The following is a 43,364-nucleotide window of genomic DNA, read 5'->3' as shown; positions in this document are numbered from 1 at the left end:
ACACGGGCCCGCCCCCTCCGCACGTCCCCTCCTAGACTCGGCGGGGACGCCACCCCCACCAGAGAGAAGAAGCCATGACCACCTTCGTCGACCGCGTCGTCCTGCACGTGGCCGCCGGTGACGGTGGGCACGGCGTCGCCTCCGTGCGCCGCGAGAAGTTCAAGCCCCTCGGCGGGCCGGACGGCGGCAACGGTGGCCGCGGGGGAGACGTGGTGCTGCGGGTCGACCCGCAGGCCACCACGCTGCTCGACTACCACCACCACCCCCACCGCAAGGCCGACAACGGCCGTCCCGGTGCCGGTGACGAGCGCAACGGCGCCGACGGCGCCGACCTCGTGCTGCCCGTGCCGGAGGGCACGGTCGTCACCGACGGATCGGGCGAGGTGCTGGCCGACCTCGTCGGCCCCGACGCGTCGTTCGTCGTGGCCCGCGGCGGCCGTGGCGGACTGGGCAACAAGGCGCTGGCCTCGCCGCGGCGCAAGGCCCCCGGCTTCGCCCTGCTGGGCGAGCCCGGCGAGGTCCTCGACATCGTGCTCGAGCTCAAGTCGCTCGCCGACGTCGCACTCATCGGCTTCCCGTCCGCCGGCAAGTCCTCCCTCGTGTCGGTGCTGTCCGCCGCCCGGCCCAAGATCGCCGACTACCCGTTCACGACCCTGGTGCCCAACCTCGGCGTGGTTCAGGCGGGCGACCAGCGGTTCACCGTCGCCGACGTCCCGGGGCTGATCCCCGGCGCCAGCCAGGGCAAGGGCCTCGGCCTGGAGTTCCTGCGCCACGTCGAGCGCTGCTCGGTCCTCGTGCACGTGGTCGACTGCGCCACGCTGGAGCCGGGCCGCGACCCGATGACCGACCTCGACGTCATCGAGGAGGAGCTCGCCCAGTACGTCCCCGACCAGACCCTCGGCGGCCGGCCGCTGGCCGAGCGCACCCGAATCGTCGTGCTCAACAAGGCCGACGTGCCCGAGGCGCAGGAGCTCGCCGAGCTCGTGCGGCCCGACCTCGAGGCGCGAGGCCTGGAGGTGTTCGTCGTCTCCGCGGTGGCCCACACCGGCCTGCGCGAGCTGACCTTCGCGATGGCGCGGCACGTCGCCGCGGCGCGCAAGGAGGTCGAGGCGGCGGCCGCGGTGCCGCAGCGGATCGTCCTGCGCCCGAAGGCGGTCGACGACAGCGGCTTCCGCGTCGTGCGCGAGCAGACCGCCGACGGCGAGGTGTTCCGGATCGAGGGCGAGCGGCCCACGCGCTGGGTCCGCCAGACCGACTTCAGCAACGACGAGGCCGTCGGGTACCTCGCCGACCGGCTCGGCCGGCTCGGCGTCGAGGAGGCGCTGTTCAAGGCCGGGGCCGTCGCCGGTGCGACCGTGCTCATCGGCCCGGCCGACAACGCCGTCGTCTTCGACTGGGAGCCCACGATGGCGGCCGGCGCGGAGCTGCTCGGCGCCCGTGGCACCGACCTGCGCCTCGAGGAGGCCTCGCGCCCGACCCGTGGCGCCAAGCGCGAGGAGTATGCCGCGCGCAAGGCGGCGAAGTCCGCCGCCCGGGACGAGCTCGCGGCCGAGCGCCGGGCCGGCCACTGGGCGACTGCACGGGACGAGGACGACGAGGAATGAGCCGCGTCGACCACCGGCGCGCCGTGCCCGAGGCGCGCCGGCTCGTGGTCAAGATCGGCTCCTCCTCGCTGACCGACCCCTCGGGCGGCTCCCTCGACGAGGCGCGCCTCCTGGCGCTGGTCGACATCCTGGCCGCCCGTCGGCTGGCGGGGCAGCAGGTCGTCCTGGTCTCCTCGGGCGCGATCGCCGCGGGCATCGCGCCCCTGGGGCTGGCCCGCCGCCCCCGGGACCTCGCCACGCAGCAGGCGGCGGCGAGCGTGGGGCAGGGCGCCCTCGTCGCGGCATACCAGCGCGCCTTCGGTGCCCACGGGCTCACGGTCGGGCAGGTGCTCCTCACCGTCGACGACGTGACCCGGCGCACCCACTTCACCAACGCCAAGCGCACCCTCGACCGGCTGCTCGAGCTGGGCATCGTGCCCATCGTCAACGAGAACGACACGGTGGCCACCCAGGAGATCCGGTTCGGCGACAACGACCGGCTCGCGGCCCTGGTGGCCCACCTCGTCCAGGCCGACGGGCTGCTGCTGCTCACCGACGTCGACGCGCTCTACGACGGGCCGCCGAGCTCCCCTGGGGCCCAGCGCGTGCCCGCGGTCGTCGGCGGCCGCGGGCTGGAGGACCTCACCATCGGCGGCACCGGCTCCTCCGTCGGCAGCGGTGGGATGGTCACCAAGGTCGAGGCCGCCACGATCGCCAACGCCGCCGGCATCACGACGGTGCTGACCAGCGCGGCCCAGGCCGCTCACGCCCTCGCGGGAGAGGACGTCGGCACCGTGTTCGCCCCGGGTGGCGGCTCGCGGCACACCTCGCGCCGGCTCTGGCTCGCACACGCCACGACGCCCCGCGGCAGGCTGCTGCTCGACCCCGGCGCCGTCCGTGCGATCACCGAGCACCGCCGGTCGCTGCTACCCGCAGGCATCTCCGCCGTCGAGGGCACCTTCGTCGACGGCGACCCCGTCGACCTGTGCACGCTCGAGGGGGAGCCGGTGGCCCGCGGGTTGGTCAACTACACCTCCGCCGAGCTGCCGGGCATGCTGGGCCGCTCCACCCACGCCCTGGCCAAGGACCTGGGGCCGGGGTACGAGCGGGAGGTCGTCCACCGCGACGACCTCGTCGTGCTCTGAGCCGTCAGCTGGCGGTCGTCAGGGAGAGGTCGGCGTCGTCGGGCGCGGCTGCAGGACGATCTCGCCGGTCGCGCCGTCGACCACGGCTCGGCTGCCGAGCGGCTGGGCCAGCGTGACGGAGGTGGTGCGCACCTGGGCGATGGCGGGGCAGGCGACCTCCCCGGCCGGTGAGGCGTGCGGGTACTCGCGGACGCGGATGTACACCCGGTCGACGGTCTCGCTCGCCTGCGCCCGGTAGTCGGCGCCGCAGGGGCCCGGCCGGTCGGGGACGCCGCTGAAGGACACGACCACCTGCAGCCCCTGCACCCGGTAGGAGTCGAAGGGTCGGAGCCGGCTCGGCGCGTCCTGGGGCGGCGACCCACCGGAGCAGGCGGCGACGAGGGCCAGGACCGTGGTCGCGGCGGCGAGCAGCCCCCGGCGCCGGGTGGACCGGCCCGGCGCCGGGCGTCCGCCGGTGTCCGCGCGCGAGGGGCTGCGCCCTGGGGTCATGGCGGCCGCTGCCTCAGCGGACCTGCGTCACCTCGAACTGCAGGCGCGGGCTGGCGATCGCGTCCTGGGACTGCACGAGCTGCAGCTCGCGCTCGCCGGACTCCAGCGTCGTGCTGAGCAGGTCGAAGACGCTGCTCGCGGTCCGGGCCAGCGCGACGGCGGGGTCCCCGGTCTCGAGCAGGTGTGCGGTGAACAGGGCGGCCGTGACGTCGCCGGAGCCGTTGGCCTTCATCGGCAGCCGCGGCGTCTGGACGACCCAGGCCCCGCCGTCGGTGGCCGCCATCATCTCGATGGTGTCGGCCGGGGCGTCCGGGCGCTCGACGCTGGTGACCAGGACGGTCGAGGGCCCCATGTCCCGGGCGAGGTCGACCGACGCCAGGGTCTCCTCGAACGTCCGGGGCTCGGTCCCGGTGAGGAAGCCGAGCTCGAACTGGTTGGGCGTGATCAGGTCGGCCCGCGGCACGACCTTCTCGCGGAGCAGGACCGGGATGGCGGGGTGCACGAAGCAGCCGCTCCGGGCGTTGCCCATGACCGGGTCGCACGCGTAGATGGCGTCCGGGTTGGCCGCCTTGACCCGCTCGACCGCCTCGAGGATGACGTCCCCGATGTCCTCGCCGCCCTGGTAGCCCGACAGCACCGCGTCCACCGCCGGGAACGCGCCGCGCTCCTCGACCCCACGGATCACGGCGCGGACGTCGTCGGCCGGCAGCAGCGGTCCCCGCCACTCGCCGTAGCCGGTGTGGTTGGAGAAGTGCACGGTGTGCACGGGCCAGACCTCGACGCCGAGCCGCTGGAGCGGGAAGACGGCCGCGGAGTTGCCGACGTGGCCGTAGGCGACCGAGGACTGGATCGACAGGATGCTCACCCGAGCCATTCAACCAGCCGCCGGGGCGAGCCACCCCGTGCCCCGCATGCGGACGCCATCCTCCGGGGGCGGGCACCCGGCATACGCTGGGGGCATGGCCGAGATCGACCCCAGCGCCGTCGAGCAGGTGGCGACGGCTGCGCGCGCCGCCCGCGAGGCCTCGCGACGCCTCGCACTGCTCTCGCGCGCCGACAAGGACGCCGCGCTGCACGCGATGGCCGACGCACTCGAGGCTGCCGCGCCCGACGTCGTCGCGGCCAACGCGGAGGACCTGGCCCGCGGACGGGACGCCGGCATGGCGCAGGGCCTGCTCGACCGGCTCGCGCTCGACGAGCGCCGGGTCCACGGCGTCGCCCAGGCGCTGCGGGACGTCGCCGCCCTCCCGGACCCGGTGGGTGAGGTCGTGCGCGGGTCGACGCTCGCGAACGGGCTGCAGATCCGCCAGGTCCGGGTGCCCATGGGTGTCGTCGGCATGGTCTACGAGGCGCGCCCCAACGTCACGGTCGACGCGGCAGGCCTGGGGCTCAAGTCCGGCAACGCCGTGATCCTGCGGGGCGGCTCGGCGGCCGAGTCGACCAACCGGGCGCTGGTCGAGGTGATGCGTGCGACCCTGGAGGCCCGGGGCCTGCCCGCCGACGCCGTGACGCTGCTCGAGGGTGGGCGGGACGCCGTCCGGGCCCTGCTCACCGCCCGCGGACTCGTCGACCTCATCATCCCGCGTGGCGGCGCCGGACTGATCCAGACCGTCGTCACCGAGTCGACCGTGCCGGTGATCGAGACCGGCGTGGGCAACGTGCACGTGTACGTCGACGCGGCCGCCGACCTCGACAAGGCGCTCGCGATCACCGTTAACGCCAAGACCCACCGGCCCAGCGTCTGCAACGCCGCCGAGACCCTCCTCGTGCACGAGGCGGTGGCGGCAGACTTCCTGCCCAAGGTGCTGGCCGAGCTCGCCGGGGCCGGGGTGGCGCTGCACACCGACGCAGCCGCCGGCGCTGCGGCCGAGACCGCGGGCGTGCCCCACACCGACGCCACCGACGCGGACTGGGACACCGAGTACCTCGCGCTGGAGATGGCCGTCCGGGTCGTGCCGGACCTCGACGCCGCCATGGAGCACATCCGGGCGCACGGGTCGGGGCACACCGAGGCGATCGTGACCGAGGACCGCGCGGCGGCGCGGCGCTTCACGGCCGAGGTCGACGCGGCGGCGGTCATGGTGAACGCCTCCACGCGGTTCACCGACGGGGGAGAGTTCGGGTTCGGCGCCGAGATCGGCATCTCGACCCAGAAGCTGCACGCCCGCGGGCCGATGGCCCTCCCCGAGCTGACGACGACCAAGTGGATCGTCGAGGGCGACGGGCAGGTGCGGGCCTGAGCGCCGTCGATGGCAGGATGACCGGCCATGGAAGGCACTGAGGTCCGCAAGCTCGCGGCGCTCGAGGACACCCACTGGTGGTACCGCGAGCGGCGGCACCTGCTCGGTCGGATGATCGACGGCCTCACCCCCGGCCGGGCGCTGGACATCGGTGCGGCAGGGGGTGGCAACACCCGTGTCCTGCGGTCCGCCGGCTGGTCGGTCGCGGCCCTGGAGTACGGGGCGGAGGGTGCGCAGGTGGCGGCCGAGCGCGGACTCGCGGTGCTGCGGGCGGACGCCACGGCACTGCCGGTCGCCGACGCTGCGCTCGACCTCGTCGTCGCCTTCGACGTCCTCGAGCACATCCTCGACCACGACGCAGCGGTGCAGGAGGTGCACCGGGTCCTGGCCCCCGGGGGCCGCTTCCTCGTCGCGGTGCCGGCCGACCCCCACCTGTGGTCCGAGCACGACGTCGCCGTCGACCACGTGCGCCGGTACACCCGCACCACGCTGCGCGGGGTGCTGGAGCGCGGCGGCTTCGACGTCACGTCGATGACGTCGTGGAACGTCCTGCTGCGGCCCGTCGTGGCCCTGCGGCGGCGGACGGCGAGCGGGTCGGACCTCGAGGAGATCCACCCGGTGGTCAACGCCGGCCTGCGCGCGGTCGTCGCGGTCGAGCGGTTCCTGCCCGTGAAGGCTATGCCCGGGGTGACCCTGATGGTCGAGGCTCGTCGACGCGGCTGAGCGGGGCGTGCTCGTCTGCACGTGACACCGAGACGTGCTGGTCGGGCCCGGCGACCGAGCCGCGCTGGTGGTGGCCGGCGAGCGGGTCGGGCTGGTCGGTCCCGGGAAGCGGGCCGCGGCGGTCGGGACCGGTCAGGGAGTCGTAGGCGATGTGGTACGCCGGGCGGCCCTGGAGCTGGGCGTACATGCGGCCGACGTACTCGCCGAGGATCCCCACGCAGACCAGCTGCACGGCGCCCACACCCGCGACGGCGACCACGGTCGACGTCCAGCCGGGGACGGTCTGGCCGACGGCCATCGCCACGAGGGCGTAGGCCAGCAGGACGAAGGCGCCGAGGCCGCCGAGCAGGCCGAGCCAGGTCGCCGCGCGCAGGGGCGCGGTCGAGAAGCCGGTGACGCTGTCGAGCGAGAGCCGCACCATCTTCGACAGCGGGTACTTGGACCGCCCGGCTGCGCGCTCGTCGCGGCGGTAGGTGACCGAGGCCGAGGGGAAACCCAGCGCGGGCACCACGAACCGCAGGACCCGGTGGTGCTCGGGCAGGGCGTTGACCGCGTCGACGGTCGCGCGTGACATGAGGCGGTAGTCGCCCGCGTCGACCTGCGCGTGGGTGCCCGACAGGGCGCGGATCACGCGGTAGAAGGCCCGGGCGCTGAGCCGCTTGAAGGCCGAGTCGGTGGACCGGTCGCTGCGCACGCCGTAGACGACGTCCACGCCCTCGGACACGGCGAGGGCGAGCATCTCCGAGACCACCTCGGGCGGGTCCTGCAGGTCGGCGTCGAGGGTGACGACGTAGTCGCCGCGAGCGCTGGCCAGGCCGGCCGAGATGGCTGCCTGGTGGCCGGCGTTGGCGCGCAGCCGCACGATCCGCAGCTGGGGCCAGTCTCGCGCGATCCGCTGCAGGACCGCGGGGGAGAGGTCGGTGGAGCCGTCGTCGACGGTGAGCACCTCGTACGTCGTGCCGAGGCCGTCGGCCACCGGACGCAGGCGCTGCACGAGCAGCGGCAGGACGTCCTCCTCGTTGTACACGGGGACGACGATGCTCAAGGCGGGTGCCATGGCACACAGGGTACGGGGAGCCGGTGCGGCCGACGGCCGGTTGCCGGGGACACATGGCGAAGGCCCCTCGAAGTATGAGTTCGAGGGGCCTTCTTTCGGGGGTCCACGTCGCGCCGAGGCGCTCGCGGTACCTCCGTGGTGCGGCGTCGCGACCGGCGGACCGGTCGGGCGCTGTGCACCGGTCGATCGCCCACGGCCTGCCGGAGCGGGTCGGGTCCACTGCGACGGTGGCGCCTGCCGGGGGCCGGCGGGCCGGCCCACGTCGGGCGTTGCGATCTGGTCGGCGGGTCCGGAGTTCCTCCGTGGCGTCGCCCACGGACCCAGCACCCGAGGGAGCTGGGACCCCGTCCGGGCGGGCCCGGTCGGGGCGGTCCACCGTTATCCGGCCGACCTGTGCCCCTGCCGGCGGATCCTCGCGGGTTCCCCCGTTCCGACCCTCCGACCGGAGCGCGTGAGAGATTTGTAGTGGCGGGATGCCTTGCGCTGCAAGGGCTTTGGGAAAGCAATTCTCGTCCACCGGTTGCCCACACGGTTGTCCACACGAACCGGTGCGTACCGGGCGGGTTGTGCACATCCCTGTGCACACAATCGGTGGACAACGAGCAGGTACCTCCACCTTCCCCGCGCTCCACCCCGTGGTGCCGGTGCGGATCGGGGTCCGGCGCGCCCGACCGGTAGGCTTGCCCCCATGACGTCGTCTCTTTCGAACCTCCTCACGGCCGCCGAGGGGCACACTCGCGAGCTGCCCATGCCGCCCCAGGTGTTCGGGGCCATCGCGTTCGTCGGGTTCATGCTGCTGCTCGGGGTGCTGTGGTCCTTCCGCGGCACCGCCCAGAAGATCTCGGGGCAGCACCTGCCGCACGACCACAGCGGCGGCTCGCACTGACCATGCGCCTGGGTGTGATGGGTGGCACGTTCGACCCCATCCACCACGGGCACCTCGTGGCCGCGTCCGAGGTCCAGTCCCGCTTCGGCCTCGACGAGGTCGTGTTCGTGCCGACCGGGCAGCCGTGGCAGAAGGACGACCGCAAGGTCAGCGTCGCCGAGCACCGGTACCTCATGACCGTCGTCGCGACGGCCTCGAACCCCCGGTTCACCGTGAGCCGAGTCGACATCGACCGGCCCGGGCCGACGTACACCATCGACACCCTGCGAGACCTGCACGACGAGCGCCCCGAGGCCGAGCTGTTCTTCATCACCGGCGCAGACGCCCTGGCTCAGATCCTGTCGTGGAAGGACGCGGACGAGCTGTTCGAGCTCGCCCACTTCGTCGGCGTGACCCGGCCGGGGTACGTGCTCTCGGAGTCGGGGCTGCCGCGTGACCGCGTGACCCTGCAGGAGGTGCCCGCGATGGCGATCAGCTCCACCGACTGCCGGACGCGGGTCGAACGGTCCGAGCCCGTCTGGTACCTCGTGCCCGACGGCGTGGTCCAGTACATCAACAAATACCGCTTGTATGCCGCCAACCCGCGTCCCGCGGGCACGGCACGGACGTAGGAGAGCAGTGCCCGCCACCGACCGATCCCTCGAGCTCGCCAAGACCGCGGCCCTGGCCGCGGACGACAAGCTCGCCACCACCGTCGTCGGCCTCGACGTCAGCGAGCAGCTGGCGCTGACCGACGTCTTCGTCATCGTCTCCGGGTCCAGTGAGCGGCAGGTCGGCTCCATCGTCGACGAGGTCGAGGACAAGCTGCGCGAGCAGGGTGCCAAGCCCCTGCGCCGCGAGGGCGAGCGCGACGGCCGCTGGGTCCTGCTCGACTTCGGCGACATCGTCGTGCACGTCCAGCACGACGACGAGCGCGAGTTCTACGAGCTCGAGCGGCTCTGGAAGGACTGCCCCGAGGTCGACCTCGGCGTGCCGAAGCGCCGCGACGCGTGAGCCCTGCGAACCACGGCCGGCGGCGGGTGGTCGTCGTCCGCCACGGCGAGACCGACCACAACGCCGGTGGCGTGTGGCAGGGACAGCTCGACACCTCCCTGTCCGAGCGCGGCGTCGAGCAGGCACGGGCCGCGGGCGCCGCGCTCGCGGCATACCGGCCGACCCGGGTGGTCGCCTCGGACCTGGAGCGCGCGGCAGTCACGGCCCGGCACGTCGCCGACGCCTCCGGCCTCGAGGTCGCCCTGGACGCGCGTTGGCGCGAGATCCACGTCGGCCAGTGGCAGGGCATGCACACCTCCCGGGTGCGGGCGGAGTATGCCGAGCTGCTCGAGCAGATGGACCTCGAGGACGTGCGCCGTGGTGTCGACGGGGAGACGCTCGCGGAGGTCGGGGACCGGGCGGGCTCGGCGCTGCGCGAGCTGCTCGACGGGCTCGACGAGGGCGAGTGCGTCGTCGTCGTGGCGCACGGCGTCTCGAGCCGGGCGGCCGTCGCGGCGGTGCTCGGGATCGACCAGCACCTGGCCGCCCACGCCCTCGCGACGCTCGGGAACTGCCACTGGGCCGAGCTCGCGCAGAGCCGCACCGGGTGGTCGCTGACGGCGTGGAACGCCCACGCCTGAGCCGATTTGGATGCTCGCGCGAGCCGTGGGTAGACTTCCGCAGTCGCCTCCGGGGGACACCCACTCGGGGCAACTCGGGGCTGTGGCGCAGTTGGTAGCGCACTTCCATGGCATGGAAGGGGTCAGGGGTTCGAATCCCCTCAGCTCCACAACACAGAAGAAGGACCGGACACGCTTTTCGCCCGGTCCTTCTTCGCGTTGCGGGACGACACGGTGGGGATTCGGGAGGAGCCCCTCGGCGCGAAGCGCCCCCACGCGACGGCTCCCCTCAGCTCCACCGGCGAGACAGCGGCACGAGCCGCGTGAGCGGGGGCGCGAGCCGAGGGGGGCGAGCCGCGGGAGGGCGAGGGGGTCACCCCAGCGCGAGCCGGTACCCCAGCCAGGTCGAGCGCTCCGCGCCGGTCGCGTCGTACAGCCGCTGCGCGACGTCGTTGTCGGGCGCCGTCTCCCACGCCAGCGCGGTGCAGCCCCGCTCGCGCGCGGTCGAGGCACAGGCCTCCAGGAGGGCCCGTCCGACGCCCTCACCGCGGACGGCCTCGGTGACGAACAGGTCCTCCATCACGGCCAGCCGCGTGCCCGAGGTCGTGTCCCAGCTCCACAGGACCGTGGCGTACCCGACCAGGGTGCCGTCCTCGGTGCGGGCGAGCAGCTGGAGGCCATCGGGGGAGTCACCGCAGAAGGCCTCGGCCATCCGCAGCAGGTCCTCGTCGCGCGCCGGGGTGCGGTAGAAGGTGCTGTAGCCGCGCAGGAGGGGCAGCAGGCTGGGCAGGTCGGCGACGGTCGATCGCTGGATCGCGGTTCCCATGGTGGACGACGGTAGCGGCGCCTCGCGCCCGGGCGCTCCGTCTGCGGGCTCCGGCACTGTCAGGCAGGCTGCGGACATGACCTCCTCGTCCGTGCCGGCCCCCGCCCCGATGCCGGCGCAGGGGCCGCCGCTTCGCGGCAGGCCGCTCATGAGCCAGCTCTGGCGGGACATCACCTTCGTCCACTGGCGCGTCGACCCGGCCCGGCTCGAGCCGTTCCTCCCGGCGGGCGTGCAGCCCGACGTCCACGACGGCGCGGCGTGGGTGGGGCTCATCCCGTTCCGCATGGTCGACGCCGCGGTCGGGCGGGGGAGGCCCGTGCCGTGGCTGGGCACCTTCCTCGAGACCAACGTGCGCGTCTACTCGCGCGACGCGTCCGGCCGCCGTGGGGTGGTGTTCCTGTCGCTGGACGCGGAGCGCCTGCCCGTCGTCGCGGGCGCCCGTCTGGTCTTCGGGACGCCGTACCAGTGGGCCGGCATGCGCTCCTCCCCGCGGGTGGTGCCGGCCGACCCGGCGGGTACCGAGGTGGCATACAGCCTGCATCGGCACCGGGCGCCGTGGCGCGACGCCACCCGCGCCATCAGTGCCACACACGGTATTCGCGCCTCCCGCGCGGGCCGCGCCGGGAGCGGCTCGGCCGAGGGACGGGGCGCCCGGTCGGTCGAGCCGGCCGTCACGAGCTCGATGCGCGTCCGGGTCGGCGAACCCCTGGCCGAGCCCGGCGACCTCGAGCTCTTCCTCACCGCGCGGTTCGGGCTGCACACCACCGTGGCCCGGCGGACGCTGTGGGTCCCGAACACGCACGCACCGTGGCCCCTGCACCGGGCCGAGCTGCTGGCGCTGGACGACCGGTGCGTGGCGGCGGCCGGTCTGGACGGCGTCGTGTCGCACGCCCCCGACAGCGTGCTGTTCTCCCCGGGCGTCGAGACGACCTTCGGCTGGCCGGTGCGCGTGTGAGCATGGGCCGGTGAGCACCGCGTTCGAGTACGACAACCTGAGCCTGCGGCCCGCGGGCCCGTTCCTCACGGCGCTGTCGTGGGCCCTCCCCGGCGTGCGCGAGGTACGGGCCCAGACCGTGCCGTACGCCGCGTACTGGCGCGAGTCCAACGCCGCGGCGCTCGAGCAGGGTGGCCCGCTGTGGGTGGCCCTGGGCGACTCCATGACGCAGGGCATCGGGGCGAGCGCGCCGGACCGCGGCTACGTCGGGCAGCTGGGCGACCACCTGGCCGCGGCCGGTCGCCCGCACCGGGTCGTCAACCTCTCGGTGACCGGCGCCCGGGTGCACGACCTCGTGGTGCACCAGCTGCCGGCGCTCGAGGAGCTCGTCGCCCGCGGCCAGGTGCCGGACCTGCTCACGGTCGTGATCGGCTCGAACGACGTGGTCGCCCCACGGAACCGGGCAGGCCTGGCGGAGCGGTTCGAGGCCATGCTCGACCGGCTGCCGCGCGGAGCGGTCGTCGCCAACCTGCCGAACCCCCAGTCCGAGGCCCGGCGCGTCTGTGCGGTGCTGCGCGACCGCGCCGCCCGCGGGGAGCTCGTGGTCGCCGACATCCGGGCCCACGGCCCCCGGTCCTGGCGCGGGCGCCTGGCTGCGGACAAGTTCCACCCCAACGACGCCGGGTATGCCGGGATGGCGCACGTCTTCGACATCGCCCTCGGGCTGCCCGAGGGGCCTGCCTGAGGTTCAGTCGCCGTAGGTGTCGCGGACCGAGGAGTCCCACCTCCACGAGGTGCCGCGCGTCTCCTCCGTGCGCCCCGTGGCTGCCAGCAGGTCGTCCCACGGGTCGTCGGTGCGCCGGGCGTCCGGGAACACCCGGTTGAGGACGCGCTCGGCGATCCCGGCCTCGACCGCGAACGGGATGTCGTGGGCGGTCAGCACGTCCCACGCGTGGGCGGCCCCCTCCACGATGCCGATCGCCGCGAAGCCGGAGGCGTCGGGGTGGCCGGACGGGTGGAAGCCGACGTGCCCCTCGGGAGCCGTCGCCGTCACGGCGACGAGCAGCCCACCCGTCGCGTCGACCCCGCGCACAATGGCCGCGGTGCCGCCGGCCGGGTCGGGCCAGCAGAACATCGGTGGGCTGCCCTCGCGCCAGGGCGGCGGCTCGAGGAAGGGGACGTAGGTGTCGACGTGGACCTCCCTGCTCGAGAGGTTCATGGCGTAGAAGGCGAAGTCGTCCATCATGGGGGTCGCGGTGTCGCGGCAGTCCCAGTCGAGCTGGTGCGCCGGGCGCTCCCACCCGTCGTCGGGGATCCGGGCGAACCCGGCCATGATGCTGTCGACGACGGCGCGCAGGTCCGCCGGCGTGGAGACGTCTCGGCTCATAATGCGACCGTAGGCCCGGGGTCCGACGCCGCCCATGGGTTTGTGAACGGCACGCCCGGCAGCGGTGACAGCGTGGGAGCGCGGCTCAGTCGATGCGGTAGTCGATCGGCTTGCAGGTCCCGGCGTTGGACTTCTCGGCCGAGCAGGCCGTGAGCCCGACGTGCAGGTCCATCTCCGCACGCACCACGAACCGGTCGCCCGCGACCGACGTCGGCGGGTCGATGTGCAGCTCGCCGGACCGCTCGGACCACACGTTCATGAAGATGTTGAGCGTCGTCGAGACCTGGTCCGCCACGACGCCGAACGGCTCGAGGCCGGTCACGAGGTTCTCCAGGCAGCTCGGGTGGTAGGCGCCCTCGAACTCCGGGTACAGCAGGTCGAACGTCTGCTGGCTGCACGGCGTCAGCAGGATGTCGTGGTGCCCGCAGGTGTCCTCGACCACCGTGAGCATGGGCCGGCTGCGGTTGCTGTGCAGCACCGTCCCCGTCGTGACGGCGACCGAGTTCGCGTAGTCGATCGTCCGTCCCGTGGAGAACCACTCGGCGTGGTCCTCGGCACTGAAGCAGAAGAGGTCGCTCACCTGCTCCCCGGTGGGGTCGACGACGGTGAGCCGCTGGCCTGCGGACAGCACGAAGCCGGTGCCTGTCTGCGGCGACAGCCGGGTGAAGCCATCCGCAGGGCCGTCAGGCGTCTGCGTGGGGACCTGCCCCGTTCGGTCGTATGCCGTGCTCACGCCGTCGCCTCCTGGCCGCCGAGGGACGGGGGAGCCCAGTCCGTCGGAACGGCCCGCCCCGAGTACTGCGCGGCCTCGGAGCTGCGGCCGTGGTCGGCGACCATCGGGTTGAGCGTGCCCTGCAGGGCCAGGTCCCGCTTGCGGATGGTGTCGCGCATCCGCTCGTACGTGTCGGAGGCGCGCAGCTGCTCGAACTGCTCGTGCAGGTTGAAGACCAGGGTGGGCAGCGGGGCGCGTCGGGCGATCCGCGAGGCGTGCGGGTGCAGCCCGACCACGAAGTAGGCCGTCCCCGCCACGCTGAAGGCGAAGTGCGGGTCGTCGGGGTCGGAGGACACCTGGGGGTCCCACGGCTGGTCGTCGACCTCGTGGAGCAGCTCGAGCTGGCGCCACAGCAGCTGTTCGAAGTGCGCCTCGTCCCGCACATCCGTGGCCCGGAAGACAGCGAGCAGGGAGGCGAAGCCCTCGTCGAGGTCGGTGTCCGCCGCGAAGCGGGCGAGCCTGTCGTGCAGGGTCCTGGCGGCGGCCACGGTGCCGAGCTCGTCGAGCACCTCCAGGGCGGCCCGGCTGCGGTTGAACACCGACCGCGCCCCCAGGCAGGGGTACTCCGGGTGCAGCACCATCGTCCCGAGGGCCTCGGCCACCCGGTCGGGGTCGCTGGCGTGTCCCCCCTCGTGCACCTGTGCGAGGTCCTCGAGGACGGTGGGCAGGGGCGGCTCGTGGCTCACGGAGCTCCTCGGGGTCGGGGCGGGCGGACCGAGTCGTCCGCGAACTCCCTCCCTACCCACGGGTACTCCCCGCAAACGTGCATCCGTCACCCCCGGTCGGAATATACCCACGGGGGGTATAGTTGGGTAGGGCATGAACGTCATCGGAGAGCACCAGGACCACGACGGCCACCTCGGCCACCACGGCACCGACGCCCACGGTGCCCACGCCCACCACGCGCACGACGCCACAGCCACGGGACCCGGCGGCTCGCTGTGGAGGCAGGCTGTCAGCGCCACCCTCCACTGCCTCCTCGGGTGTGCGATCGGTGAGGTCCTCGGCATGGTGATCGGCACCGCGCTGGGCCTGCACAACCTCGGGACCGTGGTCCTGTCGATCGCACTCGCCTTCGTGTTCGGCTACTCGCTGGCAATGCGCCCCATCCTCAAGGCGGGGCTGACCCTGGCGGCGGCGCTGCCGGTCGCGCTGGCGTCCGACACCGTGTCCATCGCCACCATGGAGCTCGTCGACAACGGGCTCATGCTGGTGATCCCCGGCGCCATGGACGCGGGCCTGTCCAGCGCGCTCTTCTGGGGCTCGCTCGTCCTGTCGCTGGCGATCGCCTTCACCCTGACCGTCCCCGTCAACCGGTGGCTGCTGGCGCGCGGCCGCGGCCACGCCGTGGTGCACCAGTACCACCAGCACTGAGCCCAGGCCGGGCCATGGTCTCGCCGGCACCCCACGGGGTCCGTCGGCGGGACCGTGGGCCCTGTCTGTGGCGCCGGGCGCCGTCCGCGGCGCTGGGCGCCGTCAGCGGTCCGAGGAAGTCTTCGTGGGCCTCGCCTCGGTGAGCGCGTCGAGGTCGGCCAGCGCACCCGCGATGAGCACCAGACCGACCGACATGGCGCCCCGCCAGGCGATGGCGGAGGGCGAGGTCCCCGACGGCACCGCGGGCGTCAGCGCCGTCGTCACGAGCACCAGCCAGCCGCCGACCGCCATCAGCACACCCGGCAGCGGCGGGAAGACCCGGCCGCGCACGACCGACAGCCCGAACAGGGCGAGCCCTGCCGGCGCCCACCCCGGGTTGCCGGCGAAGCCCAGGAGCAGCACCGCCAGGGCGGCCCAGCCGAGCCACGCGGCCGGCGAGTCGGCCTGCCGCAGCTGGTACCCGACCAGGGCACTGCCGACGAGTCCCGCCGCGAGCAGTCCGGTGAGGCCCAGCAGCGCCGGCGGGAGGGGTGCCTGCACGGCGCCGAACATCCACCACGCGAACAGCACCAGGCCCCCTGCGTCCCCCGCGACCGGACCGACGCGCTCGAGGGTCCCCGCCATGCCCGTCGTCTGCGCCATGGGCCGAACGTACGACCTCCAGGTCGACCTCGCATCGTCCGATTGACGCAGGCGCGCGCCGGGACCGTGACCCACCGGGTCAGCCGGTCACGACCCACCGCCCGGCGTCCGTGTCGAGCCGGGCGAGGCCGCGACGGTGCAGCTCGGCCAGCCACCCCTCCATCGGGAACCAGCCCCACCGCTCGTGGAAGACGTTGGCGTTCCTCACGATCGAGCGACGGTGGCGCAGCGGCGGGCTCTCCTGCCCGTGGTGCTGGTGGTACGCCGCCGCGCCCCCGACCCAGAGCATCGAGCCGCCGGACTCGCGGATCCGCTGCCCGAAGTCGGTGTCCTCGCCGCCGTAACCGACGTACTGCTCGTCGAAGCCCCCCAGGTCGCGCCAGCCCGACGCGGTGACCGCGAACGACAGCGACCAGAACAGTCGGACGTCCTGCGCGACCTGTGTCGTCCCCGGCGCGGGCGCGGGACGCGCCGGGTGCGGCTCCGCGGTCGCGGCGAGCGAGGGCACGCGGTATGCCGCGGGGTGCCCGACAGGGGGCAGGTAGGCGACCTCCCCGCACGCCACCACGGGCGCCGTCCCGGCACCGCCGAGCACCTGTGCGTAGCGGGCCACGGTGTCCGGACCGGGGATGCAGTCCACGTCGAGGAACACGAGGACCTCGGCGCCGAGGTCCATGGCAGCCGCCGCCCCGGCGTTGCGGGCAGCGGACAGGGGGAGCTCGCCACCCCCGGTGAGGGGCACGGGGACGGTCGTCGCCCCGGGGTGGAGCTCGCGAGCGACCCCCTCGACCGTGGGGTCGCCCATGGCGACGACCACGTAGGCGTCGGGTGCCAGAGTCTGCCGCGACAGCCCCCAGCCCTGCCCCCGGAGGTGCTCGTGCCGGCCGTGGGCGATGGTGACCACGGCGGTGCGCGGGGCGCTCACGCCGGCACCCGTGCGGACAGCCCCACCTGCGACAGGAGGGTGGCTGCCCGGGCGGCACCGTCGCCGCCGCTCCAGCGGGACCAGCCGGCACCGCCGGTCGTGAGGGCCCGCTCCAGCAGCTCCGGCCACTCGTGCGGATGCGGCCAGCTCGTCCGGCCCACGGCCAGGCCGAGCTCCTCGACGCACTCGGCCGTGGCGACCTGCTCGTCGTGGGGACGCGGCTGGGCGACCACCACCGCGGGCCGCCGTGCGGCCGCGACCTCGGCCACCGCGTTCTGGCCGGCGTGCGTCACCACGACGTCGGCGCGCAGCAGCTCGTCCCACAGCCCGGTCGACGCGTGCGCGCCCGGCGACCGCTCCAGCCAGGTCCAGCCGGGTGTCGCCGCACGGGCGGCAGCCACCTGTGCCGAGGTCGTGCCCCGGCCGCCCGCACCCCAGAGGAGCAGGACGGTCGGTCCAGGGGTGCCGCCGCCGGAGGCTGTCCCGGACGGTCCAACCAAGGCCGGGGAGCCGGTCCGCGGGATCGTCGGGCGCGCGCCGGAGGGCGCCGCAGCGGCTGGCCGCAACCGGGCGTCGAAGCGCGAGATGCCGCCGACACAGCGGGTCTTCGCCACCCACTCGGGTGGCCAGGACCGCTCGTGCGTCCCCGCCGGCCACGGGGCCAGCAGGGCCTCGGCGGTGTCGTACGCCAGGCGGTGCGCCCGGTCCTCACGGCGCCCCGGGAGGGCCACGACCACCGTCGGGACGCCGGCCAGCCGGGCCAGCAGCGCCACCTCGACCGACACGTCGACCACCAGCAGGCGCGGCCGGTGCCGGGCGGCCCAGGACACGACCTGCTGCGCCCGCCGCGCCAGCCCGGCGTGACCGCGCGGGGCCCAGTGGAGCGCTCCCTGGGCAGTCACGTCGGCATCCCCGTCGAGGGGATCGCCGGCCGTGTCGTCGTCACGGGCCAGCTCGGTCCACCCCGAGCTCCACCCCGACGGGCGAGGAGCCGAGCTGAGCCCCCACACGGGCTCGTCCAGGGCCGCGGCGACGGCCTGCATCCGGGTCACGTGGCCGGCACCCTGGTGGTGGGCGTAGTAGCCGATCACGCGGCCTGCCCGACCCGTGTCATGTCCTCGTAGCGCTCCAGGTAGGCGTCGACCATCGTGTCGAGCGAGCAGTGCCGCACCGCGTGGTCACGGCATCCCGCGCGATCCAGCAGGACCGCCTGGTCGAGCGCGGAGACCGCTGCGTCCACGTCGCCCGGGCCGACGAGGACGCCCGTGCCCGGGACGACGAACTCGCCCAGGCCGCCCCGGCGGTACCCGACCACGGGCGTGCCGCACGCCAGCGACTCGGCCGCGACCAGGCCGTACGGCTCGTCCCAGGCAGGCGTCACCAGCGTCGCCGCACTCGCTCCCACGAGGTCGCGCAGCTGGCGCACGCCGAGGTGCCCGACGTACTCGGCGTCCGGGCCCAGCAACGGCTCGACGACGTCGCTGACGTAGTCGCGGTCCCCGACGGGACCGGCCAGTCGCAGCCTGCGCCCGCTCGCCGCGGCGATGGCGATGGCCTCGTGGGGGGCCTTCTCGGGCACCAGCCGGCCGAACCACACGAGGTCGGTCCCACCCGGGCCGGGGGTCCACGTGGCGGTGTCGACGCCGTTGTGCACGACCTCCGCTGCGGTGACGTGGCGCCACTGCGCCGCGGTGTGGGCGCTCACGGCGACGAACCGGGCGCGCGACTGGTCCATGAGGGAGATCGCGGGCTCGAGCCACGGGGTCGGCGGGGTGTGCAGGGTCGTCAGCATCGGCGCGCTGCACGCCTGGGCGAGTGAGATGGGCACGAAGTGCAGGCTGTTGTTGTGGATGACGTCGATGTCGCCGCGCGAACGCAGCTCGAGCATCACCTGCAGGTAGGCGTGGTGCTCCCGCAGCCACGGCTCCGGCGGCATGGCGACGTCGGCCCGCGCGGCGTCGCTGAGCCGCAGTGGCGTCACCATGAGCTCGCGGGCGTCGAGGAGCGGGTCGCTGCCGGGCCCGGCGAACACGGTGACGTCCACGCCGCGGCGTCGCAGGCCCCGCACCAGCGTCCAGGTCAGCGACTCCAGGCCCCCGGCGAAGGGCTGGCGCAGGGGGTGGCGGGCGGCGGCGAGGATCACGACGTGCATGCGCGCCTCCGGCCCAGGACACCCTCGTAGACCTCGTGGTGCACCGCGGCGACCCGCTCCCGCTCCGCCCGGCGCCCCATCGCGGTCGCCCGTGGGGCCGGGCGGCCCTCCTGCCACCCACGGTGCGCCTCGCGCAGCGCCGCCACCAGGGACGGCACGCGCTCGGCGCCGTCCGCGGCATACGTCAGGCAGGGGCGTTGCTGGGCGTAGAAGCCGCAGTCGGGGGCGGCGACCCACGTGCCGAGGTCGTGGCAGGCCTCGAGCCAGCCGGAGTGGGTGCCGAACCGGTACGGCAGGACGGACACGTCCAGGCCCTGCAGGTACGCCCAGAGCTCGTCGTCGGTGAAGTAGTCGTGCACGCGGAGGTCGACCAGCCCCTCGTCCGCCAGCGCGGTGAGGTGGCCCGCGAGCGCGGAGTCGTGCCGGGCGAAGCCCTCGGTCATGACGTCGGTGTGCGCATCGACGCGCAGCACGGCGCCGGGCAGGTCCGCGAGGGCGTCGACGATGCCGTGGACGAGCGCGAGCGGCTCCATGTTCGCCCGCAGGCTCTTGGCGTGCAGCCCGACGACGAACCGGTCACGCGTGGGACGCGGTCGCGCGAGCCACTCCGACGGGACGACGTGCGGGTGAGGGACCACGGTGGCCGTCCGTCCCCAGCGCTGCTCGATGACGGCGGCAGCGCCGGGGGTCAGCGTGAGGACGGCGTCGGCGGCAGCGACGAGCACGTCGAGCTGGGCGTCGTGGGCCTCGGCGGTGGGGTGGTGGGGGTTGCGCAGGTCGTGCACGGTCAGCACGAGCGGCTTGTCGTGCTGGCGCAGCGCGACCGCGAGCGCCCCGAGGTCCTCCGGCGACACGGCGTCGAACCCGAAGTGGACGTGCATGAGGTCGAACTCGGACGCGTGGCCGTGCACCCACGCGCTGGTGAGCATCCGCGGCGGCCACCAGGGCGAGTCGGGGGAGGCACCCGACGGGGGATCGGGTAGCCGGACCACGACTGCCGGGGACGGCGGCGGCGGCGCGAGGTGCCGGACGTAGACGTGGCCGGACGGGACGGACGCGACGAGGATGCTCACAGCTGACCTTCGAGAGGGGGGTCGGGCACGGCTGCACCCGACCAAAGGGGCAGCAGGCAGGTGGCTCGACCGGCTGTGGACTTCTGTTTGCCAACCTAACCCGGATCACCGACAGTCGCCCGGGCGGCTGCGGCTGATGGCCCGCGAGGTGCTGCGCTAACCTGTTCCCGTGGCACGGTTCCTGCTCCTTACCTAGCCGCGACGACGAACCGACCGGACGTCGACGCGGCCAGCCCCTCCTGCGCGAGGGGCTTCGTTGTGTGCGGGCAAGACAGGGCGCGGACCCGCACGCGGGACGGACCGTCGGGAGCAGGCCCGACCAGACGAGACGACGAGGATGAGATGAGCGAGACGCCGCACCGGTACACCGCAGAGCTGGCCGACCGGATCGAGGTCGCCTGGCAGGACCGCTGGGAGCAGGAGGGCACCTTCCACGCCCCGAACCCGGCCGGTCCGTGGGCCGAGCCCGAGAAGGTCGGCGACCGCGAGAAGCTGCTCGTGCTCGACATGTTCCCGTACCCCTCCGGGGCCGGGCTGCACATCGGGCACCCGCTGGGCTACATCGCGACCGACGTGTTCGCGCGCTACCACCGGATGACCGGCAAGAACGTCCTGCACTGCCTGGGCTACGACGCGTTCGGCCTGCCGGCGGAGCAGTACGCCGTCCAGACGGGGCAGCACCCGCGCAAGACGACCGAGGAGAACATGGTCGTCATGAAGCGCCAGCTGCGGCGGCTGGGCCTGGCGCACGACGACCGGCGCGCGATCGCCACCATCGACCCCGGGTACTACAAGTGGACCCAGTGGATCTTCACCCAGATCTGGGACGCCTGGTACGACGTCGACGCGGTGCGTGAGGACGGCGGTCGGGGCAAGGCCCGTCCCATCCGCGAGCTGGTGGCGCAGTTCGAGAACGGGGAGCGCCCGACGTCGGACGGCCGGGACTGGTCCGCGCTGTCCGCGGCCGAGCGCGCCGAGGTGCTCGACGGCTTCCGCCTGGCGTACTCCTCGCAGGCGCCGGTCAACTGGGCTCCCGGCCTGGGCACCGTGCTCTCGAACGAGGAGGTCACCAACGACGGCCGGTCCGAGCGCGGCAACTTCCCGGTCTTCAAGACCAACCTGCGCCAGTGGATGATGCGGATCACCGCGTATGCCGACCGGCTGGCCGACGACCTCGACCGCGTGGACTGGCCCGAGAAGGTCAAGCTCATGCAGCGCAACTGGATCGGGCGCAGCCAGGGCGCTCGCGTGCGCTTCCCCGTCGTGGGCCACGAGGCCACGATCGAGGTCTTCACCACCCGCCCGGACACGCTGTTCGGTGCCACCTTCATGGTGCTGGCCCCCGAGCACCCGCTGTTGGAATCCATTGTCGCGCAAGGCGACTGGCCCGAGGGTGTCAACCCGGCCTGGACCGGTGGCGAGGCCACCCCGGCGGCCGCGGTCGCGGCATACCAGCGGGCGGCGTCCCGCAAGTCCGAGGTGGAGCGGCAGACCGAGGGCAAGGACAAGACGGGTGTCTTCACCGGCGCCTGGGCCACGAACCCGGTCAACGGCGAGCGGATCCCCGTCTTCGTCGCCGACTACGTCCTCATGGGCTACGGCACCGGCGCGATCATGGCCGTGCCCGCGCAGGACACGCGCGACTGGGAGTACGCCGAGAAGTTCGGGCTGCCGATCGTGCGCACCGTGCAGCCGAGCGAGGGCCACGACGAGTCGACGGCGTTCACGGGTGACGGGCCTGCGGTCAACTCTGCCAACGACGAGATCTCCCTGAACGGCATGGGTGTCACCGAGGCCAAGGCCGCGATCGTCGACTGGCTGGTGGCCAAGGGCTACGGCGAGGCCACCGTCAACTACAAGCTCCGCGACTGGCTGTTCAGCCGGCAGCGGTACTGGGGCGAGCCGTTCCCGATCCTGTTCGACGAGGACGGGGTCGCGCACGCGGTGCCCGAGTCGATGCTGCCGGTCGAGCTGCCGGACGTCCCGGACTACTCGCCCAAGACGTTCGACCCCGACGACGACTCCTCGAGCCCCGAGGCGCCGTTGTCGCGCGCGACCGAGTGGGTCGAGGTGGAGCTCGACCTCGGCGACGGCGCGGGCGTGCGCAAGTACCGCCGCGAGACCAACACCATGCCCAACTGGGCGGGGTCGTGCTGGTACTACCTGCGCTACCTCGACCCGGCCAACGACGAGGCGTTCGTCGACCCGGAGAACGAGCGCTACTGGATGGGCAAGCACGCCTCCCCGGTCGAGGGTGCGCCCGACGGTGTCACCGACCCCGGTGGTGTCGACCTGTACATCGGCGGCGTCGAGCACGCCGTGCTGCACCTGCTGTACGCGCGGTTCTGGCACAAGGTGCTGTTCGACCTCGGCCACGTCAGCAGCGAGGAGCCGTTCCGGAAGTACTTCTCCCAGGGGTACATCCAGGCCTTCGCCTACCGCGACGGCCGCGGGCAGCCGGTCCCGGCGAACGAGGTCGAGGAGGTCGAGGGCAGCGACGCCCAGGACCCGCAGTTCACGTGGCAGGGCCAGCCCGTCACGCGCGAGTACGGCAAGATCGGCAAGTCGCTGAAGAACGTCGTCAGCCCGGACGAGATGTACGACGCGTACGGCGCCGACACCCTGCGCGTGTACGAGATGTCGATGGGCCCGCTGGAGCTGTCCAAGCCGTGGGAGACCCGCGCGGTGGTCGGCGCCCAGCGGTTCCTGCAGCGCCTGTGGCGCAACGTGGTCGACGAGGAGACCGGCGAGGTTCGGGTCGTCGACCAGCCCCTCGACCCGGACACGCTGCGCACCATGCACCGGACCATCGACGCGGTGTCGAAGGACTACCCGTCGCTCGGGTTCAACACCGCCATCGCGCGGCTCATCGAGCTCAACAACGCGCTCACCAAGCTCGACGCCGTGCCCCGCGAGGCGGCCGAGACCATCGTCAAGATGGTCGCGCCGATCGCCCCGCACATCGCCGAGGAGCTGTGGAAGCGGCTGGGTCACGAGGAGACGATCACGTACGAGCCGTTCCCGGTGGCCGACCCCGCGCTGCTCGTCGAGGACACCGTGACCTGCGTCGTGCAGATCAAGGGCAAGGTGCGCGACCGGCTCGAGGTTCCGGCCGACATCAGCGAGGACGCGCTGCGCGAGCAGGTGCTGGCCCTGCCCAAGGTCGTCGCGGCGACCGAGGGGGGCATCCGCACTGTCATCGTGCGGGCGCCCAAGCTGGTCAACGTCGTCCCCGTCTGATCGCCGGCGGTGGCGTGTCCCGCCCTGACCGGCCGACGCACGGTGTCCAGGCGGTGTGGGTCCCGCCGGGCCCGCGCCGCCGGTAGCCTGCGCGCGTGAGCGTCGCCCTCGTCACCGACTCCACGGCATACCTCCCGGCTGCGGTGGTCGACGCGCACGGCATCGGCGTCGTCCCCCTGCACGTGGTGATCGCGGGGACGGAGTTCAGCGAGGGCGTCGACGTGAGCACCGCGGAGGTGGCCACCGCCCTGCGCGCCTTCAAGCCGGTGTCGACGTCGCGACCCGCGCCCCAGGCGTTCCTCGAGGCGTACGAGAAGGCCGCCGCCGGGGGAGCCGAGGCGATCGTGTCCGTGCACATCTCCGCCGACATGTCCTCGACGGTGGAGTCGGCGCACCTCGCGGCGCAGCAGTCCCCGGTGCCCGTGACCGTCGTGGACTCGCGTTCGCTCGGCATGGCGATGGGGTATGCCGTCGTGTCCGCTGCCGAGCTCGCGGCCGGTGGGGCTTCGGCCGAGGAGGTCGCGGCGGTGGCCCGTTCGCGCAGCGAGGCCTCGACCGTCGTGTTCTACGTCGACACGCTCGAGCACCTCAGGCGCGGTGGCCGCATCGGCGCGGCGTCAGCGCTGCTGGGCTCGGCGCTCGCCATCAAGCCGATCCTGGGCCTGGAGGACGGGCACATCCGCCCGCTGGAGAAGGTCCGCACGTCCTCGCGGGCGCTGGCCCGGCTCGAGGAGCTGTCCGTCGCAGCCGTCGACGCGGCCGGCGGGGACGTCGACATCGCGGTGCACCACCTCGACTCCGCAGCCCGGGCCGAGGACCTGGCCGCGCGTATCCGCGATCGGGTGTCGACGGCCGGCGAGGTCGTCGTCGTCGAGCTCGGGGCGGTCGTGGGGGCGCACGTGGGTCCGGGCACGCTGGCCGTGGCGGTGTCGCCGAGGCCATGACGGCGCTCGACGCGGTGGTGTGGTCGACCGGCGCGGTCGTCTGGTCGACGGGCGGCGTCGTCCAGGGGGTCGTCGCCGCGGTGGTGGCGTTCCTCCTCGGCTCGGTGAACCCGGCCACGATCCTCGCGCGGGTGCTGGGCAAGGACCTCGCCGGCTCCGGGTCGGGCAACCCCGGCGCGACCAACGCCGGTCGGGTGCTGGGCGTGCGCTGGGGAGTCGTCGTGGGCATCGCAGACGTGCTCAAGGGTTACCTGCCGGTGGTGCTGGCGAGCGCGTTCCTCGGCTCTGTCGTGCCGCTCGTCGTGGGGCTGGCCGTGGTGCTGGGCCACATCTGGTCGCCGTTCCTGAAGGGGCACGGCGGCAAGGGGGTCGCGACGTCGCTGGGTGCGATCCTGGCGGTGCAGCCCTGGTTCGGGCTGGTCATGCTGCTGCTGTTCGTCCTGCTGGTGTGGCGGCTGCGGTGGGTGGCGGGTGCGTCGGTGTCGGCCTGCCTCCTGCTGTTCGTGCTGGGCCTGCTGGCCGTCGCGGGATGGCTTCCCGGTTGGGTGCCCGACGTGAGCCGCGAGACGGGGGTGTGGTGCGCCGTGCTGGCCCTCGTCGTCATCTACCGGCACCGCCGCAACATCGAGCTGTGGCTGCTCGCCCGCCGCGAGTCGTCCACAGGCTGAGGCTGCGCCCGGGACCGTCCACAGGCCCGCGGTCCGTGCTGCCGTGGTGGGGCCGCGGCTACCTAGCGTTCCCGTATGCCGTTGCGCCGCCGACCGCCGGAAGCCTCACCTCGCCTGCGCGCGCTCCTCGAGCGCGCGGCCGCGCACGACGCCACGGCGCCCGACGGTTCGGCTGCGGACGTCCCAGCCGAGTCCGGTGTCGAGCTCTGGCAGCCGGAGCGTGCGTGGATCGCCGCAACCCCCAGCCCCGCGCCGGACGCGCAGGCGCATCCCGAGGCCACGAGGGACGCGCGGCTGCCGGTTCCGGACCGGCCGCGACGCACCGAGAGCCCGGGAGCGGCAGCGACCAGCGCCGCGCGTGGCGTCGTCCCCGGCCGGCACCGGCGTCCGCGACCGCCGGGTCCGGCCTGGTTCGCCGTGCCGGAGGCCCTGAGGGGTGCCCGCCTCACGCCGCCCCGGGCCGCGGCGGCAGGTCTCGTCCTCGTGGTGCTCGTGGCCGGCCTCGTCTTCGGTGCCCGCGTGGCCCTGGCGCGCGCCGGCGGCGAGCCGCGTCCCATCGCACCGGCCCCCGCCCAGACAGGCGTGCTGACGCGTGGGTCCTCGACGTTCGCGACATCGACGACGAGCGCCGGGGGTGGCGGCCCACCGACGACGGGGACGGAGGTCACCGTGCACGTGGTCGGCCAGGTCGCTCACCCGGGCGTCGTCCGTCTTCTCCCCGGCTCGCGCGTCGGTGACGCCATCGCGCGCGCCGGTGGAGCGCTCAAGGGCGCCGACCTCGCGGCCATCAACCTGGCACGCGTGCTCGTCGACGGCGAGCAGGTCAGGGTGCCCAAGCCGGGGGAGGCCATCGTGGCGCCCGCCGGTCCCGGCGCCCCGGGAGCCGCTTCGGGCGGCGGCACCGGGTCCTCGGCCGGGGGCGGTGGCGCCGGCGCTCCGGGCGGCTCCACGGGTGTCGTCGACCTCAACCAGGCCACGGCCGCCCAGCTCGAGGACCTGCCCGGTGTCGGTCCCGTCCTGGCCCAGCGCATCGTGGACTGGCGGACCGAGCACGGCCGCTTCACCACCGTCGACGAGCTGAACGAGGTCAGCGGGATCGGCGAGAAGATCTTCGCCGAGCTCAAGCCGAAGGTGACGGTGTGAGCGCCGCTTCGTCGGCAGGCGAGCCTGCCGCGTCCGCAGGCGTGGACCTGCGGCTGCTCGTCCCGTCGCTCGTGGCGTGGGCGTTCACCGCCTCGGTGCTCGGCGTGCGACCCGGGCTGCTCGCGGCGGTGTCGGGGGCGCTCCTGCTCGTGTGCCTCGTGGCCCTCGGCCGGCGCCGGTGGGCCGCCGGTGGACTGGTGACCCTGTGCACCGCCGCGTGCGCGCTCACCGGCGTGTCCGTCGCCGGTCACGCCGCCGAGCGGTCCTCCGGCCCGCTCGAGGCCCTCGCCCGTGACCATGCCACGGTCGAGGTGGTGGCCACGGTGTCCACGGACCCGCGGTTGCGGCAGACGCGGGGCCTTGCCGGGGCCAGCGTCTACGCGCGGCTCACCGTCACCCAGGTGACCGCGCGCGGCTCGGTGAGCCGGGTCGCCGCACCCGTGCTGCTCGTGGCGGACGAGCGGTGGCGGGACGTCCAGTGGCACCAGCGGCTGGCCGTGCGCGGCCGACTGGTACCGGCCGACCCCGGCGACGACGTCGTCGCCGTCCTCAAGCCGTCCGGCGGCCCTGCCGTCGTCGGACACCCCGGAGTCCTGGCACGCGCCGCCGAGCACCTGCGGTCAGGGCTGCGCCGGGCCTCCGATCCGCTGCCGTCGGATGCTCGTGGGCTGCTGCCCGCGCTCGTCATCGGCGACACGAGCCGCACCCCGCCGGACCTGACCGATGCCATGCTCGCCACCGGGATGACCCACCTGAGCGCCGTCTCGGGGTCGAACGTCGCCATCGTGCTGGCCTTCGCCCTGGGCGCGGCTCGGCTGTTCGGCCTGCCGAGGCGCGCCCGCGTGCCGTGGGCGCTCGTCGTGCTCGCCGGGTTCGTCGTGCTGGCACGTCCCGAACCCAGCGTCGTGCGGGCGGCCACGATGGGCGCGATCGGGTTGCTCGGGCTCAGCGCGTCGCGACGGGCCGCCGGGGTGCCGGTGCTGTCGGCCGCCGTCGTCGTGCTGCTGGTCGTCGACCCGTGGCTGAGTCGCTCCTACGGCTTCGCGCTGTCCACCCTGGCGACGCTCGGGCTGCTGCTCTTCACGCGCTCCTGGGGCGACGCGATCGGGCGGCGCCTGCCGTCCCGTGCCCGGTCGCTGGGACCCGCCCTCGCCATCCCCGTGGCCGCCCAGGCGATGTGCGCGCCCGTCGTGGTCCTGTTGCAGGGCTCCGTCTCGGTGGTCGGGGTCCTCGCCAACCTCCTTGCCGCGCCGTTCGTGGCACCGGCCACGGTGGCGGGTGTCGGGGCCGCCGTCGTCGCGCCGGTGTGGCCGCTCGGCGCGACGCTGCTGTGCTGGATCGGGGCGCTGCCGGCTCTCGGGATCTGCTGGGTGGCCCGCACCTGCGCGACCGTGCCCGGCGGCACACTGCCGTGGCCCGACGGCGCCCCGGGCGCGGTCCTGCTCGCCGTCGTCACGGTCGGGGTGGTCCTCAGCGCCCGACGCTGGGCCCACCTCGCCCGGTGGCACCCCGTGGCGTTCCTCTCGGTCGTCGTCCTCGTCGTCGCCGGCGCCGCCCCCACGTCGGCCGCCGCCTGGCCTCCGCCTGGATGGCGGTTCGTCGCGTGCGACGTGGGCCAGGGCGACGGGCTCGTGCTCGCGACCTCGCCCGGGCACGCGGTGGTCGTGGACGCCGGCCCGGACCCCGCCCTCATCGACGCCTGCCTGCGCAGGCTGCGCGTGGGGGTCGTCGACTCGGTCGTCCTCACCCACTTCCACGCCGACCACGCCGACGGCCTCCCCGGCGTGCTGCGCGGGCGTACCGTCCGCGGCGTGCTGGCCACCCCCGTCCACGACCCGCCGTACCAGTGGCGCGAGGTCGAGCGATGGACCCAGGCCCGCCGCATACCGGTCACGGACATCGTCGCCGGCGACCACCTCAGCTGGCCCGGGGTGGAGGCCGACGTGTGGTGGCCAGCACGACGGCTCGACAGCGGCTCGGTGCCGAACAACGCCTCCGTCGTCCTCGCCGTCCGCGCCGGCCCGGTCGACCTGCTGCTCCTCGGTGACGTGGAGCGCGAGGCCGCGCACGCGATCCTCCTGCAGCTGCGGCGCGACCCCGCCATGGCCGCGCGGGCTGGCAGCTTCGACGTGGTGAAGGTGGCGCACCACGGGTCCGCCAACCTCGACCCAGACCTCCTGGGGGCGGTCGCGGCTCCCGTCGCCGTGATCAGCGTCGGGAAGGACAACGACTACGGGCACCCGTCGCCGAAGGCGCTGCAGGTCCTCGCGCGCGACGGGTATGCCGTGCTGCGCACCGACCAGCGTGGCGACGTGGCGGTCGTCGACGACCGCGGCTCGGTGGGGGTGACGTGGCGACGCCGCTGACCCCGGGCGCTCGCGGACGCGTCAGGTGCTGGCGAGGACGCGGGGCTTGGCCTTGGCGGCCTCGACCAGGGCCTCGATCGTGGCGTGGACGGCGGGCACGCGCTGGAGGTCGGGGGTGGTCACGACGCTGACCGTCCGGCGCGAGGCCGGGTGGATGGGCAGGGTGACGACGTCCCGGTGGTGGGCGGTGCGCAGGATGAGGTCGGGGATGAGCGCGACGCCCAGGCCTTCGGCGACGAGGCCCAGCACCGCGACGTAGTCCTCGGTCTCGAACCCGACGTTGGGGGAGAACCCGGCCGTGGCGCACATCTGCAGCAGGTGGCCGCGGCAGCGTGGGCAGCCCGCGATCCAGTTCTCGTCGGCGAGCTTGGTGAGGTCGGCCACGGGCTCGCTGGCCAACGGGTGGTCGCGCGGGAGGGCGAGGCGGACCTCGTCGTCGAGCAGCTTGTGCTGCACGAACAGCTCCATGTCCTCCTCGCCGCGGCCCACGTCGGTGCCCTCGTAGGCGAAGGCGACGGCCAGGTCGCACTCGCCCGCCTTGAGCGCGGCGAGGGACTCGGGCGGCTCGGCCTCGGTGAAGGTGACCTGCACGTCGGGGAAGCGCTGCTTGACCAGGGCGAGCGCCCGGGGGACGAGGGTCGCAGAGCTGGAGGGGAAGGCCATGAGGCGGACCCGACCGGCCCGCAGCCCGGCGATGGCGGCGACCTCCTCCTCGGCGGCGTCGAGCGCGGCGAGGACGGACACCGCGTGCCGCGCCAGCACCTGGCCGGCCTCGGTGAGCCGCACGTTGCGGCCGACGCGCTCGACCAGGACGGTCCCGGTGCGCTGCTCGAGACGGCGCACCATCTGCGAGATGGCTGGCTGGGAGTAGCCGAGGGCGAGGGCGGCTCCGGTGAAGCTCCCCTCGTCGGCGATCGCCTTCATCACCCGAAGGCCGGCGGCGTCGATCATGAAACCAGCATAACGCAGTGTTATCGAAACGTTGATGATCTTTCGACGAGGTGATGGACGGTACCCGGGGTAATGCGCCGGGGCCTGTGGACGGTGCGGTCGACGGAATCGGGCAAATCCGTAGAATCGCTGTCGCAGACGGGCCGCTCCCGCAGGCGGCTGCCGGCGAAGGGGGAGGTTCCATGCAGGTCCGCAGAGGGGCGTTCACTGCAGTCGTCGCGAGCTCGTTGGCGCTCGCGGCGTGCACCGGTGGGGGTGACAGCCCACCGTCCACGACGTCGTCGACGAGCAGCTCACGCAGCTCGACGACGTCGTCCACCACGACCCAGAGCCCGAGCCCGACCAAGACAGTCGCGTTGCCTCCCGAGGCGACCCAGCACACCGAAGCCGGCGCCCGAGCCTTTGCCAAGTACTTCGTTTCGGTCCTTGATGACTCACAAGTCAGTGCTGACCCCACCGCCTTGGAGGCTGTATCGGGAGATGCATGCAAGGGATGCAAGGCGTATGTCGACATGAGTCGCCAACTCGCGGCGAAAGGGCAACGCCAGCAGCGTACGGCTCTGTCGCTGAAGGATATGTACGTACGTCCAGGTGCCACGGCGGACGCTATGACGATCGATCTCCTCATCGATGAAGCTCCATCAAAGACTGTGGATCGTGGTGGCGTAGTCGTGGAGTCCTTTCCCGCGGACAAAACGACGCTTCGCATCACGCTGCAGTGGCGCGGCCAGTCATGGGTCGCCGAGCAAGCGGTGGCAGTCGTATGAAGGCCATGAAGCTAATGGCAGGCATTGCTGCCATTTTGGCGACGCTCGCTCTGGGTGTTGCCGCTGCTGAACAGGCAATGGCGACGACGGGGCGCTTGGCCGGAGTTAAGGTCGACCATCCCAAGGGAAAACTCAAGACCACGCTGAGCGCGAACGGGGCGACCGTCGAAGCGAGTCAAGAGTCGCCGGGGGGCTCGGCCGCATCACAAAACGGCTCGCAGCCAGCCTCCATGAAGGGCAGTTCAAATAGTTACCGCTTGGTCCCCGCATGCACGCCGGTTCGGATCTCGGACACGGTCGGTGGTGATGCCACCAACTGCTCGTACGCCCAGACGGCGTGCAGGTACCGCCTGCCAGCCTCGGACCCGAAGTCCGGCGAGATCCTGTACCGGCTCGAGAGCCGTCCGAAGTCCGACCCGAACGGCTCCTGGACGCTCGTCCGCGAGATGTGCGGCCTCGACGACGCACCGCCCGGGGTCCCGGCACCACCGGCCATCCCGACCCTGGCGCAGATCCAGAACGCGTTCCGGCAGCTGCCCTTCTCCAAGCCGAGCGTCGGCATCGAGCCCGCGGGCAACAAGACCCTCGTCAACCTGCCCACCTACTTCCGCGCCGAGTGGCCGGGCGACGCGGGACTGCAGCCGGGCGAGGTGAGCGAGCCCGTGCAGCTGCTGTCCTGGTCCGTCGAGTTCAGGATCGCCGCGCGGTCGTACGACTTCCACTACGGTGACGGCACCAGCAGCGGACCGACGACCGACCCCGGCGGCGTCTACCCCGACGGCGCGATCCGGCACACCTACACCAGGCCGACAGCAGCAGCCCGGGTCAGCGTCGACGCCCAGCTCACCGCGCAGTACCGCGCGAACGGCGGCCCCTGGCAGGACATCGACTCCGTCGCCGACCTGCAGGACGAGCCGGTCACCACGCTGCAGGTCCGCGAGGCGCACGCGCGCCTGGTCACGCACTGACGCCGCGCACGGCGGCCCCGCTCGCGACGCGCGGGTGTCCGCACCCTCTGCTTGTATCGACCGCACGATGAAGCCAGAGCAGAGCGCCACCACCCGAGCCCTCGACGACGTCGACGCGGACACCGACGTCGAGGACCTCGGCGACGCAGCCGCGCCGGGCGGACGAGGCCGACACGGCACGGCCCTGTGCCTGTCCGGCGGCGGCTACCGCGCCGCCCTCTTCCACCTCGGCGCCCTGCGCCGCCTCAACGAGCTCGGCGTGCTGGCCCAGCTGACGACGGTCAGCGGCGTCTCCGGCGGCTCGATCGTCGCCAACCTCGTGGCAGACCCCCGCCTGACCTTCCCGGTCGGCGGGGGAGAGGTGCAGGGCTTCGAGGAGTACGTCGCGGCACCCCTCGCCCGCCTCGCGTCCCGCAACATCCGCACTCCCGCACTGCTGGGCCGGCTCCTGGCCTGGCGGTGGCTGACGTCGGACGCCGCGGTCCGCGCCCTCGCCGAGCAGCTGGCCGAGGCCGTCGAGTGGTGGTCGACCCCGTTGCGGGACAACGCAGCCGCCGGACCGGCCGTCATCACCGGCGCCACCGAGATCGGCTACGGCGTCAACTGGGTGTTCGAGGACCCCACGGCCCACCAGCCGCACGGGCGCGTGGGTGACTACCGCCTCGGGTACGCCGCGCCGCCCGCCGGCGTCCGCATCGCCGACATCGTCGCCGCGTCGTGCGCGTTCCCGCCGTTCTTCGCACCGATGGTCCTCGACGGCGACGCCCTCGGCCTTGTCGGCGGCCACAAGGGGCTCGAGTCCGAGGACGCCCGGCAGGCGATCCGCCACCGCATCCGGCTCACCGACGGCGGCGTCTACGACAACCTCGGCCTCGAGCCCGTGTGGAAGCGCCACGCCACCGTGCTCGTCAGCGACGGCGGCGGCGTCTTCCGGGCCCGCACGGAGCACACCGTGGCCGGGCGCATGCTGCGGATCCTGAGCATCGCCACGAACGGCGGCCAGTCGGTGCGCTCCCGGTGGCTGCACGCGGCATACGCACGGCGGGCGATCCTCGGCACCTCGTGGGCGCTGGACATGGTGGTCGACGGTTGCTACCCACGCAGCACCACCGAGCTCATCAACGCCGTCCGCACCGACCTCGACTCCTTCTCCGAGCAGGAGCAGCACGTCCTGGAACGACACGGCTACCTCATCGCCGACGCGCAGGTGCGCGCCCACGCACCGCACCTGGTCACGCGCGACGTCCCCCCACGACCGCCGCACGACGAGGTGGCCGACCCGGCCGTAGCCGACCGGGCGCTCGCCGACTCGGCAAAGCGGCGCCTGCTCGGCCGGTTCTGACCGACCCTGCACGGTGGTCCCACCCCGCCACCTTGCCACCCCGCCACCCCGAGCGGTCCGGCGGCGGCCACGTACGCTTGTCCGGTGACCCAGCCCGCCACCACGACGACGACCGAGGACGACCTCGACCACGTCGCGGCCCTGCTCGACCGGGGCGGTGTCGTCGCCCTGACCGGGGCCGGGATCTCGACGGAGTCCGGCATCCCCGACTACCGCGGCCCCGACGGCCAGCGGCGCGTCACCCCCATGCAGTACTCGGAGTTCACCGCCTCGAGCGAGGCCCGCAAGAAGTACTGGGCGCGCAGCTACGTCGGGTGGCAGCGGTTCAACCTCGCCCGCCCGAACGCCGGCCACGACGCCGTCGCCCGGCTGCAGGCGAGCGGCCGCATTGGCCCGGTCATCACCCAGAACGTCGACGGGCTGCACCAGCACGCCGGCGCCACCGACGTCGTCGAGCTGCACGGCTCGCTGGCCAGGGTCGTCTGCCTCACCTGCGGCGACCGCTCCAGCCGCTGGGACCTCGACGCGCGGATGCGCGAGGCCAACCCGTCGTTCACCGTCACCTCGGACGAGATCCGACCCGATGGCGACATCGCCCTCAATGCCCTCGACGTCGAGGCGTTCGTGGTCCCGCTCTGCCTGGTCTGCGGGCGTGACACGCTCAAGCCGGACGTCGTGTTCTTCGGTGAGTCGGTGCCGAAACCGTTGGTGGAGAAGTGTTTCCGGCTGACCGAGTCGGCCAGCGCGCTGCTCGTGCTCGGCTCGAGCCTGAAGGTGATGAGCGGCTACCGGTTCGTCCGGCGCGCCCACGCGCTGGGGATCCCGGTCGCGATCATCACCCGCGGACCGACCCGCGGCGACGGCGAGGCGACCATCCAGCTCGACGCCCCGCTCGGGCCGACCCTCACCCGTCTCCTCGCGCGGCTCGGCGCCTGACCCGACTCGTCGCCCGACGGCGCTCAGGACCTCGGGCGCCGCGCCACCAGGACGACGTCGATCGCGTCGCCCGCGTCGGTGTGGCGCACGATCTCCTCGCAGCGCTCGACCTCCAGCTCGGACGCGACCTCCCGGAGCCCCTCGACGGTCTGCAGCAGCGCGGGGTCCTGCGGGCCGCCGACGCCTTCGGTGAGGTTGCGCAGCGCGTGTCCTACGACGACGATCGCGCCGCCGGGTGCCAGCCAGGCCGTGGCGCGGGTGAGCACGTCCTCCGGCAGGTGCAGGTAGGCCACGAGCACGAGGTCGTATGCCGTGTGCGCCGGCGGCTGCCACGACCGCACGTCCGCCACCACCCAGTCCACCCGCAGGCCGCGGGCGGCGGCCTCCTTCTCGCCCTTGGCCAGGCCGACGGCCGAGAAGTCCACGGCGGTCACCCGCCACCGCTTCGCCGCCAGCCATACCGCGTGCCGCCCCTCGCCCGCACCGAGGTCGAGCGCCCGCCCCGGCTCCCAGTCCCCGAAGATGCGTTCCACCTCGGCGTTCGGCTCGGCGCTCCAGACGTGGGCCGACGCGGCATACCGCTCGTCCCACATCCGTCGGCGCTCGCCGCCGGAGTCGGTGGAGGTGGTGCCCTGGGGGTGCTCGTGGCCGTGTTCCTCACTCATCCCCCTAGCATCGCCGATATGACCGACCTCGCCACCGCGCCCGGACCCGTCACGGTCCGCGACGCCACGCCGCCGGACCTGCCGGCCATGGCCGCGATCTACGACGAGCAGGTGCGCACGTCGGTGGCGACGTTCGACACGCAGGAGCGCGGGGCGGCAAAGCTCGGCGAGAAGCTGGCGGCCACGGGACCGGGCGACGTGGTCCTGGTCGCGTGCCTCGACGACGCTGTCGTCGGCTACGCCTTCTCCGGGCCCTTCCGCCCGCGCCCCGCCTACGCCGGCACCAAGGAGGTGTCGGTGTACGTCGACGCCGCCGCCCGCGGACGAGGGGTCGCCCGGAGCCTGTATGCCGCGCTGCTCGGCCGGCTGGACGCCGAGCCGTCCGTGCACACCCAGCTCGCGGTCATCGCCCAGCCGAACGAGGCCAGCGAGGCGCTGCACGTGGCCTTCGGCTTCGAGCGGGTGGGGGTCCTGCGCGAGGTGGGCAACAAGTTCGGCCGGTGGGTCGACACCGCCTGGTACCAACGCCTCGCCTGACCCGCGTCAGGGCTGGCGCGGACGGCTCGGGCTTGGCACTCTCGTGCCCTAGAGGTTGGTGCGAGACCTGGGAGGCGAAACCCATGGGTGCGACGGGTGCGGGACCGTTCGAGAACGACGACGCACTGGACTTCCTCGACGACCTCGAGGACTCCGACCCCGAGGGCCGCAGGGAGCGGGTGGAGTCGGCACTGGGCCGGGTCGTCCGCTCCCGCGACTACATCGAGGCGCCGGTGATGTCCGAGGCCATCGCTGCGGCCGTCATCGTGTCGGCCTGTGACGACCCCGAGTCCGTGGTGGGGGAGCGCAACGTCCCCCGCTGGGTCGACGAGGACCCGCTCGACGTCGACGAACGCCTCGAGGAGCTGGCCACCCAGGCGCTTCACCGGGCGTTGCGCTCGGAGGACAACGAGCTGTGGGAGCTGTGGGCGGACGGCGACGGCGGCGAGAAGTTCACCGCCCGCCTCACCCACTACCTCGACGCGCTCGGCGACGAGAGCTGACCGCGCAGCTCCGGGGCGTCAGACGCGGCGCAGGACCGCGGTGACCTTGCCGAGGATCGTCGCGTGGTCGCCGTCGATCGGCTCGAACGCGGGGTTGTGGGGGAGCAGCCACACCTTGCCGTCGCGCCGCTTGAACGTCTTGACGGTCGCCTCGTTGTCCAGCATCGCGGCGACGATGTCGCCGTTGTCGGCCGTGGGCTGCTGGCGGACGACGACCCAGTCGCCGTCGCAGATCGCTGCGTCGACCATCGAGTCGCCGACGACCTTGAGCAGGAAGAGCGAGCCCTCGCCGACGATCTGCTTCGGCAGGGGGAAGACCTCCTCTACCGACTCCTCCGCGGTGATCGGCACGCCGGCGGCGATCCGGCCCAGCACCGGGACGTAGGACGCCTCGGGCCGGGCGTCGCCCAGGCCGGTCTCGTCGAACTCGGCGACCTCGTCCTGCGGGGCGGCGCCACCGCGGTAGCCGCGGCCGTCGGCGCCGGCGTCGGGGGAGACGACCTCGATGGCGCGGGGGCGGTTGGGGTCTCGGCGCAGGTAGCCCTTGCGCTCGAGCGTGGACAGCTGGTGCGCGACCGAGCTCGGTGAGGTCAGGCCGACGGCCTCGCCGATCTCGCGCAGGCTCGGGGGGTAGCCCCGCCGGTCGACCGAGTTGCGGATGACCTCCAGGACCTTGCGCTGGCGCACGGTGAGGCCGTCGCCACGGTCGCGGTCGGGGAGTTCCTTGACGTTGTCGCCGCTCATGCCGCTCCTCGTTTCTGCAGGTCAGGTGCCGTCTGCCCGGCTCCCGACGCCAGGTGGTCCGCCGCCTCGGTGCCGCCTCCGGCCGCTCCGGGACGGAGCGTTGTCAGTGCGCTCTGGTGTGCTCCTCGACGTGGACACAGCGTATGGCGTTCGAACACAGTTTCCAAACATGTGTTCGACGCGTGTCTTGAAGCATTCGAACATGCGTGCTAGAACTGGCAACCTACGGTCTTCGGACACCTGTTCGAGGGCCATGACGATGGAGGACCCGATGAGTGCAGCAGTCGCCTGGGACGTCACCGCCGCGCCGGTGCACGAGCCGCGCCGCCCCGCACGCCCGCACCTGGTCTCGGTGCCGTGCGGCGACGAGGTCCGCGTCCCCGCCCCCGCGCCCCTGCGCCTCACCCGGGCCGGCCGGCTCGCCATCACCCTGACCGTCCTCGTGGCGCTGGTCGCCATCGCGGTGGCCGCCTTCTCGGGCGGTGCATCGGCGACGACCATCGACCACTCGACGACCGTGCGCTCGGGCCAGACGCTCTCGGAGGTCGCCGCGACCCAGCTGCCGGGTCTGCCGATCGCCGACGCGGTCGCTCGCATCCAGGTCGCCAACGACCTCGCCTCGGACCAGGTCCACGCCGGCCAGATTCTGCTCATCCCCGCCGTCCGCTGAGGCGCGCGAGCGAGCGCCCTGCCCGCCTCCTGACCTGCGTCGACGCCCCGGCCTGCCCGGTCGTGCAGGTCCCCCCGCTGCGCCCGGTTCGTCGGGAGTGCGCGGTGAGGGACTCGGGGTTAGGGTCGCCGCAAGGAGGCTGAACATGAGCTCGAGGAAGACTTTCCTGGACTGGCCTGTGCTCCGACAGGTCCGCAGTGGTGACCTGCTCGGCCGGGGCCCGGCTGTGACGTCGCCGCGCACCCGGTCGATGACCCCGCGCACCACGACGGCGGACCGGGTCGTGCAGTCCGTGTGCCCGTACTGCGCCGTCGGCTGCGGCCAGAAGGTGTTCGTCAAGGACGAGAAGGTCGTGCAGATCGAGGGCGACCCGGACTCCCCGATCTCGCGCGGGCGCCTGTGCCCCAAGGGCTCGGCCAGCGAGCAGCTCGTCAACAGCCCCGCCCGCCAGACCCACGTGCTCTACCGGCGCCCCCACGGCACCGAGTGGGAGCGGATGGACCGCGACACCGCGATCGACATGATCGCCGACCGGTTCGTCGAGACCCGCCGCCGCACGTGGCAGGACGCCGACGAGCACGGTCGGCCACTGCGCCGCACCATGGGCATCGCCTCGCTCGGGGGAGCCACCCTCGACAACGAGGAGAACTACCTCATCAAGAAGCTCTTCACCGCCGCCGGCGCCATACAGATCGAGAACCAGGCCCGTATTTGACACTCCGCCACGGTCCCCAGTCTGGGGTCCTCGTTCGGGCGCGGTGGCGCGACGCAGTACGTGCAGGACCTGGCGAACGCCGACTGCATCGTCATCCAGGGCTCCAACATGGCCGAGTGCCACCCCGTGGGGTACCAGTGGGTCACCGAGGCACGGCTGCGCGGTGCCAAGGTCATCCACATCGACCCGCGGTTCACGCGCACCTCGGCGACGGCGGACAAGTACGTCCCGATCCGCGCCGGCAGCGACGTGGTGTTCCTCGGTGCCCTGATCAACCACATCCTCACGAACGACCTGTACTTCAAGGAGTACGTCGTCGCCTACACGAACGCGGCGACCATCGTGACCGAGGACTTCCAGGACACCGAGGACCTCGACGGCCTGTTCTCCGGGTACGACGACAAGCTGGGCGCCTACGACTCCTCCACCTGGGCCTACGCCACCGAGGGCGAGGGTGACGACGCCTCGCCGGGCACCATCGGGGGCCCCGCCGCGACCCACGAGCACGGCCACAGCGCCTCGAAGCGGTCCGCCGGTGACGAGCACGGATCCGGTGGCCCAGCCCTGGAGCACGCCCGGGTCAAGCGGGACGAGACGCTGCAGGACCCGCACACGGTGTTCCAGATCCTCAAGCGCCACTACGCCCGGTACACCCCCAAGATGGTGGCGGAGGTCTGCGGCATCAGCGTCGACGACTTCCACTACGTCGCCAAGGCGCTGACCGAGAACAGCGGCCGCGAGCGGACCTCGGCCTTCGTCTACGCCGTCGGCTGGACCCACCACTCGCTCGGCGCCCAGTTCATCCGCACGGCCGCCATCGTCCAGCTGCTGCTGGGCAACATGGGCCGCCCGGGCGGCGGCATCATGGCGCTGCGCGGGCACGCGAGCATCCAGGGCTCGACCGACATCCCGACGCTCTACAACCTCCTCCCGGGCTACCTCGCCATGCCGATGGTGGGCAACCACGACACGTGGGACGACTACGTCACCGCCATCGCGAACAAGGAGCAGAAGGGCTTCTGGGCCAACGCCGACGCGTATGCCGTGAGCCTGCTCAAGGCGTGGTGGGGCGACGCGGCGACCAAGGAGAACAACTGGGCCTACGACTACCTGCCGAGGCTCAGCGGGGCGCACGGCACCTACCAGACGACCATGGCCATGCGGGACGGCGAGGTCGAGGGGTACTTCCTGCTCGGCCAGAACCCCGCCGTCGGCTCGGCGCACGGCCGGATGCAGCGCCTGGCGCTGGCCCAGCTGAAGTGGCTGGTCGTCCGCGACCTGCAGATGATCGAGTCGGCGACGTTCTGGAAGGACGCCCCCGAGATCGCCACCGGCGAGCTCGAGACCGAGAAGATCGGCACCGAGGTCTTCTTCCTGCCCCCGGCGTCGCACGTCGAGAAGGCCGGCACGTTCACCCAGACCCAGCGGCTGCTGCAGTGGCGGCACAAGGCGGTCAACCCGCCGGGTGAGTGCCAGAGCGAGCTGGAGTTCTTCTACGAGCTCGGGCAGCGCATCCGCGCGCGGCTCGCCGACTCCGACGACCCGCGCGACCGCCCCCTGCTCGACCTCACGTGGGACTACCCGCTCGACGAGGACGGCGAGATCAGCAGCGAGGCCGTCCTGCAGGAGATCAACGGCCGCCACCTGTCCGGTGACAAGGCCGGTGAGCTCGCGGGCATGTACACCGACCTCAAGGCCGACGGCTCGACGAGCTCCGGGTGCTGGATCTACTCCGGCGTCTATGCCGGCGGCGTCAACCGCTCCGCCAACCGCAAGCCCGGTCGCGAACAGGGCCCGACGGCACAGGAGTGGGGCTGGGCGTGGCCCGACAACCGCCGCATCCTCTACAACCGCGCCTCGGCCGACCCCGAGGGCAGGCCGTGGAGCGAGCGCAAGAAGTACGTCTGGTGGGACGAGGAGAAGCAGACCTGGACCGGCATCGACACGCCGGACTTCGTCAAGACCAAGGCCCCGTCGTACCGGCCGGAGCCGGGCACCGGCGGGCCCGACGGCCTCGCCGGTGACGACCCGTTCGTCATGATGGCCGACGGCAAGGGCTGGCTGTTCGCGCCCAAGGGCATGCTCGACGGACCGCTCCCGACGCACTACGAGCCGCAGGAGTCCCCGGTCCAGAACCCGCTCTACGGGCAGCAGAGCAACCCCGCCCGCAAGGTGTTCCCGCGCAAGGACAACCTGTTCAGCCCGTCCGGGACCCAGCCCGGGTCCGACGTCTTCCCGTTCGTCTTCACGACGTACCGGCTGACCGAGCACCACACCGCGGGTGGCATGAGCCGCTGGCTGCCGTACCTGTCCGAGCTCCAGCCCGAGTTCTTCTGCGAGGTCTCCCCGGAGCTCGCGGCCGAGCGCGGCCTCGTCAACGGCGGCTGGGCGACGATCGTGTCGGCCCGGTCGGCGATCGAGGCGCGGGTGCTGGTCACCGAGCGCATCACGCCGCTGCAGGTGGGCGGCCACACCATCCACCAGGTGGGCCTGCCGTACCACTGGGGTGTCGGCGGCGACGCCGTCGTCTCCGGTGACGCCGCGAACGACCTGCTCGGCATCGCCCTGGACCCCAACGTCCAGATCCAGGAGTCGAAGGTCGGTTCGTGCGACATCGTCCCAGGCCGCCGCCCGCGTGGCGAGGCGCTGCTGCGGCTGGTCGAGGAGTACCAGTCGCGGGCGGGGATCACGGTCGAGACCAGCAACCAGCTGCGGACCACCGACACGAAGGAGGCCGACGCCTGATGGGGTTCTGGCAGCACCAGCTCGCAGGGCCGACCGACCCGTCGCACGACGCGGCGTGGGAGGACCCCGAACCCCGCAAGGGCTTCTTCACCGATACCTCGATCTGCATCGGCTGCAAGGCCTGCGAGGTGGCGTGCAAGGAGTGGAACGCCATCCCCGAGGACGGCCTGACGCTCACCGGCAACTCCTACGACAACACCGGTGGCCTCGGCGCGAGCACGTGGCGCCACGTGGCGTTCATCGAGCAGACGACGGACCGCGTGCAGCAGGCCCGCGAGTCGGGGCGCAAGCTCGTGGACCTCGGTATGCCGGCGCTGCGGCCGCCGGACGCCCCTCACCACGCCCCGTCGGGGGCTGCCGGCACCGCGCCGGCGGCGCTCGAGGGCGTCGTCCCCGCAGCCGCCGGCGCCGACGGCTCGCTCGACGCGATGGCGGCGGCGGCCCGGACCGCCGAGGCGACGGGCACGCTGCCGGACTTCCGGTGGCTGATGGCCTCGGACGTGTGCAAGCACTGCACGCACGCCGGGTGCCTCGACGTCTGCCCGACCGGTGCGCTGTTCCGCACCGAGCACGGCACGGTCGTCGTCCAGTCCGACGTCTGCAACGGCTGCGGCTACTGCGTGGCCGCGTGCCCGTTCGGCGTCATCGAGCGGCGCGAGGACAAGCGGGCCGACACGCGGGACGGCGGCGTCGTCTCCAACATCGGCGTCGCCCAGAAGTGCACGCTGTGCTACGACCGGATCGGCCACGACCAGACGCCCGCGTGCGCCCAGGCCTGCCCGACGACGTCGATCAAGTTCGGCACCCTGGCGGAGATGCTCGACACCGCGCGCGACCGGGTCCAGGTGCTGCACGAGAACGGCTTCACCGAGGCCCGCCTCTACGGCGCCAACAGCCACGACGGCGTCGGCGGCACCGGGTCGGTCTTCCTCCTGCTCGACGAGCCGGAGGTCTACGGCCTGCCGCCGGACCCCAGGGTCCCGACGGCCGACCTGCCCGAGATGTTCCGCAAGGCGGGCTTCGCCGCGGTGGCGATGTTCGGCATGGCCGTGGCCGCGTTCGCAGGGAGGCGCCGATGACCACCAACCCGCTCGACGCGGACCGTCCCCCCGAGCTGCCGCGCAGCCGGCGGCAGCAGAACGGCGCGGGCGGCAAGGGAGACGGTGGCAAGGGCGGGTCCGGCCGGCGACGCCGGGACGAGTCGGTCATGGTGCCGGACGCGCAGTTCTCGAGCTACTACGGCCATAACGTCGTCAAGCCCGCACCGTGGGGCCACGAGATCGCGGCATACCTCTTCCTCGGCGGCCTCGCCGGCGGCTCCGGGCTCGTCGGCGCAGGAGGCGCGCTGACCGGCCGTCCGGCGCTGCGCCGCACCGGCCGCGTCGCCGCCCTGGCGTCCGTCGCCCTCGGCGGCGCCGCGCTGGCCAAGGACCTCGGCCGTCCGGAACGCGCCCTCAACATGCTGCGGGTCGCCAAGCTCACCTCGCCGATGTCGGTCGGCTCGTGGATCCTCACGGCGTTCGGCACGTTCGCCGGGGCCGCGGCCGCGACCGAGCTCGCCGAGGCCGTGCTGCCGCGGCGCTCGCGCCTGGCCCGGCTCGCCCGGGTCGCCGACCCCGTGGCCACCGCCGGCACCGCCGCGTTCTCCATGCCCCTCGCGGCATACACCGCCGTGCTGCTGGCCGACACGACCACGCCCACGTGGCGCGAGTCGTTCCGCGAGCTGCCGTTCGTCTTCGTGAGCTCGGCCAACGCCGCGGCGGCGGGCCTGGCCCTCGTCACGACGCCGGCCGAGCAGAACGGCCCCGCCCGGCGGCTCGCGGCGATCAGCGCGACCGTCGAGCTGGGGGCGTCCGAGCTCATGGAGCGCCGGATGCACCCGCTGGTCGCCGAGCCGCTGCACGAGGGGCGCGCGGGCGGGATGCTCAAGGCCGCCAAGGCGCTCACGGCCGGGGGAGCGGTCGGTGCGGCGCTGTTCGGGCGCAACCGCACGATGGCCGGACTCAGCGGGATCGCCCTGATGGCCGGGTCGGTGCTGACGCGGTTCGGCATCTTCGAGGCGGGCATGGAGTCCACCAAGGACCCGAAGTACACCGTGACACCGCAGAAGGAACGGCTGGAGGAGCGCCGCCGCCGGGGGGAGACGAAGGACTCGATCACCACGGGCCGCTGACCGGCGGATCGTGCAGGGGCCCGGCACCCGGGCGAGAAGGGAGAGCGCATTGAGCGACAGCACTCGCAGCACCACGGTGGGGTCCCCGGGCCCCGCCGCGCCCGCCACCTCGGGCCGGACCCACAACCGGTGGGTCATCCTCGTGTGCGCCATCCTCGTCCAGCTCGCGATCGGCTCCGTGTACGCGTGGAGCGTGTTCGCCAAGGCGCTGCAGGAGCCTGACGCGTTCGGCTGGTCCAAGGCGAAGGCGGCGGTGCCGTTCAGCGTCGTGCTCGGCATGATCTTCATCGGCAGCTTCGTCGGCGGCCGGCTGCAGGACCGTCGCGGACCGCGCGTCGTCGCCCTGACGGGCGGGATCATCTACAGCGTCGGCGTGATCCTGGCGTCGTTCGCGACGAACAAGGACATGTTCTGGCTGCTGGTGCTCGGCTACGGCGTCATCGGCGGCTTCGGACTCGGCATGGTCTACATCGTCCCGATCGCCATGCTGCAGAAGTGGTTCCCGGACAAGCCCGGCCTCATCACCGGTCTCGCCGTCGCAGGGTTCGGCTTCGGCGCCGTCATCACGGCGCCGGTCGGTCAGGCCCTCATCGACAACACGCCCTCGCAGCCCACCCGGGCGTTCCTCTGGCTCGGCATCGCCTACCTCATCGCGCTGCTGATCGGCACGACGTTCTTCGCCAACCCACCGGTCGCGGCGGCGACCACCGACCGCGCGGCCGCCCCGGCGACGACGAACGCCCCGGCCGCGACCACCACGGACCCTGTCTCCGGTGAGCCCGACTTCGAGACCAACGAGGCCCTGCGGACGCCGCAGTGGTACTTGCTCACCCTCATCCTGACGATGAGCGTGACCGCAGGCATCTCGCTGATCGCGGTGGCAGCGGGCAGCGCCACCGACATCGCCGGCTACTCCAAGACGGCGGCGGCCAGCCTGGTCGGCATCCTCGCCGTCTTCAACGGCGGCGGCCGCATCCTGTGGGGCTGGCTGTCCGACCTCGTGGGCAAGATGCCGGCGTTCCTCGGCATCCTCGGCATCCAGGCCGTCTGCCTGCTGCTCATCCCGCACGCCAGCAACACCGCGCTGTTCGCGATCCTCGCCGCGCTGATCTACACCTGCTACGGCGGGGCGTTCGGCACCATGCCGTCGACCGCGGGCCGGTTCTTCGGCGTACGCAACGTGGGCGCGATCTACGGCCTCATGCTGGTCGGCTGGAGCATCGGCGGCGTCATCGGCCCGCTGCTCATCGCGAGCCTCATCGGGGACACCAAGGCTTACACGCGGGGCTTCACCATCATCGGCATCATCACGATCGTCTCGATGGTCATCCCGCTGATCACCCGCAAGCCCCACCACAACGGAGCGCGCGCGGCGGCCACCACCCGCTGACCGCTCCGAACCCCTCGCGGGTTCTTACTCGCGGATGTCTGCCGGCCCCTCGTGGGTCGGCAGACCCGCGTGCAGCCAGGCCTCGACGCCACCGATG

General features: G+C 73.1%; 42 protein-coding genes and 1 tRNA gene. 28 read left to right on the top strand and 15 right to left on the bottom strand.

What is annotated here, in order from left to right; all coding sequences use genetic code 11:
- Positions 1 to 74: 74 nt before the first annotated feature.
- Positions 75 to 1,604 carry a GTPase ObgE gene (gene obgE, locus ACFUC1_RS07860; RefSeq protein WP_379118360.1) on the top strand — a complete coding sequence of 510 codons (1,530 nt, stop codon included), beginning with the start codon at positions 75 to 77 and terminating at the stop codon, positions 1,602 to 1,604.
- The gene (gene proB / locus ACFUC1_RS07855) at positions 1,601 to 2,728 is read left to right on the top strand and encodes a glutamate 5-kinase (RefSeq protein ID WP_379118358.1); all 1,128 of its coding nucleotides are present in this window, start codon (positions 1,601 to 1,603) and stop codon (positions 2,726 to 2,728) included. The genes obgE and proB overlap by 4 nt, the downstream gene beginning before the upstream one ends.
- A gap of 18 nt (positions 2,729 to 2,746) precedes the next feature.
- On the opposite strand, the gene ACFUC1_RS07850 is transcribed toward proB, so the two are convergent.
- Positions 2,747 to 3,217, bottom strand: coding sequence for a hypothetical protein (locus ACFUC1_RS07850; protein ID WP_379118356.1), 471 nt, complete (start codon positions 3,215 to 3,217; stop codon positions 2,747 to 2,749).
- A 13-nt stretch (positions 3,218 to 3,230) separates the two neighbouring features.
- Positions 3,231 to 4,082 (bottom strand): pyridoxal kinase PdxY, encoded by an 852-nt coding sequence (pdxY, locus tag ACFUC1_RS07845; RefSeq protein WP_379118354.1) that lies wholly within the window; start codon positions 4,080 to 4,082, stop codon positions 3,231 to 3,233.
- A gap of 94 nt (positions 4,083 to 4,176) precedes the next feature.
- Here pdxY and ACFUC1_RS07840 point away from each other — a divergent pair, with 94 nt between their 5' ends.
- Together ACFUC1_RS07840 and ACFUC1_RS07835 are read left to right on the top strand one after the other, a co-directional pair.
- Positions 4,177 to 5,457: a glutamate-5-semialdehyde dehydrogenase gene (locus ACFUC1_RS07840; protein WP_379118352.1), complete on the top strand. Its 1,281-nt coding sequence runs from the start codon at positions 4,177 to 4,179 to the stop codon at positions 5,455 to 5,457.
- Between the two features lie 27 nt (positions 5,458 to 5,484).
- Positions 5,485 to 6,180: a class I SAM-dependent methyltransferase gene (locus ACFUC1_RS07835; protein WP_379118350.1), complete on the top strand. Its 696-nt coding sequence runs from the start codon at positions 5,485 to 5,487 to the stop codon at positions 6,178 to 6,180.
- Here ACFUC1_RS07835 and ACFUC1_RS07830 read toward each other — a convergent pair.
- Entirely contained in the window at positions 6,134 to 7,237 is a 1,104-nt protein-coding gene (locus tag ACFUC1_RS07830; protein WP_379118348.1) for a glycosyltransferase family 2 protein, read from the bottom strand. The two genes, ACFUC1_RS07835 and ACFUC1_RS07830, sit on opposite strands and share 47 nt — an antisense overlap.
- A gap of 688 nt (positions 7,238 to 7,925) precedes the next feature.
- Between ACFUC1_RS07830 and ACFUC1_RS07825 the strand changes: the two genes are divergently transcribed.
- The 5 genes from ACFUC1_RS07825 to ACFUC1_RS07805 all read left to right on the top strand — a co-directional run bounded on the left by ACFUC1_RS07825 (position 7,926) and on the right by ACFUC1_RS07805 (position 9,885).
- Positions 7,926 to 8,123, top strand: coding sequence for a hypothetical protein (locus ACFUC1_RS07825; protein ID WP_379118346.1), 198 nt, complete (start codon positions 7,926 to 7,928; stop codon positions 8,121 to 8,123).
- A gap of 2 nt (positions 8,124 to 8,125) precedes the next feature.
- A complete protein-coding gene (gene nadD / locus ACFUC1_RS07820; RefSeq protein ID WP_379118344.1) occupies positions 8,126 to 8,734 on the top strand; it encodes a nicotinate-nucleotide adenylyltransferase in 609 nt (202 codons plus the stop codon).
- 7 nt (positions 8,735 to 8,741) lie between these two features.
- Positions 8,742 to 9,116, top strand: coding sequence for a ribosome silencing factor (gene rsfS / locus ACFUC1_RS07815; protein WP_310155679.1), 375 nt, complete (start codon positions 8,742 to 8,744; stop codon positions 9,114 to 9,116).
- Positions 9,113 to 9,736: a histidine phosphatase family protein gene (locus tag ACFUC1_RS07810; RefSeq protein WP_379118342.1), complete on the top strand. Its 624-nt coding sequence runs from the start codon at positions 9,113 to 9,115 to the stop codon at positions 9,734 to 9,736. The genes rsfS and ACFUC1_RS07810 overlap by 4 nt, the downstream gene beginning before the upstream one ends.
- Before the next feature lie 76 nt (positions 9,737 to 9,812).
- A tRNA-Ala gene (locus ACFUC1_RS07805) sits at positions 9,813 to 9,885 on the top strand.
- A 203-nt stretch (positions 9,886 to 10,088) separates the two neighbouring features.
- On the opposite strand, the gene ACFUC1_RS07800 is transcribed toward ACFUC1_RS07805, so the two are convergent.
- Positions 10,089 to 10,541: a GNAT family N-acetyltransferase gene (locus ACFUC1_RS07800; RefSeq protein WP_379118340.1), complete on the bottom strand. Its 453-nt coding sequence runs from the start codon at positions 10,539 to 10,541 to the stop codon at positions 10,089 to 10,091.
- A gap of 76 nt (positions 10,542 to 10,617) precedes the next feature.
- On the opposite strand from ACFUC1_RS07800, the gene ACFUC1_RS07795 reads away from it, so the two are divergent.
- Both ACFUC1_RS07795 and ACFUC1_RS07790 read left to right on the top strand, forming a co-directional pair.
- Positions 10,618 to 11,496, top strand: coding sequence for a YqjF family protein (locus tag ACFUC1_RS07795; RefSeq protein WP_379118338.1), 879 nt, complete (start codon positions 10,618 to 10,620; stop codon positions 11,494 to 11,496).
- 10 nt (positions 11,497 to 11,506) lie between these two features.
- Positions 11,507 to 12,220, top strand: coding sequence for an SGNH/GDSL hydrolase family protein (locus ACFUC1_RS07790; protein WP_379118336.1), 714 nt, complete (start codon positions 11,507 to 11,509; stop codon positions 12,218 to 12,220).
- 3 nt (positions 12,221 to 12,223) lie between these two features.
- Here ACFUC1_RS07790 and ACFUC1_RS07785 read toward each other — a convergent pair whose 3' ends face one another.
- The 3 genes from ACFUC1_RS07785 to gntA all read right to left on the bottom strand — a co-directional run bounded on the left by ACFUC1_RS07785 (position 12,224) and on the right by gntA (position 14,320).
- Positions 12,224 to 12,862, bottom strand: coding sequence for a hypothetical protein (locus tag ACFUC1_RS07785; protein WP_379118335.1), 639 nt, complete (start codon positions 12,860 to 12,862; stop codon positions 12,224 to 12,226).
- 85 nt (positions 12,863 to 12,947) lie between these two features.
- Entirely contained in the window at positions 12,948 to 13,595 is a 648-nt protein-coding gene (locus ACFUC1_RS07780; RefSeq protein WP_379118333.1) for a DUF1989 domain-containing protein, read from the bottom strand.
- Positions 13,592 to 14,320 (bottom strand): guanitoxin biosynthesis heme-dependent pre-guanitoxin N-hydroxylase GntA, encoded by a 729-nt coding sequence (gntA, locus tag ACFUC1_RS07775; protein WP_379118331.1) that lies wholly within the window; start codon positions 14,318 to 14,320, stop codon positions 13,592 to 13,594. The genes ACFUC1_RS07780 and gntA overlap by 4 nt, the downstream gene beginning before the upstream one ends.
- Before the next feature lie 133 nt (positions 14,321 to 14,453).
- On the opposite strand from gntA, the gene ACFUC1_RS07770 reads away from it, so the two are divergent.
- Positions 14,454 to 15,008 (top strand): DUF4396 domain-containing protein, encoded by a 555-nt coding sequence (locus ACFUC1_RS07770; RefSeq protein ID WP_379118329.1) that lies wholly within the window; start codon positions 14,454 to 14,456, stop codon positions 15,006 to 15,008.
- Positions 15,009 to 15,110: 102 nt separating this feature from the next.
- Here ACFUC1_RS07770 and ACFUC1_RS07765 read toward each other — a convergent pair whose 3' ends face one another.
- The 5 genes from ACFUC1_RS07765 to ACFUC1_RS07745 form a co-directional block, all read right to left on the bottom strand.
- The gene (locus ACFUC1_RS07765) at positions 15,111 to 15,650 is read right to left on the bottom strand and encodes a hypothetical protein (RefSeq protein WP_379118328.1); all 540 of its coding nucleotides are present in this window, start codon (positions 15,648 to 15,650) and stop codon (positions 15,111 to 15,113) included.
- A gap of 79 nt (positions 15,651 to 15,729) precedes the next feature.
- Positions 15,730 to 16,575 (bottom strand): glycosyltransferase family 2 protein, encoded by an 846-nt coding sequence (locus ACFUC1_RS07760; RefSeq protein WP_379118326.1) that lies wholly within the window; start codon positions 16,573 to 16,575, stop codon positions 15,730 to 15,732.
- The gene (locus ACFUC1_RS07755) at positions 16,572 to 17,666 is read right to left on the bottom strand and encodes a glycosyltransferase (RefSeq protein ID WP_379118324.1); all 1,095 of its coding nucleotides are present in this window, start codon (positions 17,664 to 17,666) and stop codon (positions 16,572 to 16,574) included. Before ACFUC1_RS07755 ends, ACFUC1_RS07760 begins: the two co-directional genes overlap by 4 nt.
- Positions 17,663 to 18,727: a glycosyltransferase family 4 protein gene (locus ACFUC1_RS07750; RefSeq protein ID WP_379118322.1), complete on the bottom strand. Its 1,065-nt coding sequence runs from the start codon at positions 18,725 to 18,727 to the stop codon at positions 17,663 to 17,665. The genes ACFUC1_RS07755 and ACFUC1_RS07750 overlap by 4 nt, the downstream gene beginning before the upstream one ends.
- Positions 18,715 to 19,800 (bottom strand): glycosyltransferase, encoded by a 1,086-nt coding sequence (locus ACFUC1_RS07745; protein WP_379118319.1) that lies wholly within the window; start codon positions 19,798 to 19,800, stop codon positions 18,715 to 18,717. The genes ACFUC1_RS07750 and ACFUC1_RS07745 overlap by 13 nt, the downstream gene beginning before the upstream one ends.
- 342 nt (positions 19,801 to 20,142) lie before the next feature.
- Between ACFUC1_RS07745 and leuS the strand changes: the two genes are divergently transcribed.
- The 5 genes from leuS (at position 20,143) to ACFUC1_RS07720 (ending at position 28,161) form a co-directional block, all read left to right on the top strand.
- The gene (leuS, locus tag ACFUC1_RS07740; RefSeq protein ID WP_379118317.1) at positions 20,143 to 23,040 is read left to right on the top strand and encodes a leucine--tRNA ligase; all 2,898 of its coding nucleotides are present in this window, start codon (positions 20,143 to 20,145) and stop codon (positions 23,038 to 23,040) included.
- 95 nt (positions 23,041 to 23,135) lie between these two features.
- On the top strand, positions 23,136 to 23,984 hold the full coding sequence (locus ACFUC1_RS07735; protein ID WP_379118315.1) for a DegV family protein: 849 nt from the start codon (positions 23,136 to 23,138) through the stop codon (positions 23,982 to 23,984).
- On the top strand, positions 23,981 to 24,652 hold the full coding sequence (gene plsY, locus ACFUC1_RS07730) for a glycerol-3-phosphate 1-O-acyltransferase PlsY (protein ID WP_379118313.1): 672 nt from the start codon (positions 23,981 to 23,983) through the stop codon (positions 24,650 to 24,652). The genes ACFUC1_RS07735 and plsY overlap by 4 nt, the downstream gene beginning before the upstream one ends.
- Positions 24,653 to 24,727: 75 nt before the next feature.
- Positions 24,728 to 25,795, top strand: a complete 1,068-nt coding sequence (locus ACFUC1_RS07725) for a helix-hairpin-helix domain-containing protein (protein WP_379118311.1) — start codon at positions 24,728 to 24,730, stop codon at positions 25,793 to 25,795.
- Complete coding sequence (locus tag ACFUC1_RS07720) at positions 25,792 to 28,161, top strand: ComEC/Rec2 family competence protein (RefSeq protein WP_379118308.1); 2,370 nt, start codon at positions 25,792 to 25,794, stop codon at positions 28,159 to 28,161. Before ACFUC1_RS07725 ends, ACFUC1_RS07720 begins: the two co-directional genes overlap by 4 nt.
- 21 nt (positions 28,162 to 28,182) lie before the next feature.
- Here the strand turns inward: ACFUC1_RS07720 and ACFUC1_RS07715 are convergent, their stop codons facing one another.
- Entirely contained in the window at positions 28,183 to 29,112 is a 930-nt protein-coding gene (locus ACFUC1_RS07715) for a LysR family transcriptional regulator (protein ID WP_379118306.1), read from the bottom strand.
- A 182-nt stretch (positions 29,113 to 29,294) separates the two neighbouring features.
- Between ACFUC1_RS07715 and ACFUC1_RS07710 the strand changes: the two genes are divergently transcribed.
- The 4 genes from ACFUC1_RS07710 to ACFUC1_RS07695 all read left to right on the top strand — a co-directional run bounded on the left by ACFUC1_RS07710 (position 29,295) and on the right by ACFUC1_RS07695 (position 33,125).
- Positions 29,295 to 29,879, top strand: coding sequence for a DUF6318 family protein (locus ACFUC1_RS07710; RefSeq protein WP_379118304.1), 585 nt, complete (start codon positions 29,295 to 29,297; stop codon positions 29,877 to 29,879).
- A gap of 257 nt (positions 29,880 to 30,136) precedes the next feature.
- On the top strand, positions 30,137 to 30,847 hold the full coding sequence (locus ACFUC1_RS07705; protein ID WP_379118302.1) for a hypothetical protein: 711 nt from the start codon (positions 30,137 to 30,139) through the stop codon (positions 30,845 to 30,847).
- Positions 30,848 to 30,914: 67 nt separating this feature from the next.
- Positions 30,915 to 32,189 (top strand): patatin-like phospholipase family protein, encoded by a 1,275-nt coding sequence (locus tag ACFUC1_RS07700; RefSeq protein ID WP_379118301.1) that lies wholly within the window; start codon positions 30,915 to 30,917, stop codon positions 32,187 to 32,189.
- 84 nt (positions 32,190 to 32,273) lie between these two features.
- The gene (locus ACFUC1_RS07695; RefSeq protein WP_379118299.1) at positions 32,274 to 33,125 is read left to right on the top strand and encodes an NAD-dependent protein deacetylase; all 852 of its coding nucleotides are present in this window, start codon (positions 32,274 to 32,276) and stop codon (positions 33,123 to 33,125) included.
- 23 nt (positions 33,126 to 33,148) lie between these two features.
- Here the strand turns inward: ACFUC1_RS07695 and ACFUC1_RS07690 are convergent, their stop codons facing one another.
- Positions 33,149 to 33,790 carry a class I SAM-dependent methyltransferase gene (locus tag ACFUC1_RS07690; RefSeq protein WP_379118297.1) on the bottom strand — a complete coding sequence of 214 codons (642 nt, stop codon included), beginning with the start codon at positions 33,788 to 33,790 and terminating at the stop codon, positions 33,149 to 33,151.
- Between the two features lie 18 nt (positions 33,791 to 33,808).
- Here ACFUC1_RS07690 and ACFUC1_RS07685 point away from each other — a divergent pair, with 18 nt between their 5' ends.
- Positions 33,809 to 34,327 (top strand): GNAT family N-acetyltransferase, encoded by a 519-nt coding sequence (locus tag ACFUC1_RS07685; protein WP_379118295.1) that lies wholly within the window; start codon positions 33,809 to 33,811, stop codon positions 34,325 to 34,327.
- Between the two features lie 83 nt (positions 34,328 to 34,410).
- Positions 34,411 to 34,830 (top strand): DUF4259 domain-containing protein, encoded by a 420-nt coding sequence (locus ACFUC1_RS07680; RefSeq protein ID WP_379118293.1) that lies wholly within the window; start codon positions 34,411 to 34,413, stop codon positions 34,828 to 34,830.
- A gap of 18 nt (positions 34,831 to 34,848) precedes the next feature.
- Here ACFUC1_RS07680 and lexA read toward each other — a convergent pair whose 3' ends face one another.
- On the bottom strand, positions 34,849 to 35,574 hold the full coding sequence (gene lexA, locus ACFUC1_RS07675) for a transcriptional repressor LexA (protein WP_379118291.1): 726 nt from the start codon (positions 35,572 to 35,574) through the stop codon (positions 34,849 to 34,851).
- 271 nt (positions 35,575 to 35,845) lie between these two features.
- On the opposite strand from lexA, the gene ACFUC1_RS07670 reads away from it, so the two are divergent.
- The 5 genes from ACFUC1_RS07670 to ACFUC1_RS07650 all read left to right on the top strand — a co-directional run bounded on the left by ACFUC1_RS07670 (position 35,846) and on the right by ACFUC1_RS07650 (position 43,267).
- A complete protein-coding gene (locus ACFUC1_RS07670) occupies positions 35,846 to 36,244 on the top strand; it encodes a LysM peptidoglycan-binding domain-containing protein (RefSeq protein ID WP_379118289.1) in 399 nt (132 codons plus the stop codon).
- A gap of 145 nt (positions 36,245 to 36,389) precedes the next feature.
- Positions 36,390 to 39,704 carry a formate dehydrogenase gene (gene fdh, locus ACFUC1_RS07665; protein WP_379118287.1) on the top strand — a complete coding sequence of 1,105 codons (3,315 nt, stop codon included), beginning with the start codon at positions 36,390 to 36,392 and terminating at the stop codon, positions 39,702 to 39,704.
- Positions 39,704 to 40,783, top strand: a complete 1,080-nt coding sequence (locus ACFUC1_RS07660; protein WP_379118285.1) for a 4Fe-4S dicluster domain-containing protein — start codon at positions 39,704 to 39,706, stop codon at positions 40,781 to 40,783. The genes fdh and ACFUC1_RS07660 overlap by 1 nt, the downstream gene beginning before the upstream one ends.
- Positions 40,780 to 41,877, top strand: coding sequence for an NrfD/PsrC family molybdoenzyme membrane anchor subunit (gene nrfD / locus ACFUC1_RS07655; RefSeq protein ID WP_379118283.1), 1,098 nt, complete (start codon positions 40,780 to 40,782; stop codon positions 41,875 to 41,877). Before ACFUC1_RS07660 ends, nrfD begins: the two co-directional genes overlap by 4 nt.
- A gap of 49 nt (positions 41,878 to 41,926) precedes the next feature.
- Positions 41,927 to 43,267, top strand: coding sequence for an OFA family MFS transporter (locus ACFUC1_RS07650; RefSeq protein WP_379118281.1), 1,341 nt, complete (start codon positions 41,927 to 41,929; stop codon positions 43,265 to 43,267).
- Positions 43,268 to 43,364 lie beyond the last annotated feature (97 nt).

It is taken from the genome of Pedococcus sp. NPDC057267 (assembly GCF_042668795.1).
Lineage (GTDB): Bacteria > Actinomycetota > Actinomycetes > Actinomycetales > Dermatophilaceae > Pedococcus.
Note: the sequence above shows the minus strand (reverse complement) of the source record. Positions and strands in the feature narration are given on the sequence as shown.

What these genes read in the sequence shown, in the direction of transcription:
- obgE (WP_379118360.1), top strand. Translation starts at nt 75, where the DNA reads ATGACCACCTTCGTCGACCGCGTCGTCCTGCACGTGGCCGCCGGTGAC.
- proB (WP_379118358.1), top strand. Translation starts at nt 1,601, where the DNA reads ATGAGCCGCGTCGACCACCGGCGCGCCGTGCCCGAGGCGCGCCGGCTC.
- ACFUC1_RS07850 (WP_379118356.1), bottom strand. Translation starts at nt 3,217, where the DNA reads ATGACCCCAGGGCGCAGCCCCTCGCGCGCGGACACCGGCGGACGCCCG.
- ACFUC1_RS07840 (WP_379118352.1), top strand. Translation starts at nt 4,177, where the DNA reads ATGGCCGAGATCGACCCCAGCGCCGTCGAGCAGGTGGCGACGGCTGCG.
- ACFUC1_RS07835 (WP_379118350.1), top strand. Translation starts at nt 5,485, where the DNA reads ATGGAAGGCACTGAGGTCCGCAAGCTCGCGGCGCTCGAGGACACCCAC.
- ACFUC1_RS07830 (WP_379118348.1), bottom strand. Translation starts at nt 7,237, where the DNA reads ATGGCACCCGCCTTGAGCATCGTCGTCCCCGTGTACAACGAGGAGGAC.
- ACFUC1_RS07825 (WP_379118346.1), top strand. Translation starts at nt 7,926, where the DNA reads ATGACGTCGTCTCTTTCGAACCTCCTCACGGCCGCCGAGGGGCACACT.
- nadD (WP_379118344.1), top strand. Translation starts at nt 8,126, where the DNA reads ATGCGCCTGGGTGTGATGGGTGGCACGTTCGACCCCATCCACCACGGG.
- ACFUC1_RS07800 (WP_379118340.1), bottom strand. Translation starts at nt 10,541, where the DNA reads ATGGGAACCGCGATCCAGCGATCGACCGTCGCCGACCTGCCCAGCCTG.
- ACFUC1_RS07795 (WP_379118338.1), top strand. Translation starts at nt 10,618, where the DNA reads ATGACCTCCTCGTCCGTGCCGGCCCCCGCCCCGATGCCGGCGCAGGGG.
- ACFUC1_RS07785 (WP_379118335.1), bottom strand. Translation starts at nt 12,862, where the DNA reads ATGAGCCGAGACGTCTCCACGCCGGCGGACCTGCGCGCCGTCGTCGAC.
- ACFUC1_RS07770 (WP_379118329.1), top strand. Translation starts at nt 14,454, where the DNA reads ATGAACGTCATCGGAGAGCACCAGGACCACGACGGCCACCTCGGCCAC.
- ACFUC1_RS07765 (WP_379118328.1), bottom strand. Translation starts at nt 15,650, where the DNA reads ATGGCGCAGACGACGGGCATGGCGGGGACCCTCGAGCGCGTCGGTCCG.
- ACFUC1_RS07750 (WP_379118322.1), bottom strand. Translation starts at nt 18,727, where the DNA reads ATGCACGTCGTGATCCTCGCCGCCGCCCGCCACCCCCTGCGCCAGCCC.
- leuS (WP_379118317.1), top strand. Translation starts at nt 20,143, where the DNA reads ATGAGCGAGACGCCGCACCGGTACACCGCAGAGCTGGCCGACCGGATC.
- plsY (WP_379118313.1), top strand. Translation starts at nt 23,981, where the DNA reads ATGACGGCGCTCGACGCGGTGGTGTGGTCGACCGGCGCGGTCGTCTGG.
- ACFUC1_RS07725 (WP_379118311.1), top strand. Translation starts at nt 24,728, where the DNA reads ATGCCGTTGCGCCGCCGACCGCCGGAAGCCTCACCTCGCCTGCGCGCG.
- ACFUC1_RS07715 (WP_379118306.1), bottom strand. Translation starts at nt 29,112, where the DNA reads ATGATCGACGCCGCCGGCCTTCGGGTGATGAAGGCGATCGCCGACGAG.
- ACFUC1_RS07710 (WP_379118304.1), top strand. Translation starts at nt 29,295, where the DNA reads ATGCAGGTCCGCAGAGGGGCGTTCACTGCAGTCGTCGCGAGCTCGTTG.
- ACFUC1_RS07700 (WP_379118301.1), top strand. Translation starts at nt 30,915, where the DNA reads ATGAAGCCAGAGCAGAGCGCCACCACCCGAGCCCTCGACGACGTCGAC.
- ACFUC1_RS07690 (WP_379118297.1), bottom strand. Translation starts at nt 33,790, where the DNA reads ATGAGTGAGGAACACGGCCACGAGCACCCCCAGGGCACCACCTCCACC.
- ACFUC1_RS07685 (WP_379118295.1), top strand. Translation starts at nt 33,809, where the DNA reads ATGACCGACCTCGCCACCGCGCCCGGACCCGTCACGGTCCGCGACGCC.
- ACFUC1_RS07680 (WP_379118293.1), top strand. Translation starts at nt 34,411, where the DNA reads ATGGGTGCGACGGGTGCGGGACCGTTCGAGAACGACGACGCACTGGAC.
- lexA (WP_379118291.1), bottom strand. Translation starts at nt 35,574, where the DNA reads ATGAGCGGCGACAACGTCAAGGAACTCCCCGACCGCGACCGTGGCGAC.
- ACFUC1_RS07670 (WP_379118289.1), top strand. Translation starts at nt 35,846, where the DNA reads ATGAGTGCAGCAGTCGCCTGGGACGTCACCGCCGCGCCGGTGCACGAG.
- ACFUC1_RS07660 (WP_379118285.1), top strand. Translation starts at nt 39,704, where the DNA reads ATGGGGTTCTGGCAGCACCAGCTCGCAGGGCCGACCGACCCGTCGCAC.
- nrfD (WP_379118283.1), top strand. Translation starts at nt 40,780, where the DNA reads ATGACCACCAACCCGCTCGACGCGGACCGTCCCCCCGAGCTGCCGCGC.